The organism is Rhizorhabdus sp. GW822-FHT03C02 (genome assembly GCF_058801765.1).
Map to the genome: position 1 here is coordinate 341,616 of NZ_JBXANN010000003.1, position 57,671 is coordinate 399,286.

Annotated in this window: 49 protein-coding genes and 1 tRNA gene (1 of these 50 only partly in view); 23 read left to right on the forward strand and 27 right to left on the reverse strand. The window is 63.1% G+C overall.

Features of this window, described 5'->3' with window-relative positions; translation table 11 throughout:
• Positions 1–81: 81 nt before the first annotated feature.
• Both AC1RM6_RS11420 and AC1RM6_RS11425 read left to right on the forward strand, forming a co-directional pair.
• Positions 82–561: a YybH family protein gene (locus AC1RM6_RS11420; protein WP_493101199.1), complete on the forward strand. Its 480-nt coding sequence runs from the start codon at positions 82–84 to the stop codon at positions 559–561.
• A gap of 4 nt (positions 562–565) precedes the next feature.
• A complete protein-coding gene (locus tag AC1RM6_RS11425) occupies positions 566–1,414 on the forward strand; it encodes an alpha/beta fold hydrolase (RefSeq protein ID WP_493101201.1) in 849 nt (282 codons plus the stop codon).
• A gap of 78 nt (positions 1,415–1,492) precedes the next feature.
• Here the strand turns inward: AC1RM6_RS11425 and AC1RM6_RS11430 are convergent, their stop codons facing one another.
• The 4 genes from AC1RM6_RS11430 to AC1RM6_RS11445 are packed head-to-tail and all read right to left on the reverse strand — an operon-like array spanning position 1,493 to position 4,978.
• Positions 1,493–2,410, reverse strand: coding sequence for a polysaccharide deacetylase family protein (locus AC1RM6_RS11430; RefSeq protein ID WP_493101203.1), 918 nt, complete (start codon positions 2,408–2,410; stop codon positions 1,493–1,495).
• Entirely contained in the window at positions 2,410–3,336 is a 927-nt protein-coding gene (locus tag AC1RM6_RS11435) for a polysaccharide deacetylase family protein (RefSeq protein WP_493101205.1), read from the reverse strand. Before AC1RM6_RS11435 ends, AC1RM6_RS11430 begins: the two co-directional genes overlap by 1 nt.
• Positions 3,336–4,016, reverse strand: a complete 681-nt coding sequence (locus AC1RM6_RS11440; RefSeq protein ID WP_493101207.1) for an isochorismatase family protein — start codon at positions 4,014–4,016, stop codon at positions 3,336–3,338. Before AC1RM6_RS11440 ends, AC1RM6_RS11435 begins: the two co-directional genes overlap by 1 nt.
• Complete coding sequence (locus AC1RM6_RS11445) at positions 4,013–4,978, reverse strand: hydroxymethylglutaryl-CoA lyase (RefSeq protein ID WP_493101209.1); 966 nt, start codon at positions 4,976–4,978, stop codon at positions 4,013–4,015. The genes AC1RM6_RS11440 and AC1RM6_RS11445 overlap by 4 nt, the downstream gene beginning before the upstream one ends.
• Before the next feature lie 98 nt (positions 4,979–5,076).
• Between AC1RM6_RS11445 and AC1RM6_RS11450 the strand changes: the two genes are divergently transcribed.
• From AC1RM6_RS11450 to leuD, 3 genes are read left to right on the forward strand one after another with little or no spacing between them, the layout of a single operon-like run.
• Entirely contained in the window at positions 5,077–6,258 is a 1,182-nt protein-coding gene (locus tag AC1RM6_RS11450; protein ID WP_493101211.1) for a CaiB/BaiF CoA transferase family protein, read from the forward strand.
• Position 6,259: 1 nt separating this feature from the next.
• The gene (locus AC1RM6_RS11455) at positions 6,260–7,672 is read left to right on the forward strand and encodes a 3-isopropylmalate dehydratase large subunit (protein WP_493101213.1); all 1,413 of its coding nucleotides are present in this window, start codon (positions 6,260–6,262) and stop codon (positions 7,670–7,672) included.
• Positions 7,669–8,271, forward strand: coding sequence for a 3-isopropylmalate dehydratase small subunit (leuD, locus tag AC1RM6_RS11460; protein WP_493101215.1), 603 nt, complete (start codon positions 7,669–7,671; stop codon positions 8,269–8,271). Before AC1RM6_RS11455 ends, leuD begins: the two co-directional genes overlap by 4 nt.
• 108 nt (positions 8,272–8,379) lie before the next feature.
• On the opposite strand, the gene AC1RM6_RS11465 is transcribed toward leuD, so the two are convergent.
• From AC1RM6_RS11465 to AC1RM6_RS11475, 3 genes are all read right to left on the reverse strand, one after another.
• Positions 8,380–8,748: a hypothetical protein gene (locus tag AC1RM6_RS11465; protein ID WP_493101217.1), complete on the reverse strand. Its 369-nt coding sequence runs from the start codon at positions 8,746–8,748 to the stop codon at positions 8,380–8,382.
• A 450-nt stretch (positions 8,749–9,198) separates the two neighbouring features.
• Positions 9,199–9,381, reverse strand: coding sequence for a hypothetical protein (locus tag AC1RM6_RS11470; RefSeq protein WP_493101219.1), 183 nt, complete (start codon positions 9,379–9,381; stop codon positions 9,199–9,201).
• A gap of 324 nt (positions 9,382–9,705) precedes the next feature.
• The gene (locus tag AC1RM6_RS11475; protein ID WP_493101220.1) at positions 9,706–10,047 is read right to left on the reverse strand and encodes a UrcA family protein; all 342 of its coding nucleotides are present in this window, start codon (positions 10,045–10,047) and stop codon (positions 9,706–9,708) included.
• Positions 10,048–10,310: 263 nt separating this feature from the next.
• On the opposite strand from AC1RM6_RS11475, the gene AC1RM6_RS11480 reads away from it, so the two are divergent.
• Positions 10,311–10,736, forward strand: coding sequence for a DUF5990 family protein (locus AC1RM6_RS11480; protein WP_493101223.1), 426 nt, complete (start codon positions 10,311–10,313; stop codon positions 10,734–10,736).
• Between the two features lie 125 nt (positions 10,737–10,861).
• Here AC1RM6_RS11480 and AC1RM6_RS11485 read toward each other — a convergent pair whose 3' ends face one another.
• From AC1RM6_RS11485 to AC1RM6_RS11505, 5 genes are read right to left on the reverse strand one after another with little or no spacing between them, the layout of a single operon-like run.
• On the reverse strand, positions 10,862–11,740 hold the full coding sequence (locus AC1RM6_RS11485; RefSeq protein ID WP_493101225.1) for an NAD(P)-dependent oxidoreductase: 879 nt from the start codon (positions 11,738–11,740) through the stop codon (positions 10,862–10,864).
• The gene (locus tag AC1RM6_RS11490) at positions 11,737–12,915 is read right to left on the reverse strand and encodes an L-rhamnonate dehydratase (protein ID WP_493101227.1); all 1,179 of its coding nucleotides are present in this window, start codon (positions 12,913–12,915) and stop codon (positions 11,737–11,739) included. Before AC1RM6_RS11490 ends, AC1RM6_RS11485 begins: the two co-directional genes overlap by 4 nt.
• Complete coding sequence (locus tag AC1RM6_RS11495) at positions 12,912–14,177, reverse strand: MFS transporter (protein ID WP_493101229.1); 1,266 nt, start codon at positions 14,175–14,177, stop codon at positions 12,912–12,914. The genes AC1RM6_RS11490 and AC1RM6_RS11495 overlap by 4 nt, the downstream gene beginning before the upstream one ends.
• 14 nt (positions 14,178–14,191) lie before the next feature.
• Positions 14,192–15,868: a GH39 family glycosyl hydrolase gene (locus AC1RM6_RS11500; protein WP_493101231.1), complete on the reverse strand. Its 1,677-nt coding sequence runs from the start codon at positions 15,866–15,868 to the stop codon at positions 14,192–14,194.
• 35 nt (positions 15,869–15,903) lie between these two features.
• A complete protein-coding gene (locus AC1RM6_RS11505) occupies positions 15,904–18,618 on the reverse strand; it encodes a TonB-dependent receptor (RefSeq protein WP_493101233.1) in 2,715 nt (904 codons plus the stop codon).
• 186 nt (positions 18,619–18,804) lie between these two features.
• Here AC1RM6_RS11505 and AC1RM6_RS11510 point away from each other — a divergent pair, with 186 nt between their 5' ends.
• The gene (locus tag AC1RM6_RS11510) at positions 18,805–19,533 is read left to right on the forward strand and encodes a FadR/GntR family transcriptional regulator (protein ID WP_493101234.1); all 729 of its coding nucleotides are present in this window, start codon (positions 18,805–18,807) and stop codon (positions 19,531–19,533) included.
• Positions 19,534–19,625: 92 nt separating this feature from the next.
• Here AC1RM6_RS11510 and AC1RM6_RS11515 read toward each other — a convergent pair whose 3' ends face one another.
• On the reverse strand, positions 19,626–20,390 hold the full coding sequence (locus tag AC1RM6_RS11515; RefSeq protein ID WP_493101236.1) for a DUF1134 domain-containing protein: 765 nt from the start codon (positions 20,388–20,390) through the stop codon (positions 19,626–19,628).
• A gap of 156 nt (positions 20,391–20,546) precedes the next feature.
• Between AC1RM6_RS11515 and AC1RM6_RS11520 the strand changes: the two genes are divergently transcribed.
• Together AC1RM6_RS11520 and AC1RM6_RS11525 are read left to right on the forward strand one after the other, a co-directional pair.
• Positions 20,547–20,638 (forward strand) — tRNA-Ser (locus AC1RM6_RS11520).
• Between the two features lie 162 nt (positions 20,639–20,800).
• A complete protein-coding gene (locus AC1RM6_RS11525; protein ID WP_493101238.1) occupies positions 20,801–22,231 on the forward strand; it encodes a tyrosine-type recombinase/integrase in 1,431 nt (476 codons plus the stop codon).
• Between the two features lie 33 nt (positions 22,232–22,264).
• On the opposite strand, the gene AC1RM6_RS11530 is transcribed toward AC1RM6_RS11525, so the two are convergent.
• The 3 genes from AC1RM6_RS11530 to AC1RM6_RS11540 all read right to left on the reverse strand — a co-directional run bounded on the left by AC1RM6_RS11530 (position 22,265) and on the right by AC1RM6_RS11540 (position 24,412).
• A complete protein-coding gene (locus tag AC1RM6_RS11530) occupies positions 22,265–22,453 on the reverse strand; it encodes a helix-turn-helix transcriptional regulator (protein WP_493101240.1) in 189 nt (62 codons plus the stop codon).
• A 485-nt stretch (positions 22,454–22,938) separates the two neighbouring features.
• Entirely contained in the window at positions 22,939–23,451 is a 513-nt protein-coding gene (locus AC1RM6_RS11535) for a Ros/MucR family transcriptional regulator (protein ID WP_493101242.1), read from the reverse strand.
• Positions 23,452–23,911: 460 nt separating this feature from the next.
• Complete coding sequence (locus tag AC1RM6_RS11540; RefSeq protein WP_493101244.1) at positions 23,912–24,412, reverse strand: hypothetical protein; 501 nt, start codon at positions 24,410–24,412, stop codon at positions 23,912–23,914.
• Positions 24,413–24,619: 207 nt separating this feature from the next.
• Here AC1RM6_RS11540 and AC1RM6_RS11545 point away from each other — a divergent pair, with 207 nt between their 5' ends.
• The 3 genes from AC1RM6_RS11545 to AC1RM6_RS11555 all read left to right on the forward strand — a co-directional run bounded on the left by AC1RM6_RS11545 (position 24,620) and on the right by AC1RM6_RS11555 (position 26,232).
• A complete protein-coding gene (locus AC1RM6_RS11545) occupies positions 24,620–25,177 on the forward strand; it encodes a nucleotidyltransferase-like protein (protein WP_493101246.1) in 558 nt (185 codons plus the stop codon).
• Positions 25,178–25,356: 179 nt separating this feature from the next.
• On the forward strand, positions 25,357–25,602 hold the full coding sequence (locus AC1RM6_RS11550; protein ID WP_493101248.1) for a hypothetical protein: 246 nt from the start codon (positions 25,357–25,359) through the stop codon (positions 25,600–25,602).
• Between the two features lie 24 nt (positions 25,603–25,626).
• Positions 25,627–26,232, forward strand: coding sequence for a hypothetical protein (locus AC1RM6_RS11555; protein ID WP_493101250.1), 606 nt, complete (start codon positions 25,627–25,629; stop codon positions 26,230–26,232).
• On the opposite strand, the gene AC1RM6_RS11560 is transcribed toward AC1RM6_RS11555, so the two are convergent.
• Positions 26,187–26,501 carry a hypothetical protein gene (locus AC1RM6_RS11560; RefSeq protein ID WP_493101251.1) on the reverse strand — a complete coding sequence of 105 codons (315 nt, stop codon included), beginning with the start codon at positions 26,499–26,501 and terminating at the stop codon, positions 26,187–26,189. The two genes, AC1RM6_RS11555 and AC1RM6_RS11560, sit on opposite strands and share 46 nt — an antisense overlap.
• A gap of 59 nt (positions 26,502–26,560) precedes the next feature.
• On the opposite strand from AC1RM6_RS11560, the gene AC1RM6_RS11565 reads away from it, so the two are divergent.
• Positions 26,561–27,178, forward strand: a complete 618-nt coding sequence (locus AC1RM6_RS11565) for a hypothetical protein (protein ID WP_493101253.1) — start codon at positions 26,561–26,563, stop codon at positions 27,176–27,178.
• Positions 27,179–27,211: 33 nt separating this feature from the next.
• Here the strand turns inward: AC1RM6_RS11565 and AC1RM6_RS11570 are convergent, their stop codons facing one another.
• Positions 27,212–27,439, reverse strand: a complete 228-nt coding sequence (locus AC1RM6_RS11570; RefSeq protein WP_493101254.1) for a hypothetical protein — start codon at positions 27,437–27,439, stop codon at positions 27,212–27,214.
• Between the two features lie 92 nt (positions 27,440–27,531).
• Here AC1RM6_RS11570 and AC1RM6_RS11575 point away from each other — a divergent pair, with 92 nt between their 5' ends.
• Genes AC1RM6_RS11575 through AC1RM6_RS11585 form a run of 3 tightly spaced genes read left to right on the forward strand, consistent with a single transcriptional unit; the run spans position 27,532 to position 28,297 of the window.
• Entirely contained in the window at positions 27,532–27,792 is a 261-nt protein-coding gene (locus AC1RM6_RS11575) for a hypothetical protein (protein WP_493101256.1), read from the forward strand.
• A complete protein-coding gene (locus AC1RM6_RS11580; RefSeq protein WP_493101258.1) occupies positions 27,789–28,109 on the forward strand; it encodes a hypothetical protein in 321 nt (106 codons plus the stop codon). The genes AC1RM6_RS11575 and AC1RM6_RS11580 overlap by 4 nt, the downstream gene beginning before the upstream one ends.
• A complete protein-coding gene (locus tag AC1RM6_RS11585; RefSeq protein WP_493101260.1) occupies positions 28,106–28,297 on the forward strand; it encodes a hypothetical protein in 192 nt (63 codons plus the stop codon). The genes AC1RM6_RS11580 and AC1RM6_RS11585 overlap by 4 nt, the downstream gene beginning before the upstream one ends.
• A gap of 73 nt (positions 28,298–28,370) precedes the next feature.
• Here the strand turns inward: AC1RM6_RS11585 and AC1RM6_RS11590 are convergent, their stop codons facing one another.
• The 6 genes from AC1RM6_RS11590 to AC1RM6_RS11615 all read right to left on the reverse strand — a co-directional run bounded on the left by AC1RM6_RS11590 (position 28,371) and on the right by AC1RM6_RS11615 (position 34,543).
• The gene (locus tag AC1RM6_RS11590) at positions 28,371–28,859 is read right to left on the reverse strand and encodes a hypothetical protein (RefSeq protein ID WP_493101262.1); all 489 of its coding nucleotides are present in this window, start codon (positions 28,857–28,859) and stop codon (positions 28,371–28,373) included.
• A 775-nt stretch (positions 28,860–29,634) separates the two neighbouring features.
• Positions 29,635–30,375 carry a hypothetical protein gene (locus AC1RM6_RS11595; protein ID WP_493101263.1) on the reverse strand — a complete coding sequence of 247 codons (741 nt, stop codon included), beginning with the start codon at positions 30,373–30,375 and terminating at the stop codon, positions 29,635–29,637.
• A 166-nt stretch (positions 30,376–30,541) separates the two neighbouring features.
• The gene (locus AC1RM6_RS11600) at positions 30,542–30,757 is read right to left on the reverse strand and encodes a helix-turn-helix domain-containing protein (RefSeq protein ID WP_493101265.1); all 216 of its coding nucleotides are present in this window, start codon (positions 30,755–30,757) and stop codon (positions 30,542–30,544) included.
• Entirely contained in the window at positions 30,754–31,146 is a 393-nt protein-coding gene (locus AC1RM6_RS11605; RefSeq protein WP_493101267.1) for a CopG family transcriptional regulator, read from the reverse strand. Before AC1RM6_RS11605 ends, AC1RM6_RS11600 begins: the two co-directional genes overlap by 4 nt.
• 71 nt (positions 31,147–31,217) lie before the next feature.
• Entirely contained in the window at positions 31,218–33,179 is a 1,962-nt protein-coding gene (gene rlxS, locus AC1RM6_RS11610; protein ID WP_493101269.1) for a relaxase/mobilization nuclease RlxS, read from the reverse strand.
• 443 nt (positions 33,180–33,622) lie between these two features.
• A complete protein-coding gene (locus AC1RM6_RS11615) occupies positions 33,623–34,543 on the reverse strand; it encodes a HEPN domain-containing protein (protein WP_493101271.1) in 921 nt (306 codons plus the stop codon).
• A 196-nt stretch (positions 34,544–34,739) separates the two neighbouring features.
• Here AC1RM6_RS11615 and AC1RM6_RS11620 point away from each other — a divergent pair, with 196 nt between their 5' ends.
• Together AC1RM6_RS11620 and AC1RM6_RS11625 are read left to right on the forward strand one after the other, a co-directional pair.
• Positions 34,740–34,874, forward strand: coding sequence for a hypothetical protein (locus tag AC1RM6_RS11620; RefSeq protein WP_493101272.1), 135 nt, complete (start codon positions 34,740–34,742; stop codon positions 34,872–34,874).
• Between the two features lie 242 nt (positions 34,875–35,116).
• Entirely contained in the window at positions 35,117–35,761 is a 645-nt protein-coding gene (locus tag AC1RM6_RS11625) for a phage tail protein (protein ID WP_493101273.1), read from the forward strand.
• A gap of 473 nt (positions 35,762–36,234) precedes the next feature.
• Here AC1RM6_RS11625 and AC1RM6_RS11630 read toward each other — a convergent pair whose 3' ends face one another.
• Positions 36,235–36,555 (reverse strand): DUF736 domain-containing protein, encoded by a 321-nt coding sequence (locus AC1RM6_RS11630; RefSeq protein ID WP_493101274.1) that lies wholly within the window; start codon positions 36,553–36,555, stop codon positions 36,235–36,237.
• Between the two features lie 376 nt (positions 36,556–36,931).
• Here AC1RM6_RS11630 and AC1RM6_RS11635 point away from each other — a divergent pair, with 376 nt between their 5' ends.
• Positions 36,932–37,219: a hypothetical protein gene (locus tag AC1RM6_RS11635; protein WP_493101275.1), complete on the forward strand. Its 288-nt coding sequence runs from the start codon at positions 36,932–36,934 to the stop codon at positions 37,217–37,219.
• Positions 37,220–37,357: 138 nt separating this feature from the next.
• Here AC1RM6_RS11635 and AC1RM6_RS11640 read toward each other — a convergent pair whose 3' ends face one another.
• Both AC1RM6_RS11640 and AC1RM6_RS11645 read right to left on the reverse strand, forming a co-directional pair.
• On the reverse strand, positions 37,358–39,205 hold the full coding sequence (locus AC1RM6_RS11640) for a ParB/RepB/Spo0J family partition protein (protein WP_493101276.1): 1,848 nt from the start codon (positions 39,203–39,205) through the stop codon (positions 37,358–37,360).
• Between the two features lie 84 nt (positions 39,206–39,289).
• Positions 39,290–39,730 (reverse strand): DUF2958 domain-containing protein, encoded by a 441-nt coding sequence (locus AC1RM6_RS11645; protein ID WP_493101277.1) that lies wholly within the window; start codon positions 39,728–39,730, stop codon positions 39,290–39,292.
• Between the two features lie 796 nt (positions 39,731–40,526).
• Between AC1RM6_RS11645 and AC1RM6_RS11650 the strand changes: the two genes are divergently transcribed.
• The 4 genes in view from AC1RM6_RS11650 to AC1RM6_RS11665 are tightly spaced (at most 9 nt apart) and all read left to right on the forward strand, a layout consistent with a single transcriptional unit that may run on beyond the window.
• Complete coding sequence (locus tag AC1RM6_RS11650) at positions 40,527–42,671, forward strand: type I secretion system permease/ATPase (RefSeq protein ID WP_493101278.1); 2,145 nt, start codon at positions 40,527–40,529, stop codon at positions 42,669–42,671.
• On the forward strand, positions 42,671–44,080 hold the full coding sequence (locus AC1RM6_RS11655; protein WP_493101279.1) for an HlyD family type I secretion periplasmic adaptor subunit: 1,410 nt from the start codon (positions 42,671–42,673) through the stop codon (positions 44,078–44,080). The genes AC1RM6_RS11650 and AC1RM6_RS11655 overlap by 1 nt, the downstream gene beginning before the upstream one ends.
• On the forward strand, positions 44,077–44,724 hold the full coding sequence (locus AC1RM6_RS11660) for a hypothetical protein (RefSeq protein WP_493101281.1): 648 nt from the start codon (positions 44,077–44,079) through the stop codon (positions 44,722–44,724). Before AC1RM6_RS11655 ends, AC1RM6_RS11660 begins: the two co-directional genes overlap by 4 nt.
• Positions 44,725–44,733: 9 nt before the next feature.
• Positions 44,734–57,671: the 5' portion of an SPM autocatalytic domain-containing protein gene (locus AC1RM6_RS11665; protein WP_493101283.1), read on the forward strand. The gene runs 1,984 nt beyond the window's last position; the window shows 12,938 of its 14,922 coding nt (coding positions 1–12,938); its start codon is at positions 44,734–44,736; the stop codon falls past the right edge of the window.

Consider the following 57,671-nt stretch of genomic DNA (forward strand, 5'->3'; position numbering starts at 1 on the left):
GGCATCGAGCCGCCTCAGTCGCCACCCACCCCAACCCCTCCCTTGAAAGGGAGGGGGCTTTAAATGTGGAGTCCCCATCCCATGACCCTCGACCAACAGATCGCCGATTTCGTCGCGGACTATGTCCGCCGCTGGAACGCCTATGACGTGCCCGGGCTGCGCGCGATGTGGGACGAGCGCGAGCCGGTTCCGATCTATGTCGCCGAGGAGTCCGAGCCGATGATCGGCTGGCCGGCGATCGAGGCCTATTGGGGAATCGACCGCAGCAAGTCCGACCGGCTGCTCACCTATGACCGGCTGACGGTGCGCGCCGCCTCGGACGATATCGCGATCGCCTTCTACCATATGCGCTGGAACGTCTTCATCCCCGGCAACCGCCTCTATCCGCGCCCGTTCGGTGGCGCGGTGCGGGTCAGCGCGACCTTGCGCCGGCGCGAGGATGACTGGCGGCTGTTCCATTATATCGAGGCGCCGCTCGCCGCGCTGATCCAGATGCGCCAGGCGTCCGAGGCGATGGTCGATCCGCTGCTCCACGAGCGGATCGCGCAAAAACAGGCCTGATCGCATGGTCTCGCCGATCGACCGCGCCTTCGTCCGGCTGCCCGAGGGGCTCGTCCATCTCCGCCGGATCGACGGCGTGCCGGACGCGCGCCCGCTGGTGATGCTCCACGCCTCGCCGGGTTCGTCGCGCGGGATCGCGCCGCTGGTCGAGGCGCTCGGCGCGCGGCCGGGGGCGCCGACGCTGATCGCGCCCGACATGCCCGGCAATGGCGATTCGGATGCCTTCGTTCCCGACGCGGCCGATATCGGCTGGTATGCACAGGCGCTGGTGCGGCTGCTCGACCGGATGGGGATCGGCGAGTTCGATCTCTACGGCACCCATACCGGCGCGCGGATCGCGGTCGAGGCGGCGGCGTCATGCCCCGACCGGGTCGGCCGGCTGATCCTCGACGGGCTGACCGACTATCCGCCGGCGATGCGCGACCTGCTGCTGCGCGACTATGCGCCCGAGATGGTGCCCGACGATCATGGCGGACATCTGATCTGGGCGTTCCATTATATCCGCGACCAGTCGCTCCATTTCCCGCATTTCCTGCGCGACCCCGCCCACCGGCTGATGACCCGCGCGGTGCCGCCGGCGGCCGATCTCCACGCCGCCACCCTCGAACTGCTCAAGGGGCTGACCTCCTATCACAAGGCCTATCGGGCGGCGTTCCGCTATGACGCCGCGGCGCGGCTGGCCGATGTGCGGGGGCCGGCGATGCTGCTGCTCGCCGACGGCGAACTGCCCGATCTGCGCGCCGCGACCGCCGGTCTGGCGGCACGCCTGGCCGACGGCCGGGTCGAACCGGTCGGCCGGACCCCGGCCGAGAAAGCGGACGCGATCGCGCGCTTTCTGGGGTTCGTCGGGTAGCGGGCGAGCGCTGACCGATCCTCCCTGAGCCGCAGGCTCGGGGAGGATCTGGACGCCGGCGGCCTGCTCGGCTTGCGATCAGACCCCCGCCGCGTCGACGATCGCGTCGCCGCGCGCGAACCAGGTGCCGGGGCGGGCGGCGAGTTCGGCGAGCAGCCGCTCGAACGCGCCGATCCGGTAGGGCAGGCCCATGATATAAGGGGTGATGTTGAGCGGCAGCATCCGCCCGCCGAACCGCGCGCTCTCGCCCTCGAGCAGGTCATAGGCGTCGGTCATCTGTTCGACATAGGAGTCGACGCCATGCTGCTGGTTGACCAGGATCTGCCGGTCGGACAGCTCATGGTTGAGCGGCAGGTTGACCAGGTCGCCGGCGGTCGTCGCGAAGCGATAGGGGAGTTCGTCGTTCACCCAGTCGCACATATAGTCGATGCCGGCCTCGACCAGCAGCCGCGGCGTGTTGAAAGACTGCGACCGCGCGATCGAGTGCCAGCCGCGCGGGCGGGTGCCGGCGATTTTTTCGAGCGTGTCGATCGAGCGCAGGATCAGGTCGCGCTCGGCTGCCTCGTCGAGGCCGCTGGCGATGGTGCCGTTCATGTCGGTCGAATGGGCGACGATTTCGTGGCCGCCTGCGACGATGTCCGCGATCACGCTCGGATAGCGTTCGGCGATAGCGCTGTTGACCGCGACCGAGACGGTCGCGCCGACCTTCGCGAAGGCGTCGAGCAGCCGGTAGAAGCCGACCCGGGTGCCATATTCGCGCGCGGTATAATGGCGATAGTCGGGATAGGGGGTCTGCATATGGCCCGGCGCGCGGAACGGCTTGTCGCCGGGCACGATCGGAAACCATTCGAGATTGACCAGCGTCCACACCGCGACGCTTTTGCCGTCGGGCCAGGCGATCGGCGAACGATCGAAGATGTTCGACCAGGGATAGAAATCATGGTCCATCCCGTGCCGGCGCATCGGATAGTCGAGATAGGCGGGGTCGAGCGCCATCAGCGGGCCTCCGTCGCATAGCGGGCCGCATCGGCGACCGCGGCGTCATAATCATGGGCGAGGAAATGGTCGGCGATGTCGCCCGAGCGGGTGATCCAGGCGCGGCCATCGGCGGCGATGTGGCGCAGCACCTCCTCGAACGGTCCGATCCGGTGCGGCTGGCCGACCAGATAGGCGTGGAGCGGAATGCACATCACCGTGCCCGAAGTCTCGCCTTCCTCGGCAAGCCGCTCATATTGGCGGATCAGCGTCTCGGCATAGTCGCGCGGCGACATGTTGTAGACCGAGAAGCCATAATGGTCGTTGACCTCGAGGCTGTACGGCATCGACACCAGCCGCCCTTGCGCGACATGGACCGGCCCGGGCTGGTCGTCATGATAGAGGTCGCAGGTGTAGGTCAGCCCATATTCGGCGATCAGGTCGAGCGTGCGCGGGGTGTGGGTCAGCGCCGGGGCGAGCCAGCCCTTGATCGTCTGGCCGGTCGCCTCGCGCACCGTGCGGATCGAATCCTCGATCAGCGCGCGCTCCTGCGCCTCGTCCATCCCGTAGGAATAGCGGGTGTTGTAGGCGCCATGGCTGAAGAATTCCCAGCCGAGCGCGTTGACCTGTTCGACGATCTCGGGATGGTGCTGGCACATCGCGATCGACAGCGACACCGATCCCTTGAAGCCGTGGCGCTCCATCGCATCGGCGAGCCGCTGATGCCCGACGCGGTTGCCATAGTCGCGGTGGCTGTAGCCGACGACGTCGGGATGCGGCTTGGTCCAGGCCTTGCGCTGCGGGTTGGCGGGCGGATCGAGTTCGTAAAATTCGATATTGGGCGACACCCACACCGCGACGCGCTTGCCGTCGGGCCAGGCGATCTTCGCACGGTCGCGATAGGGCCGGAATTCGTAGAGGCCGGGATCGCCTTCACCCTCGCGCATCAACGCGCCTCCAGCCAGTCGATCACCGCCTGGACCGGCTCGACATCGGCATATTTGAGCTGGAGGTCGGTCAGATTGGCGAAATGATAGCTTTCATGCTTGTCGGCGCAGGTCTCGATCGGAACGATCGCGCGGAAGCCATAAGCCAGCGCGTCGACCGCGGTCGCGCGCACGCAGCCCGAGGTGCTGCCGCCGGTGACGATCACGGTGTCGACCTTGTGCCAGCGCAGATAGGAGTTCAGCGGGGTCTCGAAAAAGGCCGACGGCATCCGCTTGGTGTAGACGAGGTCGTTCGCATCGATCTCGCAGCGCGGATCGAATTTGTGTCGCTCGCTGTCATATTTGATGTTCTGCAGCGAATCCTCGGTGTTGGTGCGGGTGCCCCATACCCCGGCGTCGCCGGCGTCGTCCTTATAGGCGACATGGCTCCAGATCACCGGCATGCCCTTGGCACGCGCGAGCCGCGAGATGTCGTTGACGTAACCGATCTGGTTGGGATCGGTCTCATAGGCGGTCTTGAACATATCGATGCGGGTATAGGCCTGCTGGAAGTCGACATTGACGATCGCGAGCTTCTCGCCGAAGCCGAACTTCTTGCGCGCCGGATTGGCCATGACCTCTTCGAACAGCTGACGCGCGGTCTTGTCCTCCCGCACCATCTTCGTTCCGACGATCGTCATGCTACCTCCTTGATCGGCTGCCCGTGGGCGCCGTTGAAACCGAGCGGAAGCCCCGCATCGGGAATGAAACCGTAAAGCGGCTCGCCGGGCAACGCCTCGGCCAGGATCGACCGCACCGCGTTCAGCCGGTCGATGTCGATGCCGGTGCGCAGCCCCATCGCCTCGAGCATGAACACCAGATCCTCGGTGACGATATTGCCCGAGGCGCCGGGCGCGAACGGGCAGCCGCCGAGGCCGCCCAGCGAGCTGTCGAGCGTGGTCAGCCCGCATTCGATCGCCATCAGCGCATTGGCGAGGCCGAGGCCGCGGGTGTTGTGAAGATGGATGCCGGTCAGCGCGTCGCGCCCGACGACGCCGTGGACCAGCGCGATCAGCCGCTTGACCGCGGCCGGATCGGCATAGCCGGTGGTGTCCGACAGGCCGACCTCGTTGCAGCCCGCGGCCATCAGCCCCTCGGCGAGCCGCGCGATCTGCGCGTCGGGGATCGCACCTTCGAGAGTGCAGCCGAACGCGGTCGACAGGCTGCCTTCGAAATGCGGGCGGCGCTCGGCCGGCAGCGCGGCGATCATCGCGCCGATCGCCTTCGCCTCGTCGAGCACCTGGACATGGGTGCGGCGCAGATTGCGCAGCGAATGGGTCTCCGATACCGACAAAGGCAGGGTGATCTTGTGCGCGCCGGCGGCGATCGCCGCCTCGGCGCCGCGGGCGTTGGGTACCAGCACCGCCACGGTCAGGTCGGGGATCGTCAGCGCATGCGCGACGACCTCGGCGGTGTCGGCGAGCTGGGGCAGCAGCTTGGCGGGAACGAAGCTGCCGACCTCGATCTCGCGGACGCCGGCGGCGGCCTCGGCGCTGATCCAGGCCTTCTTCGCCGCCAGCGGCATGATCGCCGATATGCTCTGCAGCCCGTCGCGCGGGCCGACCTCGCTGACGAGTATGGCGATGTCGTCGCTGGCGCTCACGCTGGCTTCACCCTTTCGACTCCGGTTGCGTTATTTGTCATAGGTCTATATCAAATAAGCGACGCCGTTCAAGGCGTGACAGCAAATTCGGGATAGAGATGGACCAGGACGCCCTACCGCTTGCCGGCCTGAAAGTCGTTGAATTCACACATATGGTGATGGGCCCCGCGGTCGGAGTCATCCTCGGCGACCTGGGCGCCGAAGTGGTCAAGGTCGAGCCGGTCGGCGGCGACCAGACCCGCCGGCTGCTCGGTTCTGGGGCGGGTTATTTCCCGATGTTCAACCGCAACAAGCGCAGCATCTGCCTCGACCTCAAGAGCGCCGAGGGGATCGAGGTCGCGCGCCGGCTCGCCGCCGAGGCCGACATCGTCATCGAGAATTTCCGGCCCGGCACGCTCGCCAAGCTCGGCCTGTCCTACGAGACGCTCGCCAAGACCAATCCCGGGCTGATCTATTGCTCGGCCAAGGGCTTCCTCGCGGGACCCTATGAGCAGCGCACCGCGCTCGACGAGGTCACCCAGATGATGGGCGGGCTTGCCTATATGACCGGGCCGCCGGGGCGGCCGCTGCGCGCCGGATCGTCGGTGATCGACATCACCGGCGGCATGTTCGGGGTGATCGGCATCCTCGCCGCGGTCGAGCGCCGCCACCGCACCGGCAAGGGTGGCGAGGTGCGCTGCTCGCTCTACGAGACCACCGCCTTCCTGGTCGGCCAGCACATGGCGCAGCAGGCGGTGACCGGCAAGCCGGCCGGGCCGATGCCGGTCCGGGTCTCGGCCTGGGCGATCTACGACGTGTTCGACACGCTCAACGCCGACGAGCAATTGTTCGTCGGGGTGGTCAGCGACGGCCAGTGGCTGACCTTCTGCGAGGCGTTCGGTTTCGACGATCTCGGTGCCGATCCCGATCTGCGCGCCAACAACCAGCGCGTGCTCCAGCGCGAGGCGATCCTGCCGCGGGTGCGCGCGCTGTTCGCGACGCTCGACCGCGCCATGCTGGTCGGGACGCTCGAGCGGATCGGCCTGCCGTTCGCGCCGATCATGCGCCCCGACGAGCTGTTCGACGATCCGCATCTCAATGCCGGCGGGCTGCTTGACCTGACCCTGCCCGACGGGCGGCCGACCCGGCTGCCGGGACTGCCGGTCGAGATCGACGGCGAGCGACTCGACCTGGTCCGCGACATTCCGCAGATCGGCGCCGACAGCGACGCGCTGCTCGCCGAGCTCGGCTATTCGGACGGCGAAGTCGCCGCCCTGCGCCAGGGCGGGTGCGTGGCCTGACATGGGCGAGACGCTTTTCCAGAAATTGTGGGACATGCATGCGATCGCCGATCTCGGCGACGGCATGGGGCTGATCGCGATCGACCGGGTGCTGCTCCACGAGCGCACCGGCGGGGTCGCGCTCGAAAGCCTGCGCGAGGCCGGCAGGACCGTGTTCGCGCCCGAACAGGCGTTCGTGACGATGGATCATATCGTCGACACGCTGCCCGGCCGCGGTGACCGCACGACGATGCCGACCGGCACCCAGTTCATCACCACCACCCGCCGCGCCGCCAATGAAGCGGGGCTGACCCTGTTCGACATCGGCGATCCGCGTCAGGGCATCGTCCATGTCGTCTCGCCCGAACAGGCGATCGTGCTGCCCGGGCTGACGCTGGTCTGCCCCGACAGCCATACCTGCAGCCAGGGTGCGCTCGGCGCGCTCGCCTGGGGAATCGGATCGACCGAGGCCGAGCATGCGCTGGCGACAACGACGCTACGGGTGCGCAAACCGAAGACGATGCGGATCCGCATCGAGGGTAGGCTCGGCATCGGCGTCACCGCCAAGGATCTCGCGCTCCATATCGTCGCCCGGCTGGGGGCTGCCGGTGGCGACGGCCATATGATCGAATATGCCGGCAGTGCCGTGCGCGCACTCGACATCGAGGCGCGGCTGACCCTGTGCAACATGGCGACCGAGCTGTCGGCCTTCTCGGCGATCATCGCCCCCGACGGGCTGACCTTCGATTATCTCGCCGGCCGCAGCTACGCGCCCAGGGATGCCGGCTGGACCGCCGCGGTCGAGGCGTGGAGCAGGTTGCGATCGGACGACGATGCCTGTTTCGACGCCGAACATGTCATCGATGCCGCCGAGGTCGCGCCGATGGTGAGCTGGGGGACCAGTCCGCAACAGGCGGTACCGCTGGGCAGCGTCGTGCCGGCCTATGCACCCGACGCGCACGGCACCCCGGCGGCGCATGCCCGCGCGCTCGACTATATGGGCTTGCATGAAGGCCAGCCGCTCGACGCGCTGCCGATCGATGGCGCCTTCATCGGATCGTGCACCAATGCGCGGATCAGCGACCTGCGGCGCGCGGCGGCGGTGCTCAAGGGGCAGCGGGTCGCCGACCATGTCCGCGCGATCGCGGTGCCCGGGTCGACCGTGGTCAAGGCGCAGGCCGAGGCCGAAGGGCTCGACCGCATCTTCCTCGACGCGGGCTTCGAATGGCGCGAGGCGGGCTGTTCGATGTGCTTCTTCGCCGGCGGCGAGAGCTTCGGTCACCGCCAGCGGGTGATCAGCTCGACCAACCGCAATTTCGAAAGCCGCCAGGGCCCCGAGACGCGATCGCATCTCGCCTCGCCCGAGACTGTCGCCGCGTCCGCCATTGCCGGCGCGATCAGCGATCCGCGCAAATTGGAGCCCGTTGCCCGATGATCCCGCTCGACCGCATTACCTCGGTCGCGGTGCCGCTGCTGCGCGACAATGTCGACACCGACGCGATCATCCCCTCGCGCGAGATGAAGGCGGTGTCGAAGAAGGGGCTCGCCGACGGGCTGTTCGCCGGCTGGCGCTACCGCACGATCGGCGGCCGCGACGCCGATCCCGACTTCGTGCTCAACCAGCCGGCCTATGCCGGCGCGCAGATCCTGCTCGGCGGCGCCAATTTCGGCTGCGGGTCGAGCCGCGAACATGCCGCCTGGGCGCTCGCCGAATATGGCTTCCGGGTGGTGGTCGCCGCCGGCTTCAACCCGATCTTCCGCGGCAACTGCATCCGCAACGGCATCGCCCCGGTCGAACTGCCCGCCGACGCGATCGCCGAGATCGCCGCGGCGGGGCAGCCGGTGACCTGCGATCTGGTCGCGGAGCGGCTGTCGATCGCCGACGGGCGCCACTGGCCGATCATCCTCGAGGACGAAGCGCGCGAGATGCTGATCGGCGGGCTCGACGCGATCGACCTGACCCTCAAGCGCCGCGACGAGATCATCGCCTTTCGCGCGCGCGATCGGCGCGCGCGGCCCTGGGTCTATCTCTGATATCCGATCCCGGTGCGCTTGGCTCATCGGGATCGGGTAATCAGCCCGTGCGGCGCTTGAGCCTATCGATCGAGGATGCGTCAGCATCTTCGAGATCGCGCATGACGCTCATTTTATCGACGCATCGATCCGTTCCAGCATCTCGGCCAGCCAGATGGCCTGCGGATCGTCCCGCTGGCCGCGCGCTCTGGCGAGCTGGCGCGCGACGATCAGATGGGCTTCGCTCCGGCCATATTCGGCGATCAGATCCGCCGCCTCCTGTTCACGGGTGAAGGCGCGGGGAGGTTTCGAATGGCGCGATGCGGCGGCATAGCCCATCTGCTGTTCGCGCAGCTCCACCGTGGGGGCGGGCGAATCTTCGAAACGGATCATATCTGCTGGGCGCGCGCCGCCGCGCGGTTTTCTGAAGCTACTCATAGATACGCATACTCTTGTCGGTTCTGCTTCCGAGACGTCGCCGGCAGCGATCGCCCGCAAGGCAGATGCGACCGAAACGAACCCATTTCGGCAAAGCGCGGATGATCCGCCGACGGGAAGGGCGTCCGGCCCATTCCGGTGCGATCGGTAAAATCGCATGGTAGGGCACAGCCGGTGCGGATTGCCGCGATGCGTGCCGTCTACGGTCCATGCCCAACATCCAGCGATCGGATATCATCATGACCCTGTCGTCATCACCGAAGCCTCGCGACGGATCCGATCATGGGGCCGAGGCCGACCGGACATCCCGCGGAACGGATGGCGCGCTGTCGGGGATGTTCGGTAGGTTGCTGATATGGTCGATGCGCAACGCCGCACATCCCGGCCGGGCATGATCGACAGGGTTGGAGATATGCGGCATCGTCGCGGCTGCGGCGAGGGGGGCAGGGCCACATCCGCGAAGGTGACGGCGAGAATCGCTGCCGGCTGACGGTGGCAGCCTGCCGCCGGCTAGATGCTGCGCCGCGATAACAGCGCGGCTGCGCTGCGGGAATAGAGCAGCGTGAAATCATCGGGCGCGCGCCCTGCGATGCGTCGGCCGGGGCTGCGGGCCGGATCGCGGTCGGCGTCGATCCGCGGCGGCGAACGGTCGACCGCGTCGCGGTCTCGCTTGCAGACGTCGATATTGCTCATCGGGTGGGTCGTTCCATGACGGGTCAAATGCCGGGTTCGCCGGCCATCGTTACGCAGAAGCCACAGGACATCGTGTCATGTCGATATACGGTGGATGCGTAGCGAGAGTTGCAGTGATGCGAATTTCGGTAAGTGCATCAGTCCATGATTGCATATTTTGCAATCTTGTTAGCGCTAACCGCAATTGCAATCGTTCATGCTGCGATGCACAAGGATCGGGCCTTTCAGGCATCCTCTCCTAAAACTTTCAAAGGGCCGATCCTCCGGGATCGGCCCTCTTTTTTGTTTGTGGCACCGGCAGATTCCGGCGGACACCCTGTCGCGTCAGTGCGCCGCAACCACGAAGCGGCTGTTGTCGGCGACCTGGGTGCCGGCATTCGCCAGCGCCAGCTCGACCTGCGGCATCGCCTTGGCGACCGCGACGCGGGCGCAGCGATTTTCCTGGACCTTGGCCTCGAGCGAGGCGGTGCCATCGACCGCGCACACCGCCTTGGCGGCATGGTTGACGCGGGTCCTGAGCGCCGCCTGGCCGCTCGCGCTCGCCAGGTTGAGATCGGCATAGCTGACCGTGCGGGTGGGGAGCGTGGCCGCCGAGGCGGGGACGGCGATCGCGATGTTGACGAAGGCGGCGGCGACGGCGGCGGTGGCGACGAAAAACTTGTTCATGGTCATTCTCCAAAATCATGCGGGCGGCGGCCCGGTGAAACATGCTGTTCGCGGGGTCCGATGATCGGCTGTCCTCCGCGGCTGAGCTGTCTCTAGGCCGGTCGAATCGTCCGGGCATGCGCGCTTCGACCGAAGGCGCGTTCGGCTCCACCAGCCGCCAGGTCGGGCGACGAACGACAGGGTGCGATCGACGAACGGCAGGCGCCTGGACATTTGCTGCCGGTGGACTGGAGGGAGCCGGTGGTTCGGGCTATGATTCGGCCATGGCGCGCAGCGATCAGACCGAAATCCGCATGCGGATCGTCATCGACCGGCCGGTGACCGGCGTGCGCCATAGCTTGCAGGGCAAGGATGACGGGCCGCTCGATCCCAAGACATCGCTGGCCGGCGAGCCGCTGGCGTTCGATTTTCCGGTCCGCATCGCGGCCGGCCCCAAATTTTTCGGCGATCAGGTGCGGCGCGAGGGGCCGGTGCGCCGCTTCGTCTATATCCGGATCGGGCAGATGGCGGGCGATCCCGCATCGCCCTGGACCCGGCGGATGAAGATCGACATCCACGATATCCCGCAGGATCTGCTCGACCGCGCGGCCGGGGGCGGCGGCGTGCTCGAACTCCGCGTCGACGGCACCGGCAAGGACGGCACGCCCGCCTGCGCGACCCTGCCGGTGACGTCGCGAAAGATCCTATAGAGCATTTTCAAGTCAGGTGGAATCACCTGACGGCTCGGAAAATGCGGAAAACAAAGACAATTTAGAGCATGTCCTGATCAATCTGATCGGGACATGCTCTAACGCGGCTTGCGCGCGGCGGACGGTCAGGATGGCGCTTTCCGGAGCGGTTCGACGATCGCCGCGACATCATGTCCGCCTTCGCCGGCCCGGTCGGCCTCGACGAAGCGTTCGCGGGCGGCGCGTGCGAGCGACGAGGCGATCCCGACGCCGGCCATCGCTTGCGCCGCATAGCCGAGATCCTTCGCCATCAGCGGCACCAGGAAATGCGGATCATAGGCACGATCGAGCATGCGGCGGCTGACCGCCTTGACCAGCGGGCTGCCGGGGGCGCCATCGGCGAGCACCGACACCGCCTGTTCGATGTCGAGACCCTTTTTTTCGAGCATCGCCACCGCTTCCGCCAATCCGGCGACCTGCAGGCCGCACAGGAAATTGTTCGCCAGCTTGACGATCGCGCCGCTGCCGACCGGGCCGAGGTGCAGGATCGCGCCGGCCATCGCCTCGAGCGCCGGTCGCGCCGCGTCGAGGGTGTCGGCCTCGCCGCCGACCAGGAAGCGCAGCGCGCCGCTGGCGGCCTGGTCGCGGCTGCCGGTGACCGGCGCCTCGAGGAAGCGCAGGCCGCGCGCCTCGGCCTCGCCGGCGAGGGTCGCGATCCAGTCGACGGTCAGGGTGCTCGATTCGATCGCGATCGCGCCCGGCGCCATCGCCGCCATCGCACCGTCCGGGCCGGTCCATGCGCCGCGCGACGCATCGTCGTCGGCGAGCATGGCGATGACGATCGCGGCATCCTGCGCGGCGTCGGCCGGCGTGGCGGCGACGCGGGCGCCCTGCTCGGCGAAGGGGGCCGCGCGGGCCGGGCTGCGGTTCCACACCGCCACCTCATGCCCGGCCGCCAGCAATTGCCGGGCCATGCCGCCGCCCATCAGCCCGAGCCCGAGCACCGCCACCTTCATCACCGTCATCCGATCACCTTGAACCGCGCGAGGGCCGCTTCGTCGATCTCGAGCCCGAGGCCCGGCAGATCGTCGTCGAGGTCGATAGTGCCGCCCTCGGCCTGCGGTTCGCCCTTGAAGATATACCAGAACAGCTCGTTGCCGACCTCGACGTCGACCATCGGGAAATATTCGGCGATCGGCGAATTCAGGCTGGCCATCACCACATGATAATTGTGCATCTGCCCGGCGTGGGGGACGACCGGGATCGAATAGGCCTCGGCGAGCGCCTGGATCTTGCGCGCCGCGGTGATGCCGCCGACCCGGTTGGTGTCGAACTGGAAATAGTCGAGCGCCTTGGCCTCGATCATCTGGCGAAAGCCATAGCTGGTGAACTCATGCTCGCCCGCGGCGATCGGGGTCGTGCCGAAGCGGCGCAGCTCGCGATAGCCGTTGATGTCGTCGGGGATGATCGCCTCCTCGAGCCAGCGCAGGTTGAACGGTTCGATCAGCCGCATCATCCGCTTCGCATAATCGAGGCTCCAGCCCATATAGGCGTCGGCCATGATGTCGATCTCGTCGCCGACGGTTTCGCGCACGGTGCGGATCAGTTCGACATTGCGCGCCATGCCCTCGGCGCCGTCGATCGGCCCCCAGCCGAAGCGCAGCTTCATCGCCTTGTAGCCCTGCGCCTTGTAGCGCGCGGCCTCGGTCGCGAGCTCGTCGAGCGGGATCGAATAGAGCCGGCTGGCATAGACCGGGATCTTCGCCTTGGTGCGGCCGCCGAGCAGCTTGAACACCGGCTGTTTCGCGGCCTTGCCCATCAGATCCCACAAGGCGATGTCGAGCGCCGAGATCGCGACCAGCGCCACCCCCTTGCGGCCGAACGCCATCGTCTTGCGGTACATGTGCTGCCACAGGAACTCGCTGTCCCACGGATCCTGGCCGATCAGCAGCGGCGCCAGATAGAGGTCGATCATCTGCTTGGTCACCAGCGGCGCCAGCGCGGCATTGCCGATCCCGACCAGCCCGGCGTCGGTGAAGATCTCGACGATCAGCCAGCCATGGAAGGTGAAGGTACCCATCGTCTCGCGGGTCAGCAGCGGCGAGACCAGGTCCATCGGGTTGGTGCAGAAATGCGGCGGCAGCGGCACGGTCTCGCCTTCCCACTGGACGACGCGGGTGCGGATTTCGGTGATCTTCAAGACAGGACCTTTCCTGGGAAATCGAGGGACGAGATGCGGGGGATGGCAAGGCAGATCAGCGCGAAGGCGATCAGATGGAGGGTGGCGGCGGCGACCAGCACCGGGGTGTAGCCAAGCCCGGCGTCGAGCGCCCAGCCGGCGGCCTGGCCCATGACGATGCCGCCGAACGCGCCGCCGAGCCCGACCAGCCCGGCCAGCCGGCCGAGCGCGGCGCGCGGTGCCAGGTCGGTCGGCAGCGTCATCACCAAGGTCGACCAGCTCTGCTGCCCGAAAAAGGCAAGGCTGAAGAGCGCGATCACGACCGCGACCGAGCCGGCCGACGGCACCAGCATCACCCAGGGCATGCAGGCGGCGCTCAGCCCCAGCGCGATCTTGCGCGCGGCGTTGACCGACCGGCCCGACGACAGCAGCCGGCTCGACAGCCAGCCGCCGCACAGGCTGCCGACGCCCGACGCGGCATAGGGAATCCAGCCGATCGTCGCCGCCTGCTTGAGGTCGAAGCCATGCGCTTCGAACAGATATTTGGGCAGCCAGAACAGGTAGAAATACCAGGCGCCGTCGCTGAGGAACTTGGCGCCGACCACCCCGCGCACCTCGCGGCGGGCGAGCAGCTGGGCGATGGTCGGCGCCGGACCCGATGCCGAGGCCGAGGCGATGGCTTCCGCGGGATCGGCGGGGGGCAGCCGGTAGGTCGCGAACCACCAGAGCGACCACAGCAGGCCGAAGCCGCCGGTGACGAAGAACACCCAGCGCCAGCTCGCCAGCCCGAACCAGTCGCCATAAGTGAGGATCGCGGCGATCAACGGTGGCGCGATCACCGCGCCGATCGCGGTGCCGGCATTGACCAGCCCCATCGCCGCGGCGCGGTGGCGTGGCGCGAACCATTCGGCGATCGCGCGGGTGGCGGCGGGAAAGCCGCCGCCTTCGCCCATGCCGAGCAGCAGCCGGCTGGCCACCAGCGCGACGATGCCGCCGGCGATGCCATGGCTGGCGCAGGCGAGCGACCAGAAGATCATGATCGCCAGGAAGCCGCGCCGCGTGCCGATCCGGTCGAGCAGCCAGCCGCCGCCCAGATACATCAGCCCATAGGTCGCCAGGAACGCCGAATCGAGAAACGCCTTGGTCTGGTTGCCGATCGGGATGTCGGCCTCGATATGCTTGATCGCCCAGGGCAGGGTCTGGCGATCGAGATAGCTGATCGCGACCGCGACGGTGATCGTCACCGCGACCGTCCAGCGGGCGGCATGGAGGCGCGGGGCCATGTCCGGCGCCGCCGTCACCGCGGATCGAGCATGATCAGCGCGACGCCCTGCCGCGCGAGCCGGACGTCGATCGTCGCACCGCCCTTCGCGCGGGCGACGCCGACGCTCTCGGCCTGCATGCGCGACGCCGCCTCGAGCGCGGCATATTGGGTCGCGTCGGGCGACTGCGGCGATCCCATCGCCTGCCAGGCGGTGAAGGCGTTCGCATGCTGCGGATCGACCCGCCACAGCGTCGCCGCCGCCGGAACCCGGCGCAGGCCGGTCAGGCTGATGCGGATCTGCGCGTCGGGGCCGGCGACATCGTCGTCATGATAATGCCAGACCAGCAGCGCCAGCCTGCCGTCGGCGGTGCGGGTGGCGATCGTGCCGATATCGGCATCGCCCTGGACGCCGTCGGCGATGAGTTTGTCGAGCGGCACCTGCGCGCTGCTCGTGCTCGCCAGCCTCTCCTCGCCGAGCTGGGCGAACAGGCGAAACACGTTGAGCACCGGCAGGTCGACGCCGTTGGTGGCGAGCTGGCGATAGCCGGCGAACCAGGGCTGGTCCTCGAACTCGAACGACCAGGACACCACCCCTTCGAGATTGACCTTGCGCTTCTCGGCGAGCTCCCAGATCCGCGCGAAGCTGGCGGCGGTGTAGCTCGAATACATGGTGCCGTTGCGATAGGCGTTTTGCGGGCCCGGGCAGGCGGCGCAGCCCTCGGGATCGCTCTCGCCGATCACCACCGGCTTGGTGGCGAGGCTCGGGATCGACAGGACCTTGGTGAAGCCGCCGTCGGTCTCGCGCAGATGGGTGGCGATCCCCATCCGGACATGGCCGTCGACGAAGCTCGGCCGGCCCTTGGCGTGAAACGACAGGAAATCGGTCGGGGTGCCGGTCTCGCCGGTGGCGTAGTTGCGGCCCGACGACACATGCTTGAGGAAGCCGTCCATGAAGCTGCCGCCGGGGCCGGCGACGTCGGGCCCGCCGACCCGCGCGGTCGGCAGCGCGCGGCGGACGCCGGCGATCGCATAATCGTGGAGCTTGTAGAATTCCTCCGGCGTGCCCTGCCAGTAGAAGGTCGAATTGGGCTCGTTCCAGACCTCGAAATACCAGCGCTCGACCTCGGCGCGGCCATAGCGCTCGATATTGTGGAGGGTCCATTGATAGACCAGTTCGCCCCATTGGGCGTAGTCCTTGGGCGGATAGGTCCAGCCGGTGGCGATCAGCTTGTAATCGAAGCCCGGGCGCCAGCTGTGCTGATAGGGCATCCCCGCCGGCGCGCTCGACATCGCCTCGGGCGTGAAGCCGATCTGCAGATAGGGACGGATGCCGCGCGCCAGATAGGTGTCGATGATGCCGTCGACGACCTTCCAGTCATAGACCGGCTTGCCGTCTTTCGTCTCGGCATAAGCGTTGGTGCTGCCCCATTTGAACGCCGAGGTGCCGTCGCCGCTGCTCAGCAGGTTGTGCGCGCGGAAATAGACCTGCCCCGATTTGAGCGCGCCGAGTTCGACCAGCAGCTTGCGGCCGTCCTTCATCGTCGCATAGTTCGGCTCGTCGGCGCCGAAGAAGCGCCACACCGGCGGCAATTTGCCGGTGGGCCGATCGACCTGGACGCCGATCGCCACCGGCCGCGTCGTATCGGTCTGCGCCTGCACGGGCAGCGCGGCGAGCGCCGCAAGCATCGCGATCGCTTGGCTGATCTTCATCGAACATCCTCTCGGAACAGGGGAAAAGCGCGCCGTCACAGCCGGGCCCGGAAGCCCAGCGCAAAGGTCCGGGTGTAGAGGACGGTGTCGCGCGGATACAGCGTCGGGTCGTTGAACGAGGTCTGGTAGATGTTCTTCAGCACGTTGGTCGCGTCGAACACCACGGTGAATTTGGGGTTGATCTCATAGGAGAAGGACAGGTCGAGATTGCGGATTTGGCCGTTGGTGATGAAGTTGGGATTGACCCCGGTGAAATGCAGACCGGCATTATATTTGTCGCGCCAGACATAGGAGGCGCGCCCCGAAAAGCCGCTCTTCTCGTAGATCAGGGTGGCGGTCGCCGAATATTTCGAGACGTTCTGGAACGGGATGTCGAGATAGCCGGTGACCCCGGGCAGCGGCGACAGCGCCTTGTTCCTGCCGTCGATATAGGTGCCGTTGGCGCTGATCCCGAAACCGTCGAGCAGGCCCGGCAGCCCCTTGGGGAACAGGGTGAAACCGCCCTCGATCCCCTGCAGCCGGCCCGATCCCGAATTTTCCGGCCGGGTGATCTGGTAGACGCCGTTGTTGGCGCCGAGATAATCGATGGTGAAATTGCTGGTGACCGACTGGATGAAGCCGGTGACGTCGCGGCGGAAGATCGTCGCGGTGATCGAGCTCGACCGGTCGATATACCATTCGACCGACAGGTCATAATTGTTCGACCGCACCGGCTGCAGCTCGGCATTGCCGCTGCTGCCCGATCCGAACGGCTGCTGGCCGGGGATCGGCGGGGTCAGCGTCAGCGCGGGGTTGAGCTGGGCGAAGCTCGGCCGGGTGATCGTCTTGCTCGCCGCCGCACGCAGGAACAGCCGGTCGGTCAGCTTGTAGCGCAACGCGAGGCTGGGCAGCACGTCGGTGCCATGGTTGCTGATCGTCACCGGCGATGCCGCGCCGCGCAGCACCAGGAAGGCGTTTGAGGTGATGTCGGTCTTGATGACCCGCACGCCGATCTGCCCGTCGAGCCGACCGACCTCGATATTGCCCTGGACATAGCCGGCGTAATTCTTCTCGCCGATGTCGAAATGCTGGGTGTCCTGGAAGGCGGGATCGGCGGCGGCGAGCCCGAAGATCTGGCGCAGCGCGCCGATCCGGTCGAGCAGATAGTCGGTCGCCGGCGTTGCCCATTGGCTGGCATAGGGGCGCACGCCATCGTAGAAATCGCCGGGCGTCGTCGTCATCAACCCGACGATGCCGTTCGCCTTGATGCTGTAGCATTGCACCGCGCCGGTGGCCGAGCAGTTGACCGTCTGGGTGAACGAGTTCGACCGGGCGCTGCGCTTGCTGAGCCGCGCGCCGGCATCGATGCCCGAGAAGATCAGGAAGGGCGCCTGGTAGGAGACGTCGCCGCGCCACGTCTTCTCGGTGCCCGCGCCGACCGTCCGGGTGGTCGACAGCCGCGACAGATAATAGCGGTTGCGATCGGCGATATCGTCGTTGGGCAAAGTGAAATGCGGGGTGCCGCTGCCGTCGTTGAACACCGCATCGGTGCGCGAGGCGATGAAATCGACGTCGAGATTGTTGGCGATGTCGGTCGCGGTCGATCGTGTATAGGCGATCTCGCTCGACGCCTTCCAGTCGCCGGCCTTCCAGTCGCCGCCGAACGCGCCCTGCCAGCGATTGGCACGGTTGCTATAGGCCTGGCCGAACTGGGCGACGCGACCGCCGGCGATGCTGAGCGACTGGACCAGCTTGGTGTCGTCGACGAACTTGATCGGCGACAGCAAAGTACCGTTCATCGAGGTGAAGTTCTGGTTGCCGTTGCCGCGGTCGCGATAGCCGTAGAACAGGCCGTCGGCATGGAAGGTGAGGCGATCGTCGGGCGCCCATTGCAGCGTCGTGTTGACCGCGGGGCGGGTGCGCTTGCCGATCCGGTCGAATGCGCCGATCACGTCGGTGCGGAAAACCTTGGGATCGGTCGCGGCGGTGCCGCGCGGGTCGAGCGGGACGCCGGGGGTGTAGGGCGCGCGTGAATTATCGAGATTATAGCCGAAATAGCCGCCGCTGAAGATCGTCTCGTCGCGATAGCGGGTCTGGTGATAGGAGGCGCTGATCAGCGCGCCGAACTCGCCGATCCCGGTCGACCAGCGATTGCTGAGCAGCGCGCTGGCATAGGGATCGATCTTGTCGGGCTGCTCGCTATAGACCTCGCGCCCCGCCACCGCGAATTCGAGCCCCTTGAAATCGAACGGCCGGCGGGTGCGGACGTTGATCAGCCCGGCGATGCCGCCTTCGAGCTGGTCGGCCGAACGCGACTTGTAGACGTCGACCCCGGAGACCAGGTCGGCCGGAACGTCGGCCAGCGACAGCGAGCGCCCGGTGGTGCTGAAGATGTTGCGGCCGTTGATCAGCGTGACCACGTCGGGCAGGCCGCGGATCAGCACGGTCGCGGACTCGCCGCGCGCGCGGGGCGACACCTGGATGCCGGGGACGCGCTGGAGCGCCTCGACGACATTATTGTCGGGCAGCTTGCCGATATCCTCGGCGATCACCGAATCCACCAGCTGCTGCGCGTTGCGCTTGACGCTCTGCGCCGAGGACAGGCTGGCGCGCATACCGGTGACGATGATCGCCTCGGCCTCCGGCTCGGCCGCCGCCGGCTGTTCGGCCGGCGCCGCGCCCTGCGCGGCTTCGGCGGCATGGGCCGCCGCGCCCTGCACCATGGCGAACGCCAAAGCCGACATTCCCAGCAGATTCACATCCCGTCTCATGCTCGATCCCCTCCGACTCGTTTTTATTTCTCGTACTAGATGACGGACGATATCGCGCCATTCAAGCGGAAATTTCTGGCTGCTCGGATGATTGATGAATTTTTGCGGATTTATTCTCATACCAATTATCGCCGATATGCCCGCAAGTGGCTTGACGCGAGCGCAGAGACGGCGGAGCAAAGCGCGATGAGCGAGCCAGACGATCACCCGCTATCGCGCCCTGCGAGCAAGACCTCCCGGGCGGTGCACGACCGCATCGCCCATGATCTGGGGGTGGCGATCGTCGGCGGGCAGCATCAGCCCGGCGACATCCTGCCGGGCGAGGAGCGCTACAGCGCCGAACAGGGCGTGTCGCGAACCGCCTATCGCGAGGCGATCCGGGTGCTTTCGGCCAAGGGGCTGGTCCATAGCCGGACCAAGAGCGGCACCCGCATCAACGAGCGGCTGCTGTGGAACATGCTCGATCTCGACATCCTCGCCTGGACGTTCGAGGCCGGGCCGACCCCGGCGTTCATCCGTGACATCTTCGAACTGCGGATCGTCGTCGAGCCCGCGGCGGCGCAGTTCGCGGCGCTGCGCCGCGACGCGCAGGATATTTCGCGGATGGGGCATGCGCTCGAGGAAATGCGACGCTTCGGCCTGCAGACCCCGGAAGGACGCGCCGCCGACCAGGCGTTCCACCGGCTGATCCTGCTGGCCACGCGCAACGAATCGCTGATCACCCTGTCGACCTCGGTCGCGGCGGTGGTAGCCTGGACCACGCGGTTCGCGCGCGACGAACGCCAGGAATCGCGCGACCCGATGCCCGACCATGACGCGGTGTTCGATGCGATCATGCGCGGCGACGACGAACTGGCGCGCCAGAAGATGCTCGCGCTCATCCGCAACGCGTCGCGCGACGCCGGCATGCTTTAGCGGCGAGGCCTATCCATTTCTCATACCAGAGTCGACCGCTCGCCCGGGGGCGGCACTGCACGTGCCTCATTCCCGAAAGGGCAGGGATCACCTCAGAACGGCAACCACTTCGATTCCTTGGTGATGTTCATATAGCCGACATTGACCCCGAGCCGCCAGCCGACGCCGAGGCGGATCGGGATCAGCACGACGTCGCCGCGGCGCAGATAGGAGGCGGTGAAGCCGCCGACGACATAGGCAGTGCCTTCGGCCTGCGGGAAGCGGTGGAAGACATCGGCGCTGTCGTAGAGATTATAGACGAGCACGAAGCTCTTCGACCCGTTGGCGCCGAGATCGAAGCCCACCGACGGCCCGGTCCAGAAGATCGGCATCTGCCCCTCGACCTTATGGAACAGCGTGCCCGAGCCATAGCGCAGGCCGACCACCAGCGCGCCGCTGACCTCGCGGCCGGCGATATAGGCGTTGGGGCGGCCCTGATCCTTGAGGATTTTCTCGATCATCTTGGCGAGCCCCTCGGCACCCTTGCCGAACACGCCCTCGGCCGCCGACACGACATCGTCCTGCGCATAGGTGCCGTTCTGCGCGGCGTCGGCCGCCTGGGCGCGGGTGCTAACCGGCGGGGTGGGCTGGTCGGCGACCTGCGCGGCCGCGGCGTCGGTCGAGTTGGCGGGGGCAGGGGCCGATTCGGTCGCGGGCGCGCGCGGCGCGACCCGGGTGCCGTAATTGGCCTCGCTCGCCGGCACCGGCGCGAGGTCGCTTGCCGTGTTCGGATCGACCGTCTGCACCTGCGCGGAGGCGATGCCGGTCCAGCCGATCGCCAGCACGACCGCGCCGAAAAGCCCCAAATTGCCCCGCATCACCCAGTCTCCGCCCATGATTTCCGATATTCCGCCCCTGATTAACCGCGCTTTGCCTGTCGCTGCAATGAACGGCCATCCGATTTTCGTCGGAACCATGCACTGGTCCGTTGATCAGCGCCCCGCTCCTCGCTATAGCCCGCGCTCTGCCTTCCCGGAGACGTGGGTGAGTGGCTGAAACCAGCGGTTTGCTAAACCGCCGTACCGAGCTATCGGTACCGAGGGTTCGAATCCCTCCGTCTCCGCCAAAACGGCCGCCGCCGGCGGTCGCCGCAGGCCAGGAAACCTTGATTTTCCAGCGTTTTTTGCTATAGTTTCTGCATATCCGGCCACGCGAGTTCGCCATCGTTCACGATCGAATGTGGTATCCCGTGTGGCACGGAGGTTCGAAACTGTGGCATCGAGAAGCTATGCTGACGGACGCACGCCTCAAGGCGGCCAAGCCTCGCGCAAAGCCGTACAAACTGGCTGATTCTGGCCGCCTATATGCGCTTGTCTCGCCAGCCGGCGGTCGTCATTGGCGCATGAACTATCATTACGGGAAGAACGCAAAAGGCGCGCCAGCTGAGAAAACGTTGAGTTTCGGCTCCTACCCAGCAATCTCGCTCGCCGAAGCCCGGAAAATGCGAGACGCGGCAAAAGCCTGCCTGGAGCATGGCAAGGACCCTGCGGTGGAGAAACGAATCGCGGCAAGGGCTCAGGTCATTGCAAACGAAAATACGCTCCAACTCGTGTGCGATGCCTGGTTCGAGTTGAACAGTGGATGGTCGCTCGAGAAATTACGCGAGTGGCGTACCGCCCACCGTGGCAAGCTTAACCCTAATCATGCGCCACATTGGACCGTCGACCCGCACGGTCGTTGGTCTAACCAGCACGGTATCGACGTCATCACTTCTCTCGAACGGGACATCTATCCGGCAATTGGTAACCTGCCGATCAGCACGATTAGAGCGTCGACGATCCTCAACGCACTGCGGGCCGTCGAACGTCGAGGCGCGATCGAAACCGCGCATCGCCTTCGACAGCGGATGGAGGCGGTCTTTGCCTACGGCATCGCTGCCGAAATTTGCGACAGCAACCCGGCTGCAGGCTTGGGTGCCGCGCTGAGGGAAGTGCCTCGCTCCAAAAAGCAGCCGTCGATCATCGATCGCCTCGAGACCCAGGACCAACGGATCGCGGCTGTCAGGCAGTTGTTGATCGACTGCCTTGCCGAGCGCACGCGGGCGATCACGAAGTTTGCGCTCATCGTGCTGGCGCTGACGAACGTGCGCCCGGGCGAACTGGCCGGCGCCGAGTGGTGCGAGTTCGACTTGGATGCGCACGAGCCATATTGGCGCATTCCCGCGGCGCGAATGAAGGGCGAGAAGAAGCGCAAGGCCGATGAACTGGCCGATCACTTTGTACCGCTGGCCTGGCAAACCGTGGAGGTTCTTCGAGTCGCCATGCGCCTTACCGGGCGTTTCCGGCTATGCTTCCCGAGCGAGCGGCACGTCCACAAGCAGATGTCGGAAAACACGTTACGCGAGTTGCTCATCAGGGCCGGTTATTATCAACGGCATGTGCCACACGGTTTCCGCGCCGCCTTTTCAACGACAATGAACGAGCGGCCTGCTGAACTCAGGCTCGAAGGGGATCGGGATGTGATCGACCTCATGCTCGCGCATACCCCGGAGCAGAAATCCGGATCCGAAAGTGCCTACAATCGGGCGGTCCACATGCCGAGACGCCGAGAACTGGCGCAAGAATGGGCGGACATGATCTATTCGGATTTTTGGCCGGCTGAAATCTACCTCGATCAGCCTATTCGCTGGGCCGCCACTGGGCCGGGAAAGCCGAGGTAGAAGTTTGCCACAGCGATGACAGTCAGTTCGCTATTATCTCTGCGTAGCGACCCAGTCGCGCACTTCCCTTTCGCTCCACCGGGAAGCACACCCGCCGGGCTTGAAGCGCCGCGGAAAGCCGTTCTCTCGCTCCAAGCGGTATATCATCGTCTTTCCGAGACCGACGATGGCTTTGACCTCGTCGAGCTTGAGGAGGCGGTCACCTTCGAAAATCGCTGCCATCTTTTACCCCATAGGAGCACAATCAGCTCGTGAACGAAGCGCACGGCACGTGCGGAACGAAGAGGCCCTGATGATAAATCGTGGGCGGCTGATACAGAAGTGCCGTCTTGGCGCATGGAGAAGAACCACAGCGCAATCCCATCGCCGAGGCTTAAAAAGAAACTGCGGAGCGGGAGGGATTCGTAGGCTGACGCCTACCGACCTGATCCCAAAGCAAATCCCAACCGAGACTTGGGCCTTCCCACATCTCTTCCCACGCCCGACCCGACATACATCGGATCGACTGGATTTATAGTATGATCGACGGGTGATCGTGTGTCCAGAGATGTCCATCCGCGTGCGCTTACGGCCTGACCGGGGGGCATCTCGCGGCTAAGTTCATCCGCTCGCCAACTTCGCACTCCCAACGGACGCCATCGCACGCGATTCTGTGCGCTCGCAGGGCGAGCAACTCCGCCCCAAAGAGCGCGGCGCAGATTTGAGGGTTAATTTTTGACTGGTTTGGGCTGACGCGGCGTGCGCTTTGATGCTGCGACCGGCGCGGCAGCTGCAGCGGCCTTCGTTTGCCGACCCTTCTGGCCCAACCCGATCTTGTGCGCCATTTCACGGCGCGCGATCGAATAGTTCTCGGCGACCATCGGATAATCCGCCTTGAGATTATAGCGCTGGCGATATTCCTCAGGACTCAATCCATGAGTTGAAAGATGGCGGCGCAAGGTCTTATAGGGCTTGCCGTCGATGAGCGAAACGATGTGATCCTTTGACGCGAGCGATTTACGCACCGTCACAGCTGGCGCGAAATCTTCGACAGGTGCCACCTCGCTCGGCGCTTCGGCGTAGACAGATGACACGCCTGCCAATTCGTTAATCGTCGCATGCATCGTGCGCAGGAAGGCGGGCACATCTTCAGCGACGACGCGATTGTTCTGATTACCAAGCCAAGCGATCGTAAGTTCAGTCGCGAGCTCTACCGCGTTCAAAGTGGCTTCGTCCGTCATGAGGGCTCCTGATGTTCCGGGGGCACTGAGCAGCGCCATTACTCGGCATTACCATTGGCAGGTCATTATACTTCGCCGCGGCCGAAGCAAGTGGCCGTTCTGGATCAAGCACCCTACCATCCCCGCTGGCGCCAGGGCACCCGCGTGTTCATCAGCGCCGCTTGGTTCGGGACTGTGAATCGTGCGTCGTGATCCGCAGTGACGTCATCTCGCTCAAGGCGCCACCCTAGGTGGAGCGCCAAGCTTGAACGAAGCTACCTTCGGGCCGATATCGACCAGACATCGCCGTTCTTTCTGGTGACTTGAACGTCCGGAAATGACAATAGCGGCCGAACTAGCTTCATAAAGCTGTGAGACGGCAAGCGACCGACACCCGGTCGCTCCCGGATGGGGCATCGAAGGACCGCTCCCCATACCGGGCAATGCGCGTCCAGAGAAATAAAAGCCGACAGAATGCATCTCAACCGTTTGGCTTTCTACCAAGCCACCAAAACCGGGACCTCCATTTGTCTGATATGCCACGATCAAAGTTATCCAGACCTCTGATAATAACGTATATTGGTCCCGCATATAGAACGATCCAGGGAAGCAAGTCACGGCTCGGCTCGGCATTGAAATGGGCCAGTGCCAAAAGTCCGACGAAAATTTCGATCGCGCCATAAAACCATCTGCAACACTTTCGAAGATAAAACAGCCCAACAGAGAGCATGATACCAAATGTTAGCATCCATCTTCCGTGGGAGGTTGTGAACTGCCATAAGGCGCTGATCTCCGGGAACTGAATGACCGTCCAGAGTGCCAAACCTGCAAGAGCATACGAGGCTATTACAAATGGGAGAATAACCAATAGCCTCGCGACGGAACCTGCTATGGAGTTAGACTTCCTGTTAAACCACTCGCTCGGAAAAAGAAAAATCACAAGAGCGAGGCCGAAAATTGCGTATTCAAATCTGTCATCCATGATCACCGACCCTGTCTCGTATCGATTTATAACGCTATCTTAGCAGCTACTTTCCTATCGCCAACAGGTGTGAGTGCTTCGCTTGCTGTTTGGTCGGCAGCATAATCATCGGGCCTGCTGATCGGCGACTTAGGACGGTCTACGAACGGAGGCCCGGACCGCCGCGTCAGCTCAACCGCATGGTCGATCAAGTCTGCTGCCGGACATATGGCCGGCGAGCGTCGGAAGTTCCGCTATACGCAGTTCAAGGCGGATGTGGTGCAGCACCTCAGGACCCGCTTCGGCAGCGGCGTCACGCCGGGAAAGAAGGCGGTGTATGTGCCGGGCTCCGGCGGCTGGCGCGACTGCGACGTTCTGCCATGTGCCGAGCTGCGCCGCTATACGCGGTTCAAGAGCCATTCGGATCGGTCGTTCGAGACCGGCATCTGCTTCTGGACTCCGGACGGCACGCGCATCATCAACTCTCCGAAGCAGCATTCCGCAAACGCGACGGCCAAACATCAGGCGACGGCGAGCTGGTTCAAGCCGGTGGTGCGCATCCTCAGGGACATGCGCAACCGCATTGCCGACCAAGGCTATCTGACGGTCGGGTCGGCGCCATCCTATTTCCTGGAAGGGATGCTCTACAACGTCCCGAATGGAAATTTCGGGCGGAGCTATCAGGACACGATGGCGAACGCGATCGACTGCTGGTCGCCTGCGACCGATCGAGCCTGCTATGCGCGAACGAGCCTTATTACCTGTGCCATCCGACGTCGCCGGTGACGTGGCGCGCCGAGCAGCTTCAAGCCTATCTCGATGCGGTGAAGCGGTTCTGGCACGATTGGTAAGGTGCGCGACGCCGGCTCGGGCTCGCGCATGGTGCTGGAGTGCCACGTCGAGCCCGTGGCGCCGCCTGGACCGGTAGGGCCGAGCCTCCTCCCGCTTCTTTCGAGAAGCTGGTTATGACGTTGAGCAAGCTGCAAGTGTCGATCATAAGCGAGTTGGGGATGAAAGGCGGTCTGATCGAGGGGCTGCCGGTCCGGCCTGGCGTGGACAATGAAACGGTGGAGCAGGCGATCGGGTGGCTGGTCAAGCGCAGGTATGTGACCGTGGTCAGCACACCCAATCAGAACAGCTATTTGGGCAAGGACGTCGGCGATCTGCGGCTGCTGCCGTTCGGCGTCGGGTATCTCAGGACGCTGCGATAGCGTAGGCCTGCGGAGGAATATGCGATGAGCGAGAGCGAACCGGAGCGGAGCTACACCAACGGGCTCTTTATTTCACAGGAGGGCAAGGGCATCCCTTATTGGGGAGATGGCGTGCTGCGCGACGATGGCGATGCCAATTACGGGTTCAAGAACTTGAAGGGGCATCCCGAGCGCCTGGCCGCAATCCCCGAGCTGCAACGAGACGAGGCATTACGGGATTGCGTGACGCTGCTGAACGAGGCGGGTTCGGCGTTCGGCACGATCGGTTGTGTCAGCGCGCCCGTCACCGATCCGCAAGGGCATAGGGTTTCGGGCTATATCGAGTTCGCTTTCGATTCTGCGGAGCAGATCGCCGACGCCGGCAACTATTTTCCGGCCTTCTTCCACTTTGATGCCGCCTTGAACCGGGTCAAGTTCGACGACAAGGTTCACTTCCATTGGGAGCTGATGGGTGCGACGTTCCGACACACAGATTCACCCGGCTTCACCATGACGGTGACGGTGAACACGGGCTGGTATGAGACGGCAGAGAATGCCGGCATCGCCTGGGCGAACGGCATCGATTTCCTCGCCGGCTTCCTGCGTCATATCCCGTCGGCGGGGGGCGCACCGATCTTCGTCGACGCCTGATCCTCGACGAGCTTGCTGCGGCGTTCGAGCGTGATGGCGGTCTCGCCGGCGCGATAGCGGGCCATTGCCTCGACGCGTGCCTCGTCGGCGGCTGTCTCGAGTTGCGCCATCTGGGCGGGCGTCAATGTCGCATCCTTGCCGCACGCGTCGCATGTCCGGGCTGCGCGCACGTCCGCGAACGCGATGTCGATTCGCTCTCCGCAATCGCAGGTGATGCCGATTGGCTGAAAGGTGATGGTCGGCTCGAACTCGGCCTCTGACAGGGGCATAGGCGGGGCTCGGCTTCGGCCAAGCCCCATTGCTGGGGTATAATGCATGATCGCACTTTATGACCGCGTCTAGCCACAGCGGATCATCGACCTTCATCGAATCACCGACGTCTACGCATCGCGGAAAAGCGATGATTCTCCGGATGTCCGGCGCGTCGAAATTGGCGGCGATGCGGAGATCGAACTTGATCGCGCATGAAATGGACCGCCTCATGGCGCGCGCCGTCCAGTTGCTGCCGCCGAGTCAGGGACCGCAATCGTCTAAGCGGCTTTTGATCCCGCCGATTGCCGGGGTGGCTGTGTCGGGATATGCCGCCGTTATCCGCCAAGGGTGGTCGCCGACCCTGCCGTCGATGCTGGCGAAGACGAGGGGCTATTGTCGTGCTTCCCCTCGGTCCACGCCGACCACCGCTGCGGCGAGTTCTTCTCCGAAGCTCAGTCCATGGGAACCTGCTGAGATGCGCCCGCTCTTCGATCTCGATCTCGTCGCCGCCTGGGACGCCTATGAAGCGGCCCGACTAGGACAGGCCCGCATGGAGCGTGAAGGTGTTCCGTCGGCTGCGATGATGGCGAAGGGATTGGAGGCGGGCGCACTGCATAGGGAGTTCTTGGCTTTGTCGTATCGACCCTCAAACCGCGGTCGGCCGCGGCTGATCGAGTGCGCCCGCGGTGAATAGCGAGCAAGGCTCCGACAAAGCGCTAACCCTTATTCATGCGAGCGAGAATTTGCTTCTCGCCTCATCGATGGCCTCGGACATCAGTGCATCCGGTGAATGCAGGCGAGCCTCCCAATTTTCGCCATCTGGTCCGGCCTTCTTCCATCTCAATATGGTCGGATGCAACACCATGCCGGTAAAACTCGGTCCCGCGGCGAGCATTTTATATCGAGCGGCCAGCCAGTCGCTTAGCTCGGCCTCAGTCTTAACTTCTCTCGACATTATGGAGCGCTCCGGATGTGTGGGTGTGCATATGTCGGATCGGGTCGCGCAAGACGCAAGCACCGCCGACGCGCTGATGAGGCCGATTAGCTATGTCTGACCCTATGGAAGATTTGATCGAGCAGGCCCTGATCGCCGGTGGCATCCGCTATCAAAGGGAGGGGAGAATAAAAGGCGCCAAGCTCCCGCTCGACTTCTACCTTCCCGATCTCGATCTCCACATTGAGGTAAAGCGCTTCCACAGCGAGCGCATCGCCGGTCAAATGGCGCGCGCACCAAATGTGATTGCCGTTCAAGGCGAGGCCAGCATTCGCTTTCTTGCGGCCTTACTTTCTAGCGGACGCGTGAAATGAGCGTGGCGCAGATCTGCCTCGCGGTCGCGTTCCACGACGTTGACGGCCCGATCCACTGCGCGAGCGGCGAGAAGATCCGGCTGCAGGTAATCGGCGCCCTCGAGACGGACGGTCGCGCCCGCCCGGGTCAGCCGTCGATTATGGGCGATCCATGGGCGCAGCGTCGCAGCATGGCGCGCGTGATGGGCGCGACGGTCGCGCGCGAGGACATGGATAAGACCGGCCGGCCGCATCTGTCGGGCCAGGCATGGTTGGCGAAACCCGTACGCCTCGTCTGCACGCCGACTGGCAAGAGCCACAAGCGGATCACATTGTGATTTTCGAGGATACCGGCCAGCGCTACGACGAAGATCAGGCCGGACGTATCTTTCGCAGGATCCGCGATGCCGCCGGGCTACCGAAAAAGATGACGCTAACCAGCTATCGCCATGGCTGCGCGACCGAGGTGGGCGATGCCGGCGTCTATGACATCCGGCCGGTATCAGGCCATAAGACGCTGCAATAGACCGCGACCTATTACAAGGCGACTAAGGCAAAGGCCCGCTCGGCAGGCGGGCGCAAGCGAGCTTACATAAACGCTAGTTGAGCGTACTCAGCCCCAGAACCTTTGCAGCTATGAGTGCGTGAACCTTCGAACGCGCCTCACTAACGTTGCCTTTTGCTAGAGTAACAAAATCGATCGCGTTGCTTAGATTATCGTTCGCGATGCTCCTATGAACATCTTTCAACTCGAAAGGTATGGGTGTGCCGGAAGATACAAAGATCTTAGCCGCCGAAATTGCCTTCTCGGCATCTTCAATGATCAGATCGACATGCCGAGGGTTGATCTCTGTATGAAACGTGTCCCCAGGCGTCGAGTTTAGTACAAATCCTGCGGCCGCGATCAGGGCTTCGTCTACCCCGATCATTCCGAAATTCTTCTTCTGAAACATCCACCATGATGCTGCGAGGGAATACGGGTCCTCGTCATCTTCGAGCCGGTAAAGCGACACATCCTTCGAGTCCGCCGGCGGAAGAAACGCACGAAGAGCGAACAATGGAACAGGCTTACCATCGATCCAGTTCATCATAGCACTCCGCCATGCGCTCGCGTCGTCCACAAATCGGACGAGTAGCGTCACGAGTTGGCCGACCGAAGAGCAGACTGCATGATCACCTTAGCGATGCGGTTGGTTTCTCGCTCGACTATCGCTGGCAAGAGTGCGGTTGCCCTGCTCGCGTCTGCTGCTGAGAGCGCTCTAGCTGCCGCGGCTCTAATCGTTACGGACGGGGAACCCAAGGCTCGCGCGGCAGCATCGGCAACCGCTTCAGATGCCTGTCCGTAATCAGCTGCGGTGTCGAACAACTCCCCCCAAACATCGGCCTCATCATCAGCCCTATATGCCGCAAAAATCCCATCATCGAAGATCGAGGACGCCGGCTCCTGCTCGGGGACGTTACCGATTTCCGATATTATCGAGCGAATGACGGATCTGACTTGGTCTAGCCCAGCCTCAAGCGTTTCGATGCGCACTTCGACGGGGGGCACGCGGCTTGTGCGGCTGGTGCTGTTCGAGAGAATTTCGGCGATAGACGCACCCTGGCTCTCCGCGAAGATCTTTGCGAACGACGGTGCTAACGAAACTGATGGTGCGAAAGGAAACGGCCCATCACAGCTCAAATAGCCGGCAGGGATGGTCACGCTCGACCCAAACATTAGATCACCAAGTATCTTCACGCGAGGAGTTAAAGACAGTGATTCGTCCGTTCCCGATCCGAATCCGGTGCGGGTTTTCGCGAAACTGCCTAGCCCGCTGATCCCAGCCGTCCAAGGGTATGTCTGCTCGGTATCTTTTAAGCTATTCATACGACTTCGAGCCCCCGCCCCACCGATGATTTCGTCTGATCTACAAGATACGCGAAGCTCGCGTCCAGATTTGTCCTATCCACAGGCGTGCGAATCACGGAATTGAAGTCCAGCGTCTGAATTGCTGCCCAATGACTTTTTGCGCCTAAATGCTCATGGGGAGGGAGGGGGGAAAGCACATACTCGGTAACTTCCCACTTGAAAATCCTGTTGAAGACAACTCTAAAATCGCTTTCGCGTGGCCTATTCACTTGGTACACCACTTCGGTGACGCCATCAGCGATATACAACCGGTCAAACACCGAGCTAAGCGAACTGATCGCCTCATTGCCGTCGTCAAAAGAGTTCCCAGCCGTCGACACCATAGCCACTCGATTGATATTAAGCTCTTTCGAAAAGCCCAGAAAGAGTGGCCCATAGGTAGCGACCGCCCAGTTTAGGTCGATGGGGTCCGGAGCCATCTTCCCAACGGTGCTTGGCTTGGCGATCGTAAGATCGAGCCGATCGGGCTGAACATTAATTTGGATTTGGCATTCGCTATGGACCGAACTTGAGATGGTCGCCCCCGGTCCAGCCTGCTGAAAATTTACGACGTCAGCGCCGGGAATCTGCTGCGCATACGTCAGGGCACTCCCCGACGTAATCGGCGAGGTCAGATACACAGACATCTGCAGCGATTGGACCTGCACAAGCGACTCCTCAGCCGGTGATGTTGCGTTTCGCAGCTGAATTTTCAACGATTATCGTAAAGCAATCGTAATGGGATGTCGCAATGCCGCGAGGCATGGCGTTCGGAAGCGCCCGGGATTGCTTGGTGGGCTCGATGGGATTCGAACCCATGACCTACAGATTAAAAGTCAGCCGGCCAATCGATGAATGTCCGTTCCGACGCGTATGCGCTAGCTAGCTCAGCGTCAACGGAGCGGAGACAAGGCGCCGCAAGCTGTCCATGCTGACTAGGGTAGAGGACCCGATCTTCACCGTCTGGATCTCGCCAGCCTTGATTAGCTCGTAGAGCTTCGACCTGCCAATCCCAGTGATCCGACATGCCTCGGGAATCCGGACGGTCAGCGGGGCCATCATTGGAGCGGTCTCCGCCGTCATGTGCCGAGCAGTCATTGCTTCGTCTCCGGTTCGAGCTTCCGCGCCAGCCTGCGTCCGACCAGATCGATCAGCGCATCATAGCGTGAGCGGCCCAGCCGCGCCGTCTCCGGATCGAACGGCGGCTGATGCGCGACCATCGTCAGCTGATGCTGGATGAACACACCAAGCGTCTCGGCGAGCAACCGGTTCTGCTGTTCGATCCGGTCGAGCACGCGTGCCAGCCGATCGAGTCTCGAACCGAACCTCTGGTCCAGCTCATTGGCCCCCTGCCGCTCCAGCCAGGCAGTCAGCGCATCGGTGAGGATCGCGGTCTTCGACGTGCCCGGCTTGCCGGAAAGCTGTTCGAGCTTCTCCGACAGCGCATCGGGCAGATAGAATTGGTGACGGATCTTGTCGGTCTTCATGCCGCCAAGGATGCTGGTTCGGAGACACGGTCGCCAGTGCGTTTAGGACGCAGGCTGGCGCACCTCGCGGCTCAGGAAATGCCGAGCCCGCGTCCACGCCCGATCGTCCAGCTGACATCGTCACCGCGCATGATGCCGCCGACATCCTTCCCGATCTGCCGCTCGAGCACCGGCTTCCACGGCAGCAGCGAGAACTCCCGGCTCTTCTCGATCAGCGCAAAGCGCCGGTCGCCGACTTGAACCGCCCGCGCCAGCCGACCTTCGACCCGCTCCCCCTTGCGGGCCTCGGCGAAGTCGAGCCCGAGTTCCTGGCTGAGTTGCCCGGCGACGCGCAGCAGCTCGCGCCGCTGCAGCGTCGACACCAGATTGGCGGGATAGCGCACCCGATCGCCAACCTGTTCGGCAAGCTGCTGCTCGATCAGCCATTGCTGCCTGAGCGAGAGCGCGGCGCGGGTTTCCGCGCCGAAGCCGCGCTCGAGCGGCACCGGACTGGCGCTGGTCAGCTCACGGTCCAGCCAGGTCGCGCCGTCATGCGCCGCGAGCCGGTCGAGCGGCTGATGGCTCAACGCCTCGATGACGACAGGAGCCCGGTCGGCGAGGTTGCGCTCATGCGTCTGCGCGATGGTGAGATGGTCAGGGGCTATGATCCAGGTCCCATCGGGTTCCCGGGCGACACCGCCGGTTTCCTTGCGGATCGCCTCAAGCCGACGGACATGCGCATGGGCGAAGTCCTCATTCGCCGATGGGTCATGCTCGAGGTGGATATCGACACTGTATCGCCCGCCATGGGCGGCGGCGATCTCGGCGACGGTGCGGTCGGCCTCACGGATCGCGATCGGCCGCGGGGTGAGGCTGACGATCATGCCCTCGCGGATCGGATCGGACGGTGCCAGTCCGATCTCGGCGTAATGGCTGCGACCATCGACGCCATCGACGATCAGATAATGATGATCGCGATGCTCGTCGGACAAGCCGCGCGCTGCGACCCGGCCGATGATCGGCACCGCGGTGCCACCGGCCGGATCGAACACCGCATAGTCGGTGGGCGACACGTCGCGTCCGTGGGGGCGCATCTGCTCGTGCAAGGTGGCGATGATGTCGCCGCGTTTGCCCATCGCCCTGAGAGTGGGTTCGAGCTGCGGATCGAGGCGCCAGCGGCCCTTACGCTCCTCGACCGCGAGTTGCATCCGTCCGAGCGCCTGCAGCCGACCAGCGCGCAGCGACTGCTCGATGCCGTCTAGATTGGCAGGCGACACCAACCCTTCGGCGTCGATCGCCGTGATCAACCGGCGATCGATCGAGGTGAAGCGCTCCTGGGTCATCTCGCGGTTCTGCGCGGTCATGATTTCGAGGTCGGTGCGCGGTCCGAGGTCGAGGTTGACGATCTCGGTCGCGCGCATGCGAAATCCCTGGCTCATATATTCGCGGGCGATGATCAGATCCTTGCCCCGGTCATCGACGCCGCGCAGCAGGATATGGGTGTGGGGATGGCCGGTGTTGAAATGGTCGATCGCGACCCAGTCGAGCTTCGTTCCCAGATCCTGCTCGGCCTGCGCCATCAGCCGGCGGACCATCGGTTTGAGATCCTCATATTCGGCACCGTCCTCGGCGGCGACGATGAAGCGGAACTGGTGGCGGTCGCCCTGGCCGCGTTCGAGGAGCGCCTTGCCATCGGCGATGTCGGCATCGCGCCCGTAGAGCGCGCCGCGCTCGCCCTCGCGGGTGGTGCCGTCGCGTTGCAGATAGCGAAGATGCGCGACCGCCCCCCGGGCACCGGTGCCGGCAAGCTTGACGATCCGCGCCTTGACCACGACCCGGCGGGCGCGCCGGCCGGCGAAGCGATCGGACGATCCCAGCACCCGCCCGAGCCCGGCGCCGCGACCGATGCGGCTGCCGTCGAAACGGCGGGTGCGCGACCGGCCGGCGCCGCCTGCCAGATTGGTCGCCTTGCGCACCCGACCGACGAACGACTGCCCGCCGCTCTTATCGCCGACGAACCCCAGCCACAGCTCGAAATCGTCATCGCCTGCCATCGCATGATCCTCATCATCGCCCGCAAGGCCGGCAATGAGGGAAGCACGGGATCGGCCTTCAAGGGCCTCCACCAAAAGGCCCGGAATCCGGGCCTTAGCTCATCTCATGGAGGCGTGGTCTCGGCCATGCCTCCACAGAAGAAGACGTGCAGACAGCGTTTCCGGGCCTTGCGGAGGCACGGCTTTATCTTGCCTTACCTGCCCCTCCCTCGCTTCACCGCAGCCCAAACAGCCATGGACGGATATGGACGCCATCCGCCCGTCGCCACATTCTGCCGCTGATCCGCACCAATTCGCGAAAACCCCGCCAATTTCTGCCGACAGGGCGCCACGAAATGCCGGCGAGAAAAAGAGATGGCCACGCAGAGCGCGGCCGAATTCCATCAGCGGAGACGAAGATCAGGATGGGGATGTGGGCAGCGAAATCCGCGAAGCTGACCTGCTCAGGCGGCTTTGGCGAGCGTCTCGATCCGCTCCAGACACAGCTCGCGGATAATCGTCGTGAGCAGCTCGACCCGCTCTCCAAGCCACGCCAATTCCTCGTCGGTGATGCGATATTGGCGGGAGTATCGCGCCTTCACATAGGCGGCGCGAAGCAGGTCGTAGCAGCGCCGCTCGAACTTGTTTTCTCCCGGCCAGACCGCCTTCAACCGGGGTTCAAGCTGCTCGGTTTGCGACCGCAATCGGTTCAGATTGTGCGTCTTCGGGCTATACAAAGTGCGGACCAAAAGCAGGCAATGATAGAGCCGCTCGGTCGCTTGATGGAGATCAAAAGCGGCTATCTTGGGCGCACCATCGACAACCGCATGTTGGTACTGCCGGTAAAATTGACCGGCTCCTTCGATCCAATCTTCGTAATATTCCCGCGTCTCCTTTAGCGCCTGCTCGCGCGACAAGGGTTCGGGTTTCGCGAATGGATGGCCCGCCTCCGAGAGCAGTGAGATGCCGTCCCGAACAATGTCGATGAAGAAATAGCGCCCGAGCCGCAGCTTCTCGTTCACATCGTCGAGGGTATGGTAAATCAGGCTGACCGGGGTGCGCAGATGGGCCCCTTCGGACAGCGCATCGAGCAGCCGATCCTCGGTCTTGAGCCAGAATTCGGGCACGTCGGTGAGGTCGTCATGATCGACGACGACGAGGATGTCGTAGTCGGAGAAATAGCGCCCGACCGGGTCTTCGACCCAGTCGCCGCGCGCATACGACCCGAACAAAATGATCTTGAGCAGTCGCCCGTTGGCAAGGCGTTCGGCTTTCTTACCGGCAATCGCCTCGGCGAAACCGTCGCGGATCAGCTGCACCACGAAATCGAGTTCGCGGCGCTTGCCTTCGGGCAGTTCGACATCCTTGGCGGTGATCGGCCTCATGGACCAAGAATCGCCCGATAGCGCCGGATTGCCAAGATAATTCGACGAACCGATGCCAAACCGGCTGGCCTTGTGACTTGGCTCACGGCTAGGGCCGCGCCGCCCAGCCATGACCGGTGGTCGGCAATGGCCCGGCGGCTCTGGTCGATGAAATGAGCCAAATTGCGATGCCAGTAACCGCATCCGGGATCGTTATGTGCTCCTGCAACTCGACATGCACGATGCCGTGCTGCGGTCGGGCAATGCCCGCGTCTTGCGACCTCTCGCGCAGGGCCATTCCGATGGTCTCGCGGAATTCCGAAAGATCGTCGATTTGCAGAAAGCAGCATGAACGTGTCCTTATTGCATTAATACGAAATTCCGCATGTCGTGAGGACACCCAATTCCAAATGAGCCTAACGTACTGAAATCAATATAATGACAGAACTGATCCTATTGAGAATTTCGTCCTGCTATGTAACGATAAACGCGCACGTTTGGCTCTGGCGTGATTCGCCCCTTGAAGATATGATAAAGGTCAGTCGGTTTAGGAAACTCCTATGCTTAGGAGTGAAATTTCGTTGGAGATAGAAAATGAGCGGTAGCGGTGATGTTATTGCTGAGGATCTTCGAGGAATTTTAGGCGAAATACGAGCATTCGCAATCCGCGAGACCAATGCCGCAGCACTGTCAAAGCTTTACCGGAATGGATGGGTGCCAGCCAAGGGCCAGTCGCTCCCACGGAGCGATTTTAGCGAACTTGCCGATGCCCTGGGAGAGGCTTGGGGCACGGCGGACAATGCTGCCGAATTCCTGCTTCCGGACCTGCGCGGGCTATTTATGCGAGGTTATGGAGGCAACGGAGGATACGATTCCGATCGTGGCGATCGCTATTCGGACAAGAAGGGAGCGACCGGCAACCGGGTAGGATCAATGCAGGGCGATGCTTTCCAGCAGCATCGCCACCTGCCCGGTGATCACCAGCATGAAATTCGGCAGACAAGCTACACGGGAAAGAGTGGCCAAGGAATAGGTCCTTATCCGCAGGGTGGCGGCGCAAAATTGCAGACAGGTGACAATTATGGCTTCATTGGGGAGCCGGTGAATTCAAGCGATGCCGCGGCGGGTGAGGTACGCTTCAAAAGCGAAACGCGGCCGAAGAATGTCTATGTTTACTATTTCATCTTCGTCGGGCGGGACTGTACCGGAAATCAAGCAGCGCTTGCCGATCTACCGTAACAGTAAGACAAAAGACCACAGTGAGCGGGCGAGGGATCATGATATTCGCTTCGTGACCAAGTGGGGGAGGTGGATGAAACGACATCACGTGAAGTTCTGAGTCTTTTGGCGATCCAACTCGACGATACAAGCGGCGACTGCCCTCAATTCAAGACGTCCAAGCACAATCGTCCGAGGCTACCGACCGCAGTTTTGATCGCATGACCTCGACGAAATGTTCCTGCGCTATCTTTTCGGTGTGCGGATGCGTCGCACGAGCGATCGTTGCATCAGCCGATCTCGCCTGGCTTCTACGCCCCCCGTATCAGTCGTTCGGCTGCCTACCGCCCGCGACGATCGCCGTCCCCTAGTCGACTTGGTAATTGGTTCAGATCGCCAGCCGGGTGGGCGAAGGCTGGCGGCTTCCGAGCGAGCCAGGCGCGCCGCCGACATTGGAAGAGGCCCGCCACCCGAAGGCGGCGGGCCGTCCGGCGTCAGTCGGCCGGATTCCAGATGATCGCATAGCTGTCGTCGTCGCCCTGGCCGGCGGCGCGGCCGAGATTGGCGTAGAGCGTGCGCGGACCCAGTTCGGGGGCGGCGAGCGAGAGGCGGACATATTCCTGGCCCGACAGATCGCCGGTGCGGATCCAGCCACCGCCCAGTTCGACATTGCCGGCGCGGACCCGATAGTCGGGCTGCTCGCCGGTCTTGCCGCGAATGGGGATGATCTCGATTTCGGCGCGGACCGAGAGGGTGGTGAGGACGCCCTTGAAGCTGCCGTTCGCCTGCTTCTGGACATAACCGATTGCGGACATCGTAAGTCTCCTTGCATTGCCGCCCGCGAACCATTTCCGGGCGATGGGCCGACCGTCGGGCCGGGACCAGCGGGCCGGCGAACCGTCAGGCCGGAGCGCCAGCGCAGGACCGGAGAACGCCGCTTATTTGGAGCGCAGCGGCCGCGAGGAGGCCGCGCAGCGGATGGGGAAATAAGCGGCGGGCGATGGTTTCGCCGGTCCGCGACCGGCCCAGGTCAAGCGCCGAGGAGCCGGACAGGTTCGGGGGCTATGCTCCTGGAGACGCATGGATCGCGCGGCTTATGTCGGGAACTACCGAGGCGAGGTTCAACGATCCAGACGATCTCTCGCATCGCTCCAAATCGCATCTCACCCGGACCGCCCTGCCGGCGGGCGAATGGCGACAATCCAGTCCGGATCGGAGAGAATGGCTATCGCGCGATCAGCGCCGTGCTACCGTGATGCCATGACATTCTGGCTCGTACATCTCGACTATGCATGGCAGATGCTCGAACGCCACCGCCTCGACGCCACAGACGAATGGGACGCGTGGGAAAAGCTATCGGCGTTCGGAATAGGCCATCATGTCGAGCTGTTCCTCGACGGACAGCGGCTTGCAAGCATCGTCGACGGGAAGGTCGTCGCCGAGGAGGATTGCCAGATTTCCACACCGCGAGACGAATGAGGCGGGTGCGGTCCGGCGCAAGCTTGCACCATGATGGATAACCGCGCGCCGCGCCCGCCAGGGCGCGGCGCGCGGCCACAAATCCCCTTCCGGAGACCAGGGGAAAAGCGGGGCGACCGCAGCCGCCCCGCCCTCGGATCAGGCGGCCAGCACCGCCGGGCCCGCTTGCCCCTCGCCCGCCTGCGATACAGCGCCCGCGTCGGCAGCACCTTCGGCGGCACTATCGGAAACGCAGGCGGCGAGCGCCGCCTGCGCCCGCGCATGGGCCGCGACCGGCCCCACTCCGCCGCGCGCGGTGTAGGCGCCGGGCGCGAAACGCATCCAGCGCGGCACCCAGCCAATGACCTTCGCGCGCCCGCCGTCACCGGCGAGATGGGCGCGGACGATCGCCTTCAGCGCCTTGCCCTTCTCCCTCGCGTTGGCGGTCGCGACCATCTCGCCCGCGACCTCGCCGACGACCGCGAGCAGCAGCTCGCGGTCGCGCAGCTGCTCGAACAGCGCATCGTCGGCGCTCCACCACCTTGCCATGTCGGTGCCGAGATGCTGCCCCAGCGCCTCGACGATCGGGCTGCCGCTGGCCAGCGTCTCGCCGACGACGATCGCCAGCACCGCCATGACATCGGCATCGGGCAGCGCCACCAGCCGCGCGAAGACCGCCGGCAGCGCATCCCAGCCGGGCGCGCCGACGACGGTCTCGCCGTCGTCGCCGAGCCCGAGCAGCGCCAGCGCATGGCGACGATGACCGTCGAACGCCGCCTCGGCCGCACTTCCTTCGACGCTGTCGGCGATCGCATCGGGCGCGCGGCGACGGTCGGGGCCGACCTGCCACAGCGGCGATCCACAGATCGCATGCGCGACCAGCAGGCGCAGCGCGAGCCCCGGATGGTCGACCAGTTCGGCCCGCACCGCCGCATGGCGGTGGAGATCGACATAGGTGCCGAGCGTCGCGGTCAGTTCGGGCCGCGACGGCCTGGGCGCGCCGCCGTCCGGTTCGCCCGTCTCGCCCTTGGCGAGACGCCGCGCTTCCTTGGCCGTTAGATAGCCTTCATGGAAGATCACCTCGCCGCTGCTGCGGACATCGACATAGACATGTCCGCCCTTGCGTTTGGCGGTCTTCACATAGTCCCACGCCGCGAATTGTGCCGACGGCGGCACGATCACGACATCGCGCCACCCGGCTTCGAGATATTCGGCGCGACGCGCCGCGATCGCCGCGTCCTGCGCGGTCCAGAAGCGGTCGGCATTGGCGAACCAGCCATCCTCGCCGAACAGGTCGGCGACGATCGCACCGTCATAGGTGGTAATGTCGAACAGCGCATGTTTGACCGCAATCGACTGGCCGCCGAACAGCCATGCCTTGAGCTGCGCGCCGGCCGGCGCATGGTCGTCGGGGGCGTCGAACAAGGCCAGCCACGCCTTTTGCTGGCTCTTGCTCGCCATGGTGAGATGGCGGACGGTGGCGACGTTGATCGCCTCGCGGCGGTACAGGTCGCGGATGCGCGGCAACAGATTGCCGAGCGCCAGCGTCCGGGTCACCATCAGCTCGGGCAGGCCGAAGGTCAGGGCGATATCCTCGGGGGTCCGCCCCTCCTTCACCAGCCGGGTGAAGCTCTCCCAGCGGGTCACCTCGTCGGGGTCGAGCCGCTGGAAATTCTCCAGCATCGACGCTTCGAGCGCTGCGGCATCGTCGCCCGCCTCGATGATCGCGCAGGGCATCGGCTCGGGGCATTCGACCTCGGAGGCGACCAGTTTCGCGGTTTCCCAGCGCCGCCGCCCGGCGATCACCTCGAACCGACCAGCCGCCGCGACAGCACCGTCCCCCGTCCCATCGTCGGGCGGATCGGCCGGGCGGACGAGGATCGGCACGAGGATGCCGCGCCGACGCACCGACGGCAGCAGGTCGGATATGTCGGGGGCCCTGCGACCGCCGCGCATATTGGTCTTGCTCGATATGATCCTGTCGAGCGGGATGAAGTCGAGTTTCATGTGTCTGCTCCTTGTGAGCGCCGGTCGCGTCGGTCTTTCCGGGGCGGCGCGACCGGCCTGGGATGCGGCGAAACGCGCCGCGCGTCAGCCGCCCGCCCCGGCCCCGATCGGGACCGGTTCGAACGGAAGCTCGGGATCAAGGCGGGGCACGGCCCGCAACGCCGCCTCGGCAGCGACGATCGACCCGGTCTGCCGGGCCAGCGCGCACCAGCGCGACAGCGGATGCGGGGTCGCGAAACACAGGTCGATCTCGACGCCGTGGCGGCAGGGAAATTCGGCCTCCATCAAAGCGGCGAGGCTGAACGACCCGCAGGCGGGCAGGCCCATCCCCCCGTCGGTGAGCCCGAACAGCGTATCGCCGTCACGACCGATCTCGGTCGCCAGCCATGTCGCGACCCCGACCGGCGCACAGAATTTGACCAAGGGCAGCGGATCGGGGGCGGGACGCCCGCGCCGCGCGGCAGCGGCGCGCATGACCGCATTGCCGCGCAGCCGGGCGCAGAGTTCGGGGCGCAGCAACATCATGCCATCGCCTCCCGTGCCGCCATGGCAATCCTGTCGGATCGAATGGGCACGCCAGACCCGGCGTCCCCCTGTTCCCGGTCGCGTGCTGCGAAGGTCGAACCCATCGTTCGTCTCCCCGCCTGCCCAAAGCCACAGGGCCTCCCCGGAAAGCGGGGGTGGGCGGCGAGACAGCCCGCAAAGGCCCGCGCACAGCGGAAAGCGGCACCCGCAGGGGCGCAACGCAGAGGAGCAGCCGGGCGCAGCCCGGCTTGCCGCGGGCCGCGGCGGGCCTAGCAGGGCGCGCCGGCCAGACCCGCGCCTCCGGGAGGGCCCCACCGACAACGCCGCCGCGCGAGCGGCGACCGCGTCAGGGATGGCGCGCCCGCGCCGGCCCCGCGCCAGCGATCGTCGCCCGACCGGGACGAGACCCGCATCACGGGGCTCGGTGGCGCAGCCATCAAGCGCGATCGCGCCGAAGGCGCGAGGCGCCAGGCCTGGTCCCCGCCACGTTCGGCAGGCCGGAACGGCAGCATTGGACGCCCGCCGAACCCAAGAAGACGTCACCGACAGCGCCAAACCGCCAACAACAAAGTCCATAATGGAGACAAATTCGATCGTGCTCGTCGATATCCGGCCCGAAAAACCGCGCTTTGGGCCATCGCCGTCGATCGTCACGGCCTCGAAACTAAAGCAAATCCCGGAAAACCAGGCTTTCGTTTGCCGCCGAACCCACGCTATGCACCGCAAATTCTGATGGGGGCATCAGCCAAATGTTGAACTTGTTGGGACACGGCAATCTGCTGCGTCCGTCGATTGCATGACGTCCGTACCGGAAGATCTCGATACCACGCTGTCCGCGTTCGTGCTGCTGGCGAAGTTCCTGGGGGTGCCGGCCGATGCCGCCCAGCTCATCCATGCGCGCGGCCGCGGCGACGCGCCGTTCACGCTCGAGGAACTGGTGCGCGCAGCGAAGGGGCTCGGCCTCGTCGCGCGGGTAAAGCCGGTCGCGCCGGCGGCGATGCGCGACCTGCCGCTGCCGGCGATCGCCGAGGCGACTGACGGCGGCGCCGTCATCCTGTTGAAGTTCGGCGAGGGCGAGCAGGCCGGCCAGGTGCTGGTGCAGCGGCCCGACGATGCGGGTCCGCAGGTGATGGCGGCCGACGCCTTCGCGGCGATGGCCTCGGGGCGTGTGCTGCTCATGACCACCCGTGAACGGATCGCCGGGGTCGCCCGGCCGTTCGACATCAGCTGGTTCATCCCCGCGCTCGTCAAATATCGCCGCGCGTTGCGCGATGTGCTGGTCGGTTCCTTCTTCCTCCAGCTGATGGGGCTGGTGTCGCCGATCTTCTTCCAGCTGGTCATCGACAAGGTGCTCGTCCACCATTCGATGTCGACCCTCGACGTGCTGGCGATCGGCCTGGCGGTGGTGCTGATCTGGGAAACCCTGCTGTCGGGCTTGCGCAACTGGCTGTTCGCGCACACCACCAACCGGGTCGATGCCGAACTCAGCGCGCGGCTGTTCCGCCACCTGCTCGCGCTGCCCCTGAGCTATTTCGAGGCGCGCCGGGTCGGCGACAGCGTCGCGCGGGTGCGCGAGCTCGAACGGATCCGCGAATTCCTGACCTCGAACGCGGTCACCGTGGTGATCGACCTGTTCTTCACGATCGTCTTCTTCGCGGTGATGCTGCTCTATAGCGTCAAGCTGACGATGATCGTGCTGCTGTCGATCCCGCTCTATGTCGCGATCTCGGTGCTGATCACCCCGACCCTGCGCGCCCGCCTCGACGAGAAATTCGCCCGCGGCGCCGAAAACCAGGCCTTCCTCGTCGAAACCGTCACCGGCATCGGGACGCTGAAGGCAATGGCGGTCGAACCGCGGATGCGCGACCAGTGGGAACGCCAGTTCGCGGGCTACACCACCACCGGCTTCCGCGTCACCTCGCTCGCCAATATCGGCAACCACCTGATCCAGATCGTATCGAAGCTGACGACGGTGGCGATCCTCTATTGGGGCGCCAAGGCGGTGATCGCCGGCGATCTGACCGTCGGCGCGCTGGTCGCCTTCAACATGCTGTCGGGGCGGGTCGCTTCGCCGATCCTGCGGCTATCGCAGCTCTGGCAGGATTTCCAGCAGGTCCGCATCTCGATCGACCGGCTCGGCGACGTCCTCAACGCGGTGCCCGAGCCCGAACATAATCCCGGCCGGGCTGCGCTGCCCCCGGTCAAGGGCCGCATCCGCTTCGACAAGGTCCGCTTCCGCTACCGGCCCGATGCCTCGGAGGCGCTGCGCGGGGTCGAGCTCGACGTCGACGCCGGAGAGATTTTGGGGATCGTCGGCCCGTCGGGATCGGGCAAGTCGACCCTGACCAAGCTGGTCCAGCGCCTCTATGTCCCCGAACAGGGGCGGGTGCTGGTCGACGGCGTAGATCTCGCGCTGGTCGACCCGGCCTGGCTGCGGCGCCAGATCGGCGTGGTGCTGCAGGAGAATATTCTGTTCAACCGGTCGGTGCGGGAGAATATCGCGCTCGCCGATCCGACCTTGTCGATGGAGCGGGTAATCGCCGCCTCCGAGCTCGCCGGCGCCCATGATTTCATCCTCGCGCTGCCGCAGGGCTATGACACGATCATCGACGAACGCGGCGCCAACCTGTCGGGTGGCCAGCGTCAGCGCATCGCGATCGCCCGCGCGCTGATCGGCGATCCGCGCATCCTGATCCTCGACGAGGCGACCTCGGCGCTCGATGCCGAAAGCGAGGAGGTGATCCAGGCCAATCTTCGGCGGATCTCGTTCGGGCGCACCGTGCTGATCATCGCCCATCGCCTGTCGGCGGTGCGCCAGTGCCACCGCATCATCACCGTCGAGGCTGGCGAAATCACCGAAGCCGGCGACCACCAGTCACTGCTGCGCGCCGGTGGGCGCTATGCCGACCTCCACCGCCGCCAGATGGGGGGCGTTGCCTGATGCTCGCCGAGCGTTTTCCGACGATGGCGCGGCATCTCGACGTGCTGCGCACCGCCTGGAGCCTCGAGAACGAGGCCGAGAAGAGCCGCCGCGCGGTCTCCGACACCCAGTTCCTCCCCGCCGCGCTCGAGATCATGGAGAGCCCGCCCAGCCCGGGCCTGCGGATTCTGCTGCTCAGTCTGTGCGGCCTGTTCGCGCTCGCCTTGCTCTGGTCGCTGATCGGCAAGCTCGACGTGGTCGCGGTCGCCACCGGCAAGATCGTGCCCTCGGGCAGCGTCAAGCTGATCCAGCCGATCGAGATCGGCGTGGTTCGCGCGATCCATGTCCGCGAGGGCCAGCATGTCCGCAAGGGCCAGCTGCTCGTCGAACTCGACCCGACGATCAGCGGCGCCGAGGAGGACCAGGCGAGCCAGGGCCTGCTGACCGCGCGGGTGACCGAGGCGCGCAACGCCGTCTTCCTCGCCCATCTCGCCGGCCGGGATGCGCCGTTCGTGGCGCCGCCGGGCATCACCGCCGAAACCGTCGCGGTCCAGCGCCAGCTGATCGCTGCCGGCATCGCTGCCTATGAAGCCAAGAAGGCCGGGCTGGTCGAGCAGCGCGCGGGCGCCCGCGCCGAGCTGGCCTCGGCGGCGGCCGAGATTGCCAAGCTCGAACAGACGCTGCCGCTGGTCGACGAACAGCTCGCGGCGCGGCGTGACCTCGCCAGCCGCGGCCATTTCTCGAAGCTGCGGCTGCTCGAATATGAACAGCTCCGGATCGAGCATCTGCGCAACATCGACGTCCAGCGGGCGACCGCGGCCAAGGCGCGGGCGTCGATCGCCAATATCGACAGCCAGATGGCCGAGCTGCGCCAGGGCTTCGCCAGCGACGCCGCCAGCGAACTTTCCAAGGCCGGCGACGATGCCAGCCTGCGCGCCTCCGAACTGCGCAAGTCGTCGCAGCGCAAGATCTTCCAGCTGCTGCGCAGCCCGGTCGACGGCACCGTCCAGCAACTCACCGTCCACACCATCGGCGGCGTCGTCCAGCCAGCCCAGGCGCTGATGATCATAGTCCCCAGTGACAGCGCGATCGAAGTCGAAGCGCAATTGCTGAACCGCGACGTGGGATTCATCCGAAATGGACAGACCGTCCGACTCAAGCTTGAGGCTTTTCCTTTCACCGATTACGGTCTGATCCGGGGGCATGTGATGGACATCAGTCGCGACGCCGTGAACGACGAGAAGCGCGGGCTGCTCTACAACGCCCGCATCCGCCTCGATTCCCGCGTCATGCACCTGCCCGGCCGCGATATCCCGCTCGGCCCGGGCATGGCGGTCCAGGCCGAGATCAAGACCGGCGAACGTCGGATCATCCAATATCTGTTAAGTCCGATTGCGACCGCAGTCGATGAGGCAGGGAGAGAGCGGTGATATTTTTCATTAATCGCCACGGTCATTTGAAAAAGTGGCCTCATCTTCTGCTACTGGCGTTTCTTCTTCCGGGGTGTCTTGGTCGAGCCGATAGCCCGATCAACGCTATCCCTAGTCGTGCCGGAATGATTGTTTATCCCGCTGACACAGGAAGTAGAAATGAAACGGCGAGAGGGATTAGAGCCGCCCCCCCCAAAGCGCATGTGACTGCGCGTGATTTATTCAGAGCGATAGCGCCATTTAATAATATCGCGCGCTATTCATGTAAAAATGTCCGTATCTCAAGTTTGTCACCTTTATTCATATATAATGGCGGAATTGATGGTAGAAAATGTGTGGAAGATATTTTTCTAGATGATGATCTACGAAGGAGTGGATCGGATACGTTAGAAGAAAAATATTTCAAAATATTGATTGACATGTCTCATCAGCGAGATTTTTGTCGGCCGGGAGGCGATTCTGCTCTTGAGTCTCTTCAGGAAAATCTAGTGCAGGCCACGATTTCGAGGGGGCTTTGGAGTCAATATTGCGGAAATATTAGCGATGCGATTAATTATTTCGGTGAAGCATATGAGCGTGGCGGAACATTTATCTCCATGAGGCTGTCTCTTCTTGTAAATTCACCGAAATTTCGGATAAAATAGGCGGATAAAATGGTACATTATTCTGTCAGCGCAGATCGAAAATTCCTTGTCCCGGACTCTGCCGGATTTGTGACAATCAAGCTAGGTACTGCGACTGGTGGGGTAGATTTAGATAAGTTTGCGGCGAGCCTAACGAAGATTTCTTCTCTGTCTTCAATTGCAGCAGAGAGGCTTCAGAAATATGCCGGTGAAGGTATCGAGCTGATAGGTGTTACTCGCGCCACAGTCTCTGCATTTGGTTATGCTGACTCATCGGTGTATCTCGATGGCTTTTCGCCATTTATAAAACCGTTCCAAGATGATCCAAGTCGAACATATGAAATAAAAGCATTTTTGAATTTTAATCAAGCTGCCTCGCCGCAGGGCATTGATTATGACAGCATGGCAATAGATTTTCTTCATGAGGGAGTAAATCATCCGCAGTATGGGAAGCATATCTGGGACAGATTTCCTGCTAATTTTCAAACTGTATTGACTGATCCGGTTTATCTAAATTCGTTTCAGATTGAGAGTCAAGCCGGCCGTCAGATTGGAATTTTTCGTTCAACGCTGCCATATCTTCAGTCTGTTAATTCCAGCATTAAGCTAAATGACGCTTTTATTTCAGAGTCTGGCGCCAGAAGTCTGATCCGCTTCGGGCATCCGGAATGGACCGAAGGACAAATTCAAGGGGCGCTCGATAACGCGCATGGCGTATTCTCGCAGGACGCTGGAAGGACTACTTGGATCGTAACAGACGATCAATTTCTTGAGGCCCGAGCGAGGATTCAGCAAAAGTCACTCGAGACTTCGTATAATCGGAGGCATGTTGATAAAGCGAACGCTCCGCAGAACGTCAGAATCATTCGAGAGGATGCGCTATCTGCAGCGCACTATATCGGGGAAGTCGCCGGGGCAATTGTCAATATTGACGGTGCCTTACTTGGTTCGGCGTTCGGTACGGCCCTTGGTAGGCGCTTGACTGACAATCCATTTGGCCAAGTGGTTGCTTCCGGATCTCTGAGTGTAATCCTTGGAGCGATGGGTGAATTCATCGATGGCGATATCCTTGGCGGGCATGTTTCGACTAATTTTTTCCAGCGAGACGCCGCTGGAAAAATTATTGGCATCAACGCCAATATCGATCAAATTCTTCTTAATAATATAGAAAACGCCGGAGTTGGCGCCTTTTCATCTTTCGTTGCTGCTGAAATATTTTCCTCTTTAGGGATTGGTGGAATTCCGGGAGAGCTTGGCGCAAGTATTGGTGGGTCTGTCCTAACTCAAATTATACTCAATATACCCAATGTAGGTGTTCCATATCAGGTGGACCTGGGAGCCGGTCCCGTCACGAAGACAGGCAGTCTTTTCGACAACATAAATGCGGCATCGCTAGCCGTGGTTGTCGGAAGTTATTTTGGCTCCAAGCTCGCCACGGAAGTGCACTCGTTTAACAGCGTCGGTGGGCAACTCGGGTCGCTCGCCGGTTCGATCTATGGGGGGTTCGCGGGGGCGGCTGCGCTCGGTAGCATAGCTGCGAGTGCCGGTTTTGCCAATGCAGCGGCTTTTGCGCTCGTACATCCGCTTGCGGCGGTGGCTGTTGTCGCTGCGATCGTTTTTGTCGATACAATTTTGGGTGGTTTGGTTGGTTCGCTCTTTGGGGGGACGCCGCGATCGGGCGCGGATGTAAGCTGGGATGATGCGCAAGGAAGATTCGCGGTAACAGGAGCATACGCGAAAAAAGGCGGCAGCATGGCGGCCGCCACTCAGATCGCCGGTGCAGCCGCCAACGCCTTCAATTCCATTTTGGACGTTAGTGGCGCTCATCTGGCTGATCCGGCTGGTGTCGTGTCAGGAAATTACGGCATGCGGTCGACAGATTTTGTCTATCGCCCGGAATCATCATCATCCAAAGATAGTATAACAGCGCGTTTTAGCGGACGGGACGGTGCGGACAGGCTTCTTAATTTTGGGGTATATGTCGGTCTTAATGACATAATAAATCGCTTGTCGGGTGGTAATATTATAATCAAGCGGGCTGTGTCTGGACTTGTCGGAATCGCGGGTGGGCAAATTAACCCTGACGGAACCGGATCGGCTGGGCAGTTCACACTAGATGGCCTGGCTGGTGATATCGAGATTGCCAAAGATTACGATACATATATAAATAATCGTGAAGTAATAGATTATTTAATTGCAGATAATCCCCAATCGGAGTTCGCCGCAGGCTGGTTAGTGACCTTGGCACGGGCTGTCGAGCTGAAGCTCGACAGGCGCAATGCGACTGATTGGAATGGGGGATTTCAAACATTTCTTGACGAAATATATGATGGCCTTGCCGGCGGTGCCGCAGCGCCCGCCTCAATCGTTCGCGCTTCAATCTCACCGCTGGACGGTGGACGAACATGGTCCTTGACCGACGTGGAAACGGGAGAGCCGATCGGTAATCTGGGGGATACAATCGATGTCCGTTCATATTCGATCATAGATGATCCCACCTCGAGCACCATTGATATCCGGTCTGGGCGATATAACGGTCAGATTATCAACACGGCTGCGGCGATCCATTCTGGCGATCAAGGTGCCACTGTTCATGGGTCCAATCTTGGAGATAATATTTTCGGGGGAGCTGGCGCAGATACACTCTATGGGGGGAAGCTTGATGATTGGATCTTCGGTAACGGCGGAGATGACGTGCTCTACGCGGGGGGCGCTGAGCCGGGCACAGTTGGCGGCAACGGCAACTATCTCGATGGCGGCGCCGGTAACGATACGCTGAGTGGCCGAGAAGGTTCGGATTGGCTTGAGGGTGGTGCCGGCGACGACACGCTGATCGGCGGCGGGGGGGATGACATTCTCGCTGGTGGTGCCGGCAGCAACGATCTGCGTGGCGGAAGTGGCAGCGATCAATATCTGCTGAGACTGGGCGACGGCATCAGCATCGTCACTGAGGACGCCGCTGGAGCCCCCGTTGGTCCGGATGATCAGGTGGCCGCGCGTCTGACCGGCCTTGCCACCGGTACGGTTCGCAAGGACTGGCTTGGCACGTCCGCTGGAACGGAGGCTTCGGGTGCGATCCTCGGTGGCGAGGATGCGGTCGTGCTGGGCGTGGGTATCGATATCGGCGATATCCGATTGCAGCGTTCGGGTGACGACCTTTTCGTGCAGGTGATGCAGACCGTCGCCGACGTCGAAACCTTTTCCGGGGCACAGCTGACCCTCAAGAACTGGTTCAACAACCCGTTCAAACGCATCGAATGGCTCAAGTTCGCCGACGGCAATGAGATCCAGATCGGCAATTTCGCGAGTTTCCTGGTGGGGGGCTCGGGCGACGATGTCCTGATCGGCACGAACGGCAGGGACTTCGTTTATGGCGGGGCTGGCGGCGATCTCGTCCTGCCACGCGGTGGCGACGATGTCGCGAACGGTGGATCTGGCGACGACGAGGTCGAGGCCGGATGGGGCAACGACATCGTCATAGGCGGGACAGGCAACGATGTCCTGATCGGCGGTAGGGGGAATGACACGATCAGCGGCGATGCCGGTGACGATCGGATTTACGGCAGTGCCGACAACGACAAGCTGAGCGGTGGTCGCGGCGCCGACTTCGTCGTCGGCGGCAAGGGCGACGACGTTTTCAAATTCTCGCGCGGTGATGGCCGCGACACGGTCATGGACGACTATGCCGATTATTGGGTCACGGTCTGGCAGAGCGGTTGGATTGGTGGGACCGTCGTGGAGAATGCCGTCACCGGCGAAGTGACGCTCAACGGCAAGCTCATTTACAAGAATTTCGGCACGGCGCTCGATCCTAATTTTCGGTTTGTGGGTCCCTATGACTGGGACGCCCAGACCGGGATTCTCAGATATTTCAACCCGCCGGAAAATGCCGTCAGCCTGGCCAGCGACGAGCAATATGATGATGATCGGATCGAGTTCGCCCCCGATATTCGCATCCAGGACATCATCCTCGAAAAGTCCGCAGATGGTCGCGACCTGTCGCTGGTGATCTCGAGCGAGAACGCCGAATTGTCGAGCGCCGCCTCGGCGTTGGACCGCATCACGATCAAGGACTGGTACCGGACCCCCGGACAGATTGAGAAGCTTGTCTTCTATCAGACGGGTGCGCTCGATATCGCCAATGGGGCGATCAACCTCATCACCGGGACCGACCAGTCCGAGGAGGTCAAGGGCACCGGGCTTGCCGATTGGGCGACCGGCGGCGCCGGCGACGACGTCATGACCGGCGAAGGCGGCAACGACATATTGAACGGCAACAGCGGCAGCGACACGATCAGCGGCGGCGACGGCGACGACATCATTTACGGCGGCGCCGGCGACGATATCCTGAATGGCGGACTGGGCGCCGACACGCTGATTGGTGGCGATGGCGAAAACACCGCATCCTATGCCGGCGCGGCGAACGCGACACGCGCCTATCTGGGCGCGGCCAATGTCAATACCGGTCATGCTCTGGGCGACAGCTATTCGGGAATCCAGAATCTCACCGGAAGCGATTATAACGACGAACTCGGAGGCGATGAGGGCGATAACGTCCTGACCGGCGGCTTGCTCACCGACAAGCTCCGGGGCGGCGCCGGTAGCGACACCTATGTCTGGTCGCTCAACGATGGCGCCGACACGATCGAGGAAGGTGCGTTCATCGTTGAGGAGGCGGTCGCACCGGCCGCATCCTCGGCAACCGTCCTCAAGGACGGTTTCGACAATGTCACATGGGAAGCGACGACCACAAAGCAACCGGGCAGCGACACGCTCTTTTATTGGCGCCTCACCGTTCGCACCGACAGCGACGAGATCATCTACGATTACGACAAATATACGCCGGTCTATACGCCAGGAACGCGGCCGCCCGAGCCCAAGCCCGGATCCTATATCCTGACAAACGCCGCCACGGGTGAGTCCAACTGGAAAGGTGGCTTCGGCCGGATCAGCACCCAGCAGGTGATGAGGGCCAGGTTCGATCCGTCTGCCAATGGCGGAGACAAGGATGCGATCGAGGTCAACGCGCTCAAGTCGCTGAGCGACATCCAACTGCTCGTGAGCGGCACCGACCTGATCGTCCGCTTCGACCCCACCAACGCCCAGGTCACGGTCAAGGGGCAACTCGATGCGGCCCAGCTGAATAACAAGGTCGAATATCTTCAACTCCTCGATGGCTTCCGGGTTGCGTTGGACGGCAGCATCATCTGGGGAGCCAACAACGGCGCATTGCAGTCCGGTACGGATGGAAATGACCTGATGTTCGCCTATGGCCGCCCGAACCAGGCGTTCGTCGGCAAATTGTCGGGCGGAGCCGGCGACGATGTTCTGGTCGGCTATGGTGGTGCCGATCAGCTCGACGGCGGCGATGGCGACGATGTGCTCGAAGGCGGCGCAGGCGCCGATATCCTCAATGGGGGGGGCAACAGCGCGATCGTCTGGTCGACGACCAACAGCGAAGATACCAAACTCGCCAAGGGAGACACTGTCCGTTATGTCGGATCGACGGTGGCGGTCCAGGTCGATCTGTCCGATGGCGCCGTCGAGCATGGCGGCGATGCCGAGGGCGATACGCTTATCGGGATCGAACATGTCGTTGGCTCCCAGGCGGGGGGCGACACGCTACGCGGCAATGCCGACAATAACCGGCTGATCGGATTGGGTGGCGACGACTATCTCTACGGATATGCGGGCGACGACGTCCTCATCGGCGACGATGGCAACGACCATCTGTACGGCGGCGATGGTGCGGACGGAATCTCGGGAGGAGAAGGCAAGGATTATATTTTCGGAGAGGCCGGCAATGATGTCCTCGACGGCGGCGGCGGCGACGACGAGATCAGCGGCGGCGACGGCGATGACAGCCTTACCGCGGGCGACGGTGACGACATCGTTCATGCCGGCGATGGCGCCGATAAATTGATCGGCGGCGCGGGTAACGATGAGCTGTGGGGCGATGCGGGCAACGACACCATCGATGGCGGAGCCGGTAGCGACAAACTCAATGGCGGCCTTGGCAACGATTCCTATGTGCTGACCGCCGTCTCGGGTAGCGACGAACTCGTCGATGTCGATGGCGTCAACGTTATCAATGCGGTCGGGCTGACCCGTGACCAGATCAGTTTCGCGCGCGATGCCAACGGCCATGACCTGGTGATCGCGATCGTGGGGACGGCGACGCAGCTCCGGGTCAAGAATCTGTTCGATGCCGGCGGCGGGCAGATTCACGCCATCAATGCCGGGAACTTCACCCTGTATCTCGACGACGCCGATACGCTCAGTGCGATCCAGAGCTCCGCCGCGCCGATGGCCGACGCCTATTGGCATGCGGCCGGCAAAGCCGCGCCGACTGCGCCCCCGACGCCCCGGCTCCTAAGCGGATATGAGGACACGCCACTCCAGATTGATGGTGCCTGGGGCATTGTGGATCACGACCATAATGTCGTGAGCTATGCGGTGAAGGCCGGCGCCGGTCCGCAGCGTGGCACGCTGACGGTCGTCGACGCCGCCGCTGGAAAATTCCTCTACACCCCCGGTGCGGACCTCAACGGTACCGACAGCTTCACGATCATAGCCACCGATGCCGACGGCCAGTCGGTCGAGCGCACAGCGACTGTCGCGATCGCACCGGTCAACGACGCACCGCGGAACATCCGGATTTTGGATAACACGCTCTTGCAGGTGACCGAGCATGTCACTGGCGACGCCAATCCAAACTATGGCTTTATCGGCTATGTCACCGCGACCGATCCGGAAAACAATGCTATAGAATATGCGCTGGAGCCCGGCGGGGATGCCGGCGGACGCTTCTCGATCACATCGGCGGGACAGGTCAAAGTCGAGGCGCCGCTGCTGATCGATCGCGAGGTCAACCCGACTCATCAGATCCTCGTGCGGGCCATCGACACGAGTGATCCGTCCCGCCAGACTTACTCTGTCTCTGCCATAACGATCACGGTATTGAACAAAAACGAGGTGCCGTACGCACCGCGGCGCACGGACGCGGAGCTCACCTTGTCCGAATATATCGGCAACAACCCGCATACGGCCGGCAAGACAGTCGCGAGCTTCGACCTGACCGATACCGATGGTGATACCAATCTGACGCTTGAGTTGGTGGACAACCCGTTCGGTCTTTTCGTTATTTCGGGCAACGAGGTCCGCCTCAAGGACGATGTCAGTTTCGAGACGCTGGTAGGTCTCGGTTTCGAGGTCGACACTTCTGACCGCGATCGCGATACTGACTATCTCTCCGAAATCACGCTAACGGGATCGGTTCGGGCCAAAGACGGCGCCCTCTACTCGGTCGATGCGACGTCCTTTTCCGTGCGTATCGAGGACGTCAACGAGCGCCCCGCCATGTTCAGCCCTGTCTCGCTGATCGGAACCAACCCGATCACCGAGCGGGATCACCCGCTGGTAGGGGACGTCCTCGACGAGATCGCGATAGCGACGGTCAGCACCACCGATCCCGATCTGCCCACAGAACGCTCCGGACAGATCAATTATATCGTCCAGGAGGTGCGGGGTACCGTTCCGGTCACCAGTTCGCGTTTCGCCGTCGTAAACGGCGAAATTCGCCTGCTCCAGGGCAAGGCGCTCGACTTTGAAACCGACGGGCCCACGATCCGTTTGCAAGTAAAGGCCGTCGACGGCCTGCTTGCCCCGCTCGCCCAATCCCGGACATCCGGCACCATCGACATAAACATCCGCAATATCAACGAGGCGCCGACCGCGACCATTGGCCAGCGGCGCACGACGCTCGCAGAAGTGACCTCGACGCCGCTCGCCGACCGTTATGTCGCGCGGTTCACATTGGACGATCCCGATAAAAGCACGCCGACATTGCGCTTCACGGCCGATGGCAATCCCTACGGGCTGTTCACGATCAACGGCAACACCGTCGAGTTTCTGACCGACCCGGATTTCGAGACCCTATACGGGTCGCATGCGCCGTTGGTCGATCTCGATAATGACGGGTTGCTAGAGGTGCAGTTCGACGTCACCGTCGAGGCCTTTGACGGGCTTCTTACGTCCGCGCCTATTCAGACTTCGATCCGCGTCGAGGATGTCAACGAAGCACCGACCAATATCCTCCTCGCGGCAGAGGTGGACGGTATCGTCGAACGCGACCGTGTTCGACCGGGTACGGCGCGACCCGCCATCCTGCTCGGAACGCTTTCCACCGTCGATGCGGATATCTCCGGTCTCGCGGTGAACAACTACAGCTATTCGGTGACGGATAGCCGTTTTCAGATCATCGGCGATACGCTTTGGCTCCGCCAGGACGCCAGCATCGACTATGAAGCAGGTGCAACCGTCAGTGTCGCGGTCAAGGCGACCGACGCGATGCCGAACCCCAAGACCAAAACCGTGGTTATGAGCTTCTCCGTCATCAACCAGGATGATTATCTGGGCGGGACCGATGATGGCAATAATCTGGTCGGCCAGGCCAACCGCGATTACATCGAAGGGTTCGCGGGCAACGACAGTCTCGATGGCGGAGCGGGCGACGACACGCTGCTCGGCGGCACCGGCGGCGATACCCTGTCTGGGTCGGCGGGCAATGACGAGCTTCGTGGCGCCGAGGGCAATGACGTCCTCTATGGCGGCGACGGGGCCGATCAACTGTTCGGCGATGCCGAGAATGACATCCTCTATGGTGGCGATGGCGCCGACGCCTTTCATGGCGGCGACGGTTACGACAAGGTCTTTTTCGCCAAGCTCAACGCCACGACCAACGCAACGGTCGGCGTCGTCGTCGATATGCTCGATCCGCTGGGCGGAGTGGGCCTCGCTTATGGCGATACCTATGACAGCATCGAGCAGGTGGCGGGCACGGACTTTGCTGACGTCATTCGCGGCAGCAATGGCGACGAGATGATTCTGGGCGGCCTTGGCAACGACGTCATCGAAGGGCGTGCCGGAGCCGACACGCTGTTCGGGGAAGCCGGCAATGACGAGATATCCGGGGGCGACGGTAATGACTTCATCGTCGGGGACGCCGGTACGTCCAATCCAGGCCTCGTCGGCAACGATATCCTGCACGGGAATGCGGGCCACGATACCCTGCAGGGCTGGGCGGGCGACGATTATCTTTATGGCGACGACGGCAATGATCTGCTGATCGGCGGTGCGGGCAACGACACGCTCGACGGCGGACTGGGGAACGACACCTATGTCGTTGGCCGGAACAGCGGTTCCGACACGATCAACAACTTCGATCCCACCGGCAATGACATCGACGTCATCGGGTTCCAGGATGATGGTGTGCAAATTGACGCAGCGGAACTCTGGTTCGAGCAGATCGGCGTTGACCTGAAGATCAGCGTGATCGGCGGCGGCTCCGCGACGATCGTCAACTGGTACGGAATCACCGACGTCTATACGCGCAGCAACTACAAGATCGACTTCCTGCTCGCCTCGAGCCGTTCGACCAAAATGGTCAACATCGAAGGGCTGACAGAGTATATGAAGGGCTTCGCCAAGCCGCAAACCGCATCGGAACTGGCGACGCTGAACGCCAACAACAGTTACAAGACCAACTGGCAGCAATTTTGGGGAAACAACCTGGCCCCGATCATCGATCCGGTGCCAAATTTCCAGATCGACGAAGACGGGCAGATCTCAGCGACGATCCGCGTCAGGGACGACATTACCGTGCCCACTGGCATCACCGTCACTCCCACGGTGTCGTCCGGCGCGGCGCTCTTCGAGGACGCGGTACGCGACATCACTGTCAGTCAGGCTCTGGACGACGATGGCTATCGCACACTGACCATTAAGCCCAGGGCCGGAGCGAGCGGCGTCGCCACGATCAAATTGACCGCTCGCGATGCGGCCGGCGTGTATTCATCGCAGGAGTTCAACGTGACGATCGCGGCGGTGCCGGATGCACCGACGATCAGCCAGTTCGCGGCGTCGCCTGGCAATTCGGGAACCGCCATCCCGCTCGCGTTGAACGTCGAGTTCACCGACAATGACGGGTCGGAGACCCATGATATCGTCATCAGCGGTGTATTACCCGGCGTCAGCCTGAGCGCGGGCTATGTCAGCGACGGCAAATGGCACCTTACGCAAGCGCAGACTGTCGGGCTGACACTGACCGCACCGGTTGGATGGGGCACCGACCTTGATCTCAAGGTCATTGCCTACGCCCAGGAGGGCGGGCTGACGGCAGCTTCAAGCGAAGCGGTGGCGAGGATCGTGATCAACGGTGCTCCGACCGGGGTGTCGTTGACGGGCACCGTCGACGAGAACAAGCCCAACCTCTATCAATTCGGGCAGCTCACCGGCACCGATCCCGACGGTCCGAACGAGGTCCTGCGTTATCAGTTGCTCGACGATGCCGGGGGGCGCTTTACGCTCAGCGTCGACGGCAAACTGTCGATCGCCGATGCCACCAAGATCGATTTCGAGAAAAATGGTACGCACCAGATAACGGTGCGCGTGTTGGACAGCGCCAATCTCTACGTGGATAAGATCCTGACCGTTACGGTGAACAACGTCAACGAACCAAATCGTTTCGCCGGAGCCTATTCCAAGACCGTCGACGAAAACGTCACCGGTCCGATCATAACCGTCGCGGCATCGGATGACGATCTTCCGAGCCATGAATTTGGCCGGCAGCAATATTATTTCGTCAACAACGGGGCTTTGAGCTCGGTCTCCAGTGACGGGCTATTTTCAATCGGGATCAGCGACGGTCAGGTTCGATCGGTCGGCACGCTCAACTATGAAGGCCTGGGCGCCAACACCGCCCGAACCTATACGGTCGCTGCGGTCGATAACGGTAACCGCGCAGGCGCGAGCAATCGAACCGAGACGTCGCTTCAGTTCATTGTAAACAACGTCAACGAGCTAAATTCGCTTCCGCAGTACAGCAGTTTTTGGATCGACGAGAACAAGCCTTATGGTAGTTCTGTCGGTACGGTCACCGCGGGCGATGGCGATAGCGCCTATGATCCCTTCGGCCAGCAGGTCTACCGTTTCAGCAACGGCAGCGGCCATGCCGACGATCCGAACCTGTCCTGGGATGGCCGCTATTACCTCAATGCGACGACCGGTGAGATCACCGCTTATTCCGTGCCGAATGCCGAAGATCCCGATCCGACGCGCCAGTATTGGATCACGGCGACAGACAACAAAGGCGCAAACGGGAACCAGGCGGCAACGCTTGCGACGATTACGGTCAACAATCTGAACGAGCGGCCGACGATATCCGGGACCAATGCGATCTATCTCGACGAAACCGGGCTGGGCGCGAATCCGGCAAACCCCGGCATCGTGGTGGCCACCTTCGTACTCGCCGATCCAGACAAGACGACGCCGACCATGGCTTTCGCGCCCGACCAGCCAGACGCGCCGGGAAATTTCGCCAATATCTTTACAATCGACGGTGCGAATCTACGACTTTCTTCGTCGGCCAACTTCGACTTCGAAACCTACCGGGCCGCCGGCTATGGCGTCTATAATTGGGACGGCAATCCGGGGCTCGAGGTGCATGTCGGTTGGGCGCGCCTCATTGCGAAGGATGCCCTGACCAGTTCCGAGAATGAAATCTGGGTCAACCTGTTCATTCGCGATGTCAACGATGCGCCGGCCAAACCAGTGCTTCAGACATCGAACATCTTCAAGGAAACCTTCGCCGGCCAGACGCATGTCGGGCGAACGCAGGCAATTTTCTCGCTCACTGATGCCGACGAGGGGGATTCGGCGAGCCTGGTGATCCTGGAGGGGAATTCGAACGGCTGGTTCAAGGCCGTCGGCAACCAGATCGTCGTCGACACCGCCAACTGGACCGCGGACTGGATCCGCGGCAACAAGGGGCAGTGGGGCTTAGGAGCGGATTTCGATCTTGATCGTGATAATAACGGTTTGAAGGAGATCAAGGTCGCCACTCTCACCGTGGCGGCGGTCGACAAGTTCGGCGCGCAGTCGGGCTCGTACCAATATGAAGTTTATATCGAGGATGTGAACGAAGCGCCCGTCTTTACCGCGTCTACTCTCACTGTGAGTCTGACCGAGAACGCCGGCGCGTCGACCTCTGTCGGCACGATTGGGGCGTGGGATGATGGCTCGGCGTCGCTGCTCAGATATCGCTTCGACAATGGGTTGACGGTCACGGCCGATCAAAGGTTCGTGATAAACGAGTTGAGCGGCGCCGTCGCAGTCTACGGGGGGGCGCAGATCGATTACGAGACCGCACCCAATCACCGGTACCAATATGGAGTCACGGTTCAGGATCTCGGTACCGGGGGCGTGACGGTCGGCGGAACGCTGACCATCAATCTTCAGGACGTGAATGAACCGCATACCCTCGTGAATAGGTCGATTTCGGTCCCCGAACCTCTGGAAGCTCTGGGTCCCAACGCCGTGATCGCCAACCTCTCGACCGAAATGCTGCGGGACCCCGAGGGACAGGCGATGACCTGGCGGTTTGCCGGTGGCAGCCTGACCAGTGGTCCATGGCAGATCAACGGGCTCGGCCAACTGCGGATGCGCGATCCGGTCGACTATGAGACCGGGCCACGAGCCTATGATCTTGCGGTAGAGGCGGTGGATCCATCGAACGGGGCGTTTGTCGCCTCCGGTACCTTCCACATCGATATTACGAACGTGAACGAAAATCCGGCGCCGACCGTCGATGACACCGATATCCATTACAGCCAGGTCGCTCAAAATGGCTGGTCGCTGGGTTATATCGTCCATCACGATCCAGACATCGGCGACTTGATCACCTATCGAGTGGTGTCGGTGGGCAATTCCGACCTGGGGTCGCGACCGATCGACGCCTATGAAGTGACGCCAGATGGCCAGATCATGGTCCGATACAATGCCGGCAACAATAACCGATATGTGGATTCGGTCGTGATTGAGGTAAAGGATAGGGCTGGGGCGACCGCATATATCTATTTGAACATAACCTATGGCGAGGGTACCTCGGGGCCAATCCCGCCGATCGTGCT

Coding starts and splice junctions, on each gene's coding strand:
- AC1RM6_RS11645 (WP_493101277.1), bottom strand. CDS start 39,730: ATGATGTTGCTGCGCCCCGAACTCTGCGCCCGGCTGCGCGGCAATGCG.
- AC1RM6_RS11600 (WP_493101265.1), bottom strand. CDS start 30,757: ATGACTGCTCGGCACATGACGGCGGAGACCGCTCCAATGATGGCCCCG.
- AC1RM6_RS11630 (WP_493101274.1), bottom strand. CDS start 36,555: ATGTCCGCAATCGGTTATGTCCAGAAGCAGGCGAACGGCAGCTTCAAG.
- AC1RM6_RS11535 (WP_493101242.1), bottom strand. CDS start 23,451: ATGACGGACGAAGCCACTTTGAACGCGGTAGAGCTCGCGACTGAACTT.
- AC1RM6_RS11420 (WP_493101199.1), top strand. CDS start 82: ATGACCCTCGACCAACAGATCGCCGATTTCGTCGCGGACTATGTCCGC.
- AC1RM6_RS11430 (WP_493101203.1), bottom strand. CDS start 2,410: ATGGCGCTCGACCCCGCCTATCTCGACTATCCGATGCGCCGGCACGGG.
- AC1RM6_RS11505 (WP_493101233.1), bottom strand. CDS start 18,618: ATGAGACGGGATGTGAATCTGCTGGGAATGTCGGCTTTGGCGTTCGCC.
- AC1RM6_RS11625 (WP_493101273.1), top strand. CDS start 35,117: ATGAGCGGTAGCGGTGATGTTATTGCTGAGGATCTTCGAGGAATTTTA.
- AC1RM6_RS11545 (WP_493101246.1), top strand. CDS start 24,620: ATGGCCGGCGAGCGTCGGAAGTTCCGCTATACGCAGTTCAAGGCGGAT.
- AC1RM6_RS11425 (WP_493101201.1), top strand. CDS start 566: ATGGTCTCGCCGATCGACCGCGCCTTCGTCCGGCTGCCCGAGGGGCTC.
- AC1RM6_RS11580 (WP_493101258.1), top strand. CDS start 27,789: ATGAGCGTGGCGCAGATCTGCCTCGCGGTCGCGTTCCACGACGTTGAC.
- AC1RM6_RS11555 (WP_493101250.1), top strand. CDS start 25,627: ATGAGCGAGAGCGAACCGGAGCGGAGCTACACCAACGGGCTCTTTATT.
- AC1RM6_RS11475 (WP_493101220.1), bottom strand. CDS start 10,047: ATGAACAAGTTTTTCGTCGCCACCGCCGCCGTCGCCGCCGCCTTCGTC.
- AC1RM6_RS11510 (WP_493101234.1), top strand. CDS start 18,805: ATGAGCGAGCCAGACGATCACCCGCTATCGCGCCCTGCGAGCAAGACC.
- AC1RM6_RS11495 (WP_493101229.1), bottom strand. CDS start 14,177: ATGGCCCCGCGCCTCCATGCCGCCCGCTGGACGGTCGCGGTGACGATC.
- AC1RM6_RS11470 (WP_493101219.1), bottom strand. CDS start 9,381: ATGAGCAATATCGACGTCTGCAAGCGAGACCGCGACGCGGTCGACCGT.
- AC1RM6_RS11450 (WP_493101211.1), top strand. CDS start 5,077: ATGGACCAGGACGCCCTACCGCTTGCCGGCCTGAAAGTCGTTGAATTC.
- leuD (WP_493101215.1), top strand. CDS start 7,669: ATGATCCCGCTCGACCGCATTACCTCGGTCGCGGTGCCGCTGCTGCGC.
- AC1RM6_RS11655 (WP_493101279.1), top strand. CDS start 42,671: ATGCTCGCCGAGCGTTTTCCGACGATGGCGCGGCATCTCGACGTGCTG.
- rlxS (WP_493101269.1), bottom strand. CDS start 33,179: ATGGCAGGCGATGACGATTTCGAGCTGTGGCTGGGGTTCGTCGGCGAT.
- AC1RM6_RS11565 (WP_493101253.1), top strand. CDS start 26,561: ATGACCGCGTCTAGCCACAGCGGATCATCGACCTTCATCGAATCACCG.
- AC1RM6_RS11455 (WP_493101213.1), top strand. CDS start 6,260: ATGGGCGAGACGCTTTTCCAGAAATTGTGGGACATGCATGCGATCGCC.
- AC1RM6_RS11530 (WP_493101240.1), bottom strand. CDS start 22,453: ATGGCAGCGATTTTCGAAGGTGACCGCCTCCTCAAGCTCGACGAGGTC.
- AC1RM6_RS11635 (WP_493101275.1), top strand. CDS start 36,932: ATGGCGACAATCCAGTCCGGATCGGAGAGAATGGCTATCGCGCGATCA.
- AC1RM6_RS11480 (WP_493101223.1), top strand. CDS start 10,311: ATGGCGCGCAGCGATCAGACCGAAATCCGCATGCGGATCGTCATCGAC.
- AC1RM6_RS11560 (WP_493101251.1), bottom strand. CDS start 26,501: ATGCCCCTGTCAGAGGCCGAGTTCGAGCCGACCATCACCTTTCAGCCA.
- AC1RM6_RS11590 (WP_493101262.1), bottom strand. CDS start 28,859: ATGAACTGGATCGATGGTAAGCCTGTTCCATTGTTCGCTCTTCGTGCG.
- AC1RM6_RS11500 (WP_493101231.1), bottom strand. CDS start 15,868: ATGAAGATCAGCCAAGCGATCGCGATGCTTGCGGCGCTCGCCGCGCTG.
- AC1RM6_RS11605 (WP_493101267.1), bottom strand. CDS start 31,146: ATGAAGACCGACAAGATCCGTCACCAATTCTATCTGCCCGATGCGCTG.
- AC1RM6_RS11435 (WP_493101205.1), bottom strand. CDS start 3,336: ATGCGCGAGGGTGAAGGCGATCCCGGCCTCTACGAATTCCGGCCCTAT.
- AC1RM6_RS11540 (WP_493101244.1), bottom strand. CDS start 24,412: ATGGATGACAGATTTGAATACGCAATTTTCGGCCTCGCTCTTGTGATT.
- AC1RM6_RS11485 (WP_493101225.1), bottom strand. CDS start 11,740: ATGACGGTGATGAAGGTGGCGGTGCTCGGGCTCGGGCTGATGGGCGGC.
- AC1RM6_RS11570 (WP_493101254.1), bottom strand. CDS start 27,439: ATGTCGAGAGAAGTTAAGACTGAGGCCGAGCTAAGCGACTGGCTGGCC.
- AC1RM6_RS11440 (WP_493101207.1), bottom strand. CDS start 4,016: ATGACGATCGTCGGAACGAAGATGGTGCGGGAGGACAAGACCGCGCGT.
- AC1RM6_RS11550 (WP_493101248.1), top strand. CDS start 25,357: ATGACGTTGAGCAAGCTGCAAGTGTCGATCATAAGCGAGTTGGGGATG.
- AC1RM6_RS11525 (WP_493101238.1), top strand. CDS start 20,801: ATGCTGACGGACGCACGCCTCAAGGCGGCCAAGCCTCGCGCAAAGCCG.
- AC1RM6_RS11515 (WP_493101236.1), bottom strand. CDS start 20,390: ATGCGGGGCAATTTGGGGCTTTTCGGCGCGGTCGTGCTGGCGATCGGC.
- AC1RM6_RS11575 (WP_493101256.1), top strand. CDS start 27,532: ATGTCTGACCCTATGGAAGATTTGATCGAGCAGGCCCTGATCGCCGGT.
- AC1RM6_RS11615 (WP_493101271.1), bottom strand. CDS start 34,543: ATGAGGCCGATCACCGCCAAGGATGTCGAACTGCCCGAAGGCAAGCGC.
- AC1RM6_RS11650 (WP_493101278.1), top strand. CDS start 40,527: ATGACGTCCGTACCGGAAGATCTCGATACCACGCTGTCCGCGTTCGTG.
- AC1RM6_RS11640 (WP_493101276.1), bottom strand. CDS start 39,205: ATGAAACTCGACTTCATCCCGCTCGACAGGATCATATCGAGCAAGACC.